General features: G+C 69.4%; 38 protein-coding genes. 24 read left to right on the forward strand and 14 right to left on the reverse strand.

Annotated features, from left to right (window positions below):
* The first annotated feature begins 259 nt into the window (after nt 1-259).
* Nucleotides 260-1,141 carry a ChbG/HpnK family deacetylase gene (locus AC1DSZ_RS23795; protein ID WP_476840787.1) on the forward strand — a complete coding sequence of 294 codons (882 nt, stop codon included), beginning with the start codon at nt 260-262 and terminating at the stop codon, nt 1,139-1,141.
* A 63-nt stretch (nt 1,142-1,204) separates the two neighbouring features.
* On the forward strand, nt 1,205-2,839 hold the full coding sequence (locus AC1DSZ_RS23800; RefSeq protein WP_476840788.1) for a methyl-accepting chemotaxis protein: 1,635 nt from the start codon (nt 1,205-1,207) through the stop codon (nt 2,837-2,839).
* A 50-nt stretch (nt 2,840-2,889) separates the two neighbouring features.
* On the opposite strand, the gene AC1DSZ_RS23805 is transcribed toward AC1DSZ_RS23800, so the two are convergent.
* Nucleotides 2,890-3,489 carry a superoxide dismutase gene (locus AC1DSZ_RS23805; protein ID WP_476840789.1) on the reverse strand — a complete coding sequence of 200 codons (600 nt, stop codon included), beginning with the start codon at nt 3,487-3,489 and terminating at the stop codon, nt 2,890-2,892.
* A 262-nt stretch (nt 3,490-3,751) separates the two neighbouring features.
* Between AC1DSZ_RS23805 and AC1DSZ_RS23810 the strand changes: the two genes are divergently transcribed.
* On the forward strand, nt 3,752-4,585 hold the full coding sequence (locus AC1DSZ_RS23810; RefSeq protein WP_476840790.1) for a hypothetical protein: 834 nt from the start codon (nt 3,752-3,754) through the stop codon (nt 4,583-4,585).
* Nucleotides 4,586-4,820: 235 nt separating this feature from the next.
* On the opposite strand, the gene AC1DSZ_RS23815 is transcribed toward AC1DSZ_RS23810, so the two are convergent.
* Nucleotides 4,821-6,950, reverse strand: coding sequence for a S9 family peptidase (locus AC1DSZ_RS23815; RefSeq protein WP_476840791.1), 2,130 nt, complete (start codon nt 6,948-6,950; stop codon nt 4,821-4,823).
* A gap of 441 nt (nt 6,951-7,391) precedes the next feature.
* Between AC1DSZ_RS23815 and AC1DSZ_RS23820 the strand changes: the two genes are divergently transcribed.
* The gene (locus AC1DSZ_RS23820; protein WP_476840792.1) at nt 7,392-7,808 is read left to right on the forward strand and encodes a Ros/MucR family transcriptional regulator; all 417 of its coding nucleotides are present in this window, start codon (nt 7,392-7,394) and stop codon (nt 7,806-7,808) included.
* A gap of 86 nt (nt 7,809-7,894) precedes the next feature.
* Here the strand turns inward: AC1DSZ_RS23820 and AC1DSZ_RS23825 are convergent, their stop codons facing one another.
* Nucleotides 7,895-8,206 carry a DUF6477 family protein gene (locus AC1DSZ_RS23825; protein ID WP_476840793.1) on the reverse strand — a complete coding sequence of 104 codons (312 nt, stop codon included), beginning with the start codon at nt 8,204-8,206 and terminating at the stop codon, nt 7,895-7,897.
* 108 nt (nt 8,207-8,314) lie between these two features.
* On the opposite strand from AC1DSZ_RS23825, the gene AC1DSZ_RS23830 reads away from it, so the two are divergent.
* Complete coding sequence (locus tag AC1DSZ_RS23830) at nt 8,315-9,112, forward strand: DUF6456 domain-containing protein (RefSeq protein WP_476840794.1); 798 nt, start codon at nt 8,315-8,317, stop codon at nt 9,110-9,112.
* A 750-nt stretch (nt 9,113-9,862) separates the two neighbouring features.
* Here AC1DSZ_RS23830 and AC1DSZ_RS23835 read toward each other — a convergent pair.
* The 3 genes from AC1DSZ_RS23835 to AC1DSZ_RS23845 are packed head-to-tail and all read right to left on the reverse strand — an operon-like array spanning nt 9,863 to nt 12,680.
* Nucleotides 9,863-10,207 (reverse strand): DUF1491 family protein, encoded by a 345-nt coding sequence (locus AC1DSZ_RS23835; RefSeq protein WP_476840795.1) that lies wholly within the window; start codon nt 10,205-10,207, stop codon nt 9,863-9,865.
* 21 nt (nt 10,208-10,228) lie between these two features.
* A complete protein-coding gene (locus AC1DSZ_RS23840; protein WP_476840796.1) occupies nt 10,229-10,879 on the reverse strand; it encodes a peptidoglycan-binding domain-containing protein in 651 nt (216 codons plus the stop codon).
* On the reverse strand, nt 10,872-12,680 hold the full coding sequence (locus AC1DSZ_RS23845) for a PAS domain-containing sensor histidine kinase (RefSeq protein ID WP_476840797.1): 1,809 nt from the start codon (nt 12,678-12,680) through the stop codon (nt 10,872-10,874). The genes AC1DSZ_RS23840 and AC1DSZ_RS23845 overlap by 8 nt, the downstream gene beginning before the upstream one ends.
* Nucleotides 12,681-12,952: 272 nt before the next feature.
* Here AC1DSZ_RS23845 and AC1DSZ_RS23850 point away from each other — a divergent pair, with 272 nt between their 5' ends.
* From AC1DSZ_RS23850 to murJ, 4 genes are all read left to right on the forward strand, one after another.
* Nucleotides 12,953-13,330, forward strand: coding sequence for a hypothetical protein (locus tag AC1DSZ_RS23850; RefSeq protein WP_476840798.1), 378 nt, complete (start codon nt 12,953-12,955; stop codon nt 13,328-13,330).
* An 89-nt stretch (nt 13,331-13,419) separates the two neighbouring features.
* Entirely contained in the window at nt 13,420-13,848 is a 429-nt protein-coding gene (locus AC1DSZ_RS23855) for a SufE family protein (RefSeq protein ID WP_476840799.1), read from the forward strand.
* 486 nt (nt 13,849-14,334) lie between these two features.
* On the forward strand, nt 14,335-15,333 hold the full coding sequence (locus tag AC1DSZ_RS23860) for a glycosyltransferase family 2 protein (RefSeq protein WP_476840800.1): 999 nt from the start codon (nt 14,335-14,337) through the stop codon (nt 15,331-15,333).
* An 8-nt stretch (nt 15,334-15,341) separates the two neighbouring features.
* Complete coding sequence (gene murJ, locus AC1DSZ_RS23865) at nt 15,342-16,868, forward strand: murein biosynthesis integral membrane protein MurJ (protein WP_476840801.1); 1,527 nt, start codon at nt 15,342-15,344, stop codon at nt 16,866-16,868.
* 835 nt (nt 16,869-17,703) lie between these two features.
* Here murJ and AC1DSZ_RS23870 read toward each other — a convergent pair.
* Together AC1DSZ_RS23870 and AC1DSZ_RS23875 are read right to left on the reverse strand one after the other, a co-directional pair.
* Entirely contained in the window at nt 17,704-18,084 is a 381-nt protein-coding gene (locus tag AC1DSZ_RS23870) for a hypothetical protein (protein WP_476840802.1), read from the reverse strand.
* A gap of 264 nt (nt 18,085-18,348) precedes the next feature.
* A complete protein-coding gene (locus tag AC1DSZ_RS23875) occupies nt 18,349-19,206 on the reverse strand; it encodes a branched-chain amino acid aminotransferase (protein WP_476840803.1) in 858 nt (285 codons plus the stop codon).
* Nucleotides 19,207-19,436: 230 nt separating this feature from the next.
* On the opposite strand from AC1DSZ_RS23875, the gene AC1DSZ_RS23880 reads away from it, so the two are divergent.
* Nucleotides 19,437-19,823 (forward strand): response regulator, encoded by a 387-nt coding sequence (locus AC1DSZ_RS23880; RefSeq protein WP_188516801.1) that lies wholly within the window; start codon nt 19,437-19,439, stop codon nt 19,821-19,823.
* Between the two features lie 296 nt (nt 19,824-20,119).
* Here AC1DSZ_RS23880 and AC1DSZ_RS23885 read toward each other — a convergent pair whose 3' ends face one another.
* Together AC1DSZ_RS23885 and AC1DSZ_RS23890 are read right to left on the reverse strand one after the other, a co-directional pair.
* Complete coding sequence (locus AC1DSZ_RS23885) at nt 20,120-20,956, reverse strand: hypothetical protein (RefSeq protein ID WP_476840804.1); 837 nt, start codon at nt 20,954-20,956, stop codon at nt 20,120-20,122.
* Between the two features lie 157 nt (nt 20,957-21,113).
* The gene (locus AC1DSZ_RS23890) at nt 21,114-22,499 is read right to left on the reverse strand and encodes a dipeptidase (RefSeq protein WP_476840805.1); all 1,386 of its coding nucleotides are present in this window, start codon (nt 22,497-22,499) and stop codon (nt 21,114-21,116) included.
* Between the two features lie 137 nt (nt 22,500-22,636).
* On the opposite strand from AC1DSZ_RS23890, the gene AC1DSZ_RS23895 reads away from it, so the two are divergent.
* Entirely contained in the window at nt 22,637-23,638 is a 1,002-nt protein-coding gene (locus AC1DSZ_RS23895; protein ID WP_476840806.1) for a GSU2403 family nucleotidyltransferase fold protein, read from the forward strand.
* A 334-nt stretch (nt 23,639-23,972) separates the two neighbouring features.
* Here the strand turns inward: AC1DSZ_RS23895 and AC1DSZ_RS23900 are convergent, their stop codons facing one another.
* On the reverse strand, nt 23,973-25,514 hold the full coding sequence (locus tag AC1DSZ_RS23900; RefSeq protein WP_476840807.1) for a helicase HerA-like domain-containing protein: 1,542 nt from the start codon (nt 25,512-25,514) through the stop codon (nt 23,973-23,975).
* Nucleotides 25,515-25,692: 178 nt separating this feature from the next.
* Here AC1DSZ_RS23900 and AC1DSZ_RS23905 point away from each other — a divergent pair, with 178 nt between their 5' ends.
* The 7 genes from AC1DSZ_RS23905 (at nt 25,693) to AC1DSZ_RS23935 (ending at nt 33,035) form a co-directional block, all read left to right on the forward strand.
* On the forward strand, nt 25,693-26,082 hold the full coding sequence (locus AC1DSZ_RS23905; protein ID WP_476840808.1) for a DUF2267 domain-containing protein: 390 nt from the start codon (nt 25,693-25,695) through the stop codon (nt 26,080-26,082).
* Nucleotides 26,083-26,207: 125 nt separating this feature from the next.
* Nucleotides 26,208-26,618, forward strand: coding sequence for a DUF4332 domain-containing protein (locus AC1DSZ_RS23910; RefSeq protein WP_476840809.1), 411 nt, complete (start codon nt 26,208-26,210; stop codon nt 26,616-26,618).
* Nucleotides 26,619-27,223: 605 nt separating this feature from the next.
* A complete protein-coding gene (locus AC1DSZ_RS23915; RefSeq protein WP_476840810.1) occupies nt 27,224-29,125 on the forward strand; it encodes a methylmalonyl-CoA mutase subunit beta in 1,902 nt (633 codons plus the stop codon).
* Between the two features lie 89 nt (nt 29,126-29,214).
* Nucleotides 29,215-31,365: a methylmalonyl-CoA mutase gene (scpA, locus tag AC1DSZ_RS23920; protein WP_476840811.1), complete on the forward strand. Its 2,151-nt coding sequence runs from the start codon at nt 29,215-29,217 to the stop codon at nt 31,363-31,365.
* A 124-nt stretch (nt 31,366-31,489) separates the two neighbouring features.
* On the forward strand, nt 31,490-31,780 hold the full coding sequence (locus AC1DSZ_RS23925; RefSeq protein ID WP_476840812.1) for a FitA-like ribbon-helix-helix domain-containing protein: 291 nt from the start codon (nt 31,490-31,492) through the stop codon (nt 31,778-31,780).
* A gap of 2 nt (nt 31,781-31,782) precedes the next feature.
* Nucleotides 31,783-32,196 (forward strand): type II toxin-antitoxin system VapC family toxin, encoded by a 414-nt coding sequence (locus tag AC1DSZ_RS23930; RefSeq protein WP_476840820.1) that lies wholly within the window; start codon nt 31,783-31,785, stop codon nt 32,194-32,196.
* 71 nt (nt 32,197-32,267) lie between these two features.
* Entirely contained in the window at nt 32,268-33,035 is a 768-nt protein-coding gene (locus AC1DSZ_RS23935; protein WP_476840813.1) for a DUF3750 domain-containing protein, read from the forward strand.
* Between the two features lie 384 nt (nt 33,036-33,419).
* Here the strand turns inward: AC1DSZ_RS23935 and AC1DSZ_RS23940 are convergent, their stop codons facing one another.
* Nucleotides 33,420-33,656, reverse strand: coding sequence for an Lrp/AsnC ligand binding domain-containing protein (locus AC1DSZ_RS23940; protein ID WP_188516785.1), 237 nt, complete (start codon nt 33,654-33,656; stop codon nt 33,420-33,422).
* A gap of 59 nt (nt 33,657-33,715) precedes the next feature.
* On the reverse strand, nt 33,716-34,543 hold the full coding sequence (locus tag AC1DSZ_RS23945) for an alpha/beta hydrolase (protein WP_476840814.1): 828 nt from the start codon (nt 34,541-34,543) through the stop codon (nt 33,716-33,718).
* 181 nt (nt 34,544-34,724) lie between these two features.
* Between AC1DSZ_RS23945 and AC1DSZ_RS23950 the strand changes: the two genes are divergently transcribed.
* The 4 genes from AC1DSZ_RS23950 (at nt 34,725) to AC1DSZ_RS23965 (ending at nt 38,052) form a co-directional block, all read left to right on the forward strand.
* Entirely contained in the window at nt 34,725-35,729 is a 1,005-nt protein-coding gene (locus AC1DSZ_RS23950) for an asparaginase (RefSeq protein WP_476840815.1), read from the forward strand.
* A gap of 154 nt (nt 35,730-35,883) precedes the next feature.
* The gene (locus AC1DSZ_RS23955; protein ID WP_476840821.1) at nt 35,884-37,152 is read left to right on the forward strand and encodes a PQQ-dependent sugar dehydrogenase; all 1,269 of its coding nucleotides are present in this window, start codon (nt 35,884-35,886) and stop codon (nt 37,150-37,152) included.
* 111 nt (nt 37,153-37,263) lie between these two features.
* Nucleotides 37,264-37,575 carry a c-type cytochrome gene (locus tag AC1DSZ_RS23960; protein ID WP_476840822.1) on the forward strand — a complete coding sequence of 104 codons (312 nt, stop codon included), beginning with the start codon at nt 37,264-37,266 and terminating at the stop codon, nt 37,573-37,575.
* Nucleotides 37,576-37,626: 51 nt separating this feature from the next.
* Complete coding sequence (locus AC1DSZ_RS23965) at nt 37,627-38,052, forward strand: YciI family protein (RefSeq protein WP_476840816.1); 426 nt, start codon at nt 37,627-37,629, stop codon at nt 38,050-38,052.
* A gap of 96 nt (nt 38,053-38,148) precedes the next feature.
* Here AC1DSZ_RS23965 and meaB read toward each other — a convergent pair whose 3' ends face one another.
* Nucleotides 38,149-39,144, reverse strand: a complete 996-nt coding sequence (gene meaB, locus AC1DSZ_RS23970; RefSeq protein ID WP_476840817.1) for a methylmalonyl Co-A mutase-associated GTPase MeaB — start codon at nt 39,142-39,144, stop codon at nt 38,149-38,151.
* A 329-nt stretch (nt 39,145-39,473) separates the two neighbouring features.
* Between meaB and AC1DSZ_RS23975 the strand changes: the two genes are divergently transcribed.
* Both AC1DSZ_RS23975 and AC1DSZ_RS23980 read left to right on the forward strand, forming a co-directional pair.
* Nucleotides 39,474-40,682, forward strand: a complete 1,209-nt coding sequence (locus tag AC1DSZ_RS23975) for an alpha/beta hydrolase (protein ID WP_476840818.1) — start codon at nt 39,474-39,476, stop codon at nt 40,680-40,682.
* Between the two features lie 219 nt (nt 40,683-40,901).
* Nucleotides 40,902-42,134 carry an alpha/beta hydrolase gene (locus AC1DSZ_RS23980; RefSeq protein ID WP_476840819.1) on the forward strand — a complete coding sequence of 411 codons (1,233 nt, stop codon included), beginning with the start codon at nt 40,902-40,904 and terminating at the stop codon, nt 42,132-42,134.
* Nucleotides 42,135-42,407 lie beyond the last annotated feature (273 nt).

The raw sequence follows: 42,407 nt of genomic DNA on the forward strand, positions 1-42,407 counted from the left end.
ATCCAGGGGTGAGCGCCTTTGCTCTGGATCCCCTTCCCGACCTGCTGCGCAGGTCGCCGGGGATGACGGCCCGGAGGCCGAGGACAGCTTGGGACGCAGCGGTTCCCCTCCCGTCATTGCGAGCGACAGCGAAGCAATCCAGCCTAACGCCGGCCCTTTAGGCTGGATTGCTTCGCCTCCGGCTCGCAATGACGGCGAGGCGCACCCGTCGGCTCGAGCCCATCGCAAAACGGCGCGCAAGTCGTGCTATTGCACCGCGATGTCGTCCTATCGCTCCGCCCTTCGGCCTTCCGCCTTCGCGCTCGTCGCGGATGACTATGCGCTCACGGACGGCGTCAGCCGCGCCATTCTGGAGTTGGCGGCCGCCGGCCGGATTTCGGGGACGGGCGCGATGACGAACCGGCCGACATGGCCCGACGCCGCGCGGGCGTTGCGGGAGCATGAGGGGCGGATCGACATGGGGCTGCACCTCAACTTGACGCTCGGGCGGCCGCTCGGCCCCATGCGGCGGCTTTGCGGACCTGATTCATTGCCTGCGTTCAACCAGCTGGCGAAGCTCGCCTTTTCGGCTCGGTTGGACGGCGGGGAAATCCGGGACGAGATCCTGCGCCAGGTCGACGCCTTCGCGGAGCATTACGGGCGGTTGCCCGACTATATCGACGGGCACCAGCACGTGCACGTGCTGCCCGGCGTGCGCGGCGCGCTGCTGGACGCGGTGGCGCTGCGCTGGTCCGGCGAACACAAGCCCGTGTTGCGCGATCCGTTCGACACGCCCGGCGCCATCCTGGCGCGCGGCGTCGCGCCCGTGAAGGCGGCCGTGATCGCCGCCCTGGCGATCGGCTGGGGGCGGCGGCTCGACCGCGCCGGGTTGCCGCACAACCGGGGCTTCTCGGGCGTCAGCGCGTTCGACCCGAAGCGCGATTTCGCGATCGACTTCGACCGGTTCCTCCAGGCGCCCGGCCCGGCGCATCTGGTGATGTGCCATCCCGGATTCCCCGACGCGGAACTCGCCGCGCTGGATCCCGTGACGGAGAGCCGGGCCGTGGAACATCGCTATCTGGCCAGCGAAGACTTCGCAGTAGATCTGGCCAATAACCCATTCGAACTACGACGCCTGACACAACTCACAGCACAACCGTGACAGATCGCGGGGTGGAACTTAACCCGCCTTTTACGGGGGGTGCTTAGGGTGACGAAAGATCCCGTGAGAGTTCAAACCGTGCAGCAGGGCGAACGGCGCACTTTTCATCGTTCGGTCATCGTCGCTGTCGCGACGGTGAGCGTCCTGATCATCGCGCTATGCGTCGCCGGGGCCAGCATTCTGGGGCGTGACGCCATCCGGGGCGGTTTCGATTCCAAGAACATCTCGCTGGTGCGCGCCGTGGCGCCGGCCCTGCGCGCTGCGCTGGCGCGTGGCGACGACCTCGGCGCGGCGCTCGACGCCGTGAAGGCCGATCCCGACGTGCGCATCGCCATGGTGGTGGACACGCAAGGCGGGGTGCTCGGCCGCGTCACGGTGGCCCGCGCGGCGTCCGGCTGGAGCGACGGCGCGATCGGGACGTTGGTGCGCGAAGCCGCCGGCGCTCCGGGCGGCGAGATCCATGGCGGCGACGTCAACGCCACCCTGGTCGGCGTCATGCTGCCCGGGACCCCGGCTCGCGCCGCGCTGGTGATCCAGTTCGGCACCGATCGGATCGAGGCCATGTTCATGCGGCTGCTCGCCATCGCGGCCGCGATCGGGGCGCTGAGCGCGCTGGTGATCTGGGGCGCGCTGCTGGTCAGCATACGGCAGACCACCGGGCCCCTGGGCGCGCTTTCGGCCGCCACGCACCGGCTGGCGGCGGGCGACCTCTCCACCGCTGTGCCGGGCGTGGACCGGGCCGACGAGATCGGCTCCATGGCGCGCGCCATCCAGGTGCTGCGCAACCAGTCCATCGAGCGCGCCCGGCTGCAGGAAAGCAGCGAGGCTGACCGTTCCAGCCAGCAGAGCCGGCAGCAGCGCATCGACGCGCTCGTGTCCGAATTCCGCTCGGCCGTCCGCGAGGCGCTGTCCAGCGTGGCGGCCAACAGCGAGCAGATGACCTTCGCGGCCCGCACCATGACGGGCATCGCGGCCGAATCGGCCAAGCGCGCCAAGACGGCCGCCCGCGCCAGCCGCGACGCCTCCGAGAGCGTGCGGCATGTCTCCAAGGCGTCGGACGAGCTCTCCTCGGCCATCACCGAGATCGAATCGCAGGTGAGCAAGGCCCGCCGCGTGGTGGTGGACGCCTCCAGCACCACGCGGGCGACCACGTCCACGGTGCAGAGCCTCGCCGGTAAGGCGCAGGACATCGGCGAGGTCGTGAGCCTGATCCAGGCGATCGCGGCGCAGACCAATTTGTTGGCGCTGAACGCCACCATCGAGGCCGCGCGCGCCGGCGAAAGCGGCAAGGGCTTCGCGGTGGTGGCCTCCGAGGTGAAGAACCTCGCCGGTCAGACCGCCCGCGCGACCGAGCGCATCGCCGAGCAGGTCGGCGCCATCCAGGGCGCGACCGCGTCCGCGGTGGACGCCATCGAGGCGATCTCGCAGCTGATGCACGAGGTCGAGGGCTTCACCAGCGGCATAGCGCATGCGGTGGAGCAGCAGGCGGCGGCCACCAGCCAGATCGCCTCGGGCGTGTCGCGCGCCGCCGAGGGCACCGAGAGCGCCGCCTCCGACATGCGCGAGCTCGACGCCGTGGTGGGCGAGACCGACCAGTCCGCCGCGCAGGTCAACCAGTCCGCCATGGACGTGGCCGAGCAGTCCAAGCGCCTGCATGACACCGTGGACCGGTTCCTGAACTCCGTGTCGCGGGCCTGAACGCAAAACGGGGCCCCTGGGGCCCCGTTGGTCGTGCGTGAGAGGAAGCCTTACTTGGCGGCTTCCGTGTACATCTTCTCGACGTGTTCCCAGTTCACCAGGTTGTCGACGAAGGCCTTGAGGTAGTCGGGGCGGCGGTTGCGGTAGTCGATGTAGTAGGAGTGCTCCCACACGTCGACGCCCAGGATCGGGCTCGCGCCGTGCACCAGCGGGCTCTCGCCGTTGGGGGTCTTCATCACCACGACCTTGCCGTCCTTCACGGCGAACCAGGCCCAGCCGGAGCCGAACTGCGTCACGCCGGCCTGGATGAACTCCTCCTTGGCCTTGTCCACCGAGCCGAAGCCGTCAACGAGCGCCTTCTCGACCGAACCCGGGATCGCGCCGCCGCCATTCGGCTTCATCCACTGCCAGAAATGCAGGTGGTTGTAGTGCTGGCCGGCATTGTTGAAGAGGCCGGCGTTCTTGCCAAAGGAGCCCTTCACGATCTCCTCGAGGGACTTGCCCTCCCACTCGGTGCCCTTCAGCAGGTTGTTGCCGTTGTTCACGTAAGCGAGGTGATGCTTGTCGTGGTGGTACTCCAGCGTCTCCTTGGACATGTAGGGCTGCAGCGCGTCATGGGAGTAGGGAAGTTCGGGCAAGCTGAAAGACATGGCGCAATCTCCTCGTAGTTTCGTCCCGGGCGGGGGGCGCGCGGGGGAGCGCGCCGAGAGGCCGGGACCTTAAAACTGTTTCCGCCTCGCTGGGAAGCCGGGTCGGCGGCGGAAATCGCCCCGACAGCCTGAAGGTGGGGCGCGGCCGCCAACCTTCAACAGCCGGGCGCCGCCCGATCGGGGCCGCGCGGTTGACACGGATGGGCCTGTTGACGACTGTCACGCCAAGACTGTCGAAGCCCGTTCCCCCGCCGGATGCGTCATGGCCGTTGTTTTATACCTGTTCGCCATCCTGCTGATTCTGGCCGGCGGCGCCGTCGGGCTCTACGGGGCCGACAATATCCGGGCCGAGAGCGGCGCCGCGTGGCTGCACATGGGCGCGACGCTGTTCGCGGCGGGCTTCGTCACGCTGGGGCTGGCGGCGGCGCTGCGCGAGCTGAAGAAGATCCGCCTCGCGCTCACCGAGATCGGCGACGACCTCGAGCCCGCCAAGGCCCCGCCCGCGCCGGCCCGCGCGCCCTCCCCGGCCGAGACCGCCGCGGCCCCCGCCTTTGCGCTGGCCCCGCAGCCCGCCGACGAGCCCGCCCCGCCGCGCCAGCCGGCCCCGATCGAGCCCGGCGAGTTCGAGCGCAGCATCGTGGACGGCGCCGAGCCGGCCTCCGCCGTGTCCGTCCAGGAGGCCCGCGTCGAGGACGCCCCCGCGCCGGACGCCCCGGAGGAAACGCGCGCCGAGGAGCCGGCCGCCGTCTCCCAGCCCGCCGTCTCCCAGCCCGAGGCGGCCGAGCCGGAGCCTGCGACGCCGGAGCCCAAGCCCGAGCCTGAACCCGCCCCCGAGCCCGCCGTACCGGCGGGTCCGCCCAGCGTGGTGGCCACCTACACGTCCGGCGGCGTGCAGTACTTCATGTATTCGGACGGCGGCATCGAGGCCGAGATGGAGAAGGGGCGCTACCGCTTCTCCTCCATGTCGGAGTTGCGCCGTTTCGTGGAAACCGGCGAAGGCGGCGAGCTCATCGCTCCCGCGTCCGGCCAGCAGGCCGTCGCGGACGCCGCCAACGACGCCGCGCAGCCCGAGAAGGCCTCCCCGGCGGCGTCCTAGCCTTTTCCCCAACACCTCTCCAACACCCTCATCCTGAGGAGCAGGCCCGCTTGGGCCTGCGTCTCGAAGGACGAGGGACTCCAGAATGCTCAGCCATGCAGCCACCTGGTTTCCCTCGTCCTTCGAGACGCATCGCCAAGGGGCGACGCTCCTCAGGATGAGGGGATTGTAAGGTGGCCGGCACGCCGCACGGGAGCGGAGGCGCCGCGATGCGCCGCCGTTCCTAAGGCCCCCCTCACCCCTCCGCCGGCCGCGGCAGGCGCCCTTCCACGGCGCCGACCGCGAAAGCGTAGCTCTGCGCCACTTCCTTCAGCCGGTCGAACCGGCCGGAGGCGCCGCCGTGGCCGGAGTCCATGTCGATGCGCAGCACCACGGGGCCGCTGCCCGGCAGGGCGTGCTCGCGCAGGCGCGCCACCCATTTGGCCGGCTCCCAATAGGTCACGCGCGGGTCGGTGAGGCCGCCGATCGCCAGGATGGCGGGGTAGCGCTGCGCGCTCACCTGGTCCACGGGCGAATAAGCCAGGATGGCGTCGAAAGCCTCCGCGCTCTCGATCGGGTTGCCCCATTCGGGCCATTCGGGCGGGGTCAGCGGCAGGTCGGCGTCCAGCATGGTGGTGAGCACGTCCACGAAGGGCACCTCGGCCAGCACGGCGGCGAACAGCTCGGGCGCGCTGTTGGCGATCGCCCCCATCAGCATGCCGCCGGCGCTGCGCCCCTGCGCGGCGATGCGGCCCGGGGCCGTGTAGCCGGCCTCGCACAGCGCCCGCCCGGCCGCGATGAAGTCCGTGAAGGTGTTCGGCTTCTTCTCGCGCTTGCCTTCCGTGTACCAGCGCCAGCCCTTCTCGGTTCCGCCGCGCACATGCGCGACCGCGTACACGAAGCCCCGGTCCACCAGCGACAGGCACTCGGTGTCGAAGTCCGACGAAATGGCGTGCCCATAGGCCCCGTAGCCGTAGAGCAGGCACGGCGCCGAGCCGTCCATCGCCAGGTCGGCCCGGTGCAGCAGCGAGATCGGCACGCGCTCGCCGTCCGGCGCGGTCGCGAACAGGCGGCGCGTCACATAGGCGTCGCGGTCGTGGCCGGAGGGCACCTCCTGCCGCTTCAGGAGCGTGCGGGCCCGCGCGCCCATGTCGTAGTCATAGGTCTCGGCCGGCGTCGTCATGGACGAATACACGAAGCGCACCACCGGCGTGTCGAACTCGAAGCCGGGCGCAAGACGCAGCGCATAGGCCTCCTCGTCGAACGCGATGGCGTGCTCGGCCCCGGCGGCGTCGCGCACGACGATGCGCGGATTGGCGTCCTGCCGCTCCATCCGCACCAGGAAGTCGCGAAAGGGCGCGACGGTCAGGATCATGGTCCCGGGCCGGTGCGGCACGAGATCGCTCCAGTTCGCCCGCTCCGGCGCGTCGATCGGCGCGGTGACGATCTTGAAGTCCTCGGCCCCGTCCGCGTTGGTGAGGATCACGAAGCGGTCGCCGAAATGGTCCACCTCGTAGCGCAACTCGTGCTCGCGCTTCGCCAGCAGGCGCGGCGCGGCCGAAAGGTCGGCGCGCTCCAGCGCGTGCACCTCGGTGGTCTCGTGATCGCTGATCTGGATGAACGCGAAGCGGCCCGAACGGCTCTCGTCGATGTCGACGAACCAGCCGTCCGCCTGCTCCTCATACACCAGCGCGTCCTGCTCCACGGGCTGGCCCAACACGTGCCGGAACACCTGCCGGGGCCGGTGATTGGCGTCGAGCTTCACGTACAGGAAACTCGCGCCGGCCGCGTCCCACACCACCTCGCCGGTGGCGCCCTCGATGCGGTCCGGCCGGTCCTCGCCGGTCAGCGGATCGCGAATGCGGATCGTGTAGAACTCGGAGCCCGTATCGTCGCTGCTCCAGGCCAGCAGGGCGTGGTCGTCCGTATGGCGGCGGCGGCCTAGGTGAAAGAACGGCTTGCCTTCAGCCAGCTTCTGGCCGTCCAGCATGATGGTTTCATCACCGCCGTCGCGGGGCCTGCGGCACACCAGCGGGTGCTGGTCGCCCGTCCGGTAGCGCGTCATGTAAGCCAAGGGGCCGTCGGGCGCGGGCACGGAGGAATCGTCCTCCTTGATGCGCGCGCGCATCTCGGCCGTGATGGCGTCCTGCAGGTCGCGAACCCCCTCCAGCACGGCCGCCCCGAAGGCGTTCTCGGCTTCAAGATGGGCGCGGATGTCGGCGGGCAGCAAAGCGGGCTCGCGCAGCACGTCCTGCCAGTTCTCGGCCTTCAGCCAGCCGAACGGGTCCGTCACGGTGCGCCCGTGCCAGGTGCGCGATTGCTCCCGGCGCTCGGCGCGGGGCGGGGCCGGGAAGGGTCGGGGCGCGCCGGCGCGGTTGTCGTTCAAGTCCAAGGCTTCCGGATCCATGATTTTTGCTTTCGTTCTCGAAACGGCCGGCGGATGCGGCCGCGCGCCGGCGCCGTGTCCGTTCGGCGATCGCCGGGCCGGGTCGGCAGGCCTCGCGCGATGCTGGTCGGCGCATCCGTTGCTTGATCATACGACTATGCGGCGGTCCCGCGAACAGGGACAAATCGCATCATCGGCCAAGACAACCCACCAAAGAACTTTGATTTCTGTATTGCACAACCTTTGAGTCTGACATAGACGATTATCAAGAGAACCAAGCGGCCTTTACGGCCCCAGTTGAGACGCCGGCGTCGTTCGACGCTGGCCGATACTGACGAGAACTCCGGTTTTCATACGCGATGGCGCTGGACCGGCGTCCGGGAGACCAGGGTTCGGCGCACTGCCGATCCCGGGAAGCGCAGTGGGGGATGAGAGATCGACATGTTGGACAGCAACGAGAATCAGAACCGTCATATCGAACTCGCGGCTGACATCGTCGCCGCCTATGTGAGCAACAACGCTGTCTCGGTGACGGATCTTCCTGGCCTGATCGGCATGGTTCACGCGGCGCTCGGCAGGGTTGGGGCGGTTGCGCCCGAGATGCCCGTCGAGGCGCCCAAGCCCGCCGTGAACGTCAAGAAGTCGATCACGCCCGACTACATCGTCTGCCTGGAAGACGGCAAGAAGTTCAAGTCGCTGAAGCGTCACCTGCGCACGCAGTACAGCATGACGCCCGAGGATTACCGCGAGAAGTGGAACCTCCCCTTCGACTATCCGATGGTGGCCCCCAACTACGCGGCCGCGCGGTCCAACCTCGCCAAGAAGATGGGCCTCGGCCAGCAGCGCCGCAAGCGCTGACCGCCTCCCGGGCGAGCACGATTTTGAAGGGCGCCGCTGGCGCCCTTTTTCTTGCGCGGATGTCTGGCCGCAGGAGCTCGTCGCGCTCATGCGCGGCTCCGCGCGCGCTCGGCTTTGAAGGCCTGCATCAGCCCGATATGCCGGTTCAGATCATAGGTCCAATGCCCGGCGCGCCCGAGCGCCCGCTCGGCCCGCAGCGCCTGGTCGAGCAGCCGCAGAATGGCGCGACTGCGATCGGGCTCCGCCGCCGGCAGCCGGCCGAGGCCGATCGGGATCAAGCGCGGCAGCATGCGGCCGCGCTCATAGGATTCGCTGCCTGACCCGACGAGCCGCGCAATCGCCCTCCGGGCCGGCCTGCGAACATCGATTTTCTGAAACGAAACGGGATGGCTGGGCAAAATGGCCCTCCTCTCGATGAAAACGGTGAGACGACCGGTCGCTTGCGGAGGACCGTTGTTTCAACATATAAGAATTTATGCCGTTTTCAAGATCGATGGAGAGACATCGTGCCTAAGAACAATCCTGCGAAGCCCTCCCCCGCCGGGCGCAGCGCCGCCGAGAACCGCCTGCTCCTGCGCGTCGCCGCATCCCGGGATGGCCTCGCCGAGCGCGACGTGGCGTCGATGGCCGAGCCGGCCGCCGTGCTGGTGGCGGCCGACCTCGCCGCATGGACGGGCGCGGGTCCAGCCCGCCGGCTGGTCGCGACCGAGCCCGGCCGCGCCCGCGCCCGCCGTCTGGCCGGCCCGCGCGACCACGCGTTTCTGGCGCAGCATCGTTCCCTGGCCGAGCGCGGCATCGACTACGAGGGCGCCGCCCAGGTCGCGCTCGTGGACGACAGCGAGAGCCCGCTCGCCTGGCTGCGCCGGCGCGCCGGCAAGGATGGCAGGCCCTTTCTCAACGACGCCCAGTTCCAGGCCGGCGAACGGCTGCGCGCGGACATCACGCTCGGCCAGATGCTGCCCCGCGTCACGGCCGACTGGAGCGGAACCGGCGGCGGCCGCCGCGGCCCGCCGCGCGAACACATCGCCGACGTCGCGCTCGCCGCCCGCCAACGCTGCGACGCCGCCGGCCGGGCGCTCGGCGGCGAACTCTTCGGCGTCCTCCTCGACGTCTGCGGCTTCCTGAAGGGCCTCGAAACCGTGGAACGCGAACGCTCCTGGCCGGCCCGCTCCGCCAAACTCGTCCTGCGCATCGCCCTGGACCGCCTCGCCACCCACTACGGCCTCTCCAACGAATCCACCGGCCCCGCCTCCGCGAAACCCCGCAAGTGGGGCGCCCCGGACTACCGCCCGACGGTGGTGTGATGCGCCGCAGCCAGCCCCCTCTCCCCAACGGGGGAGAGGGGGCTGGGGTGAGGGTCTCTGTGCGCCGCGCACCCGGCCACCAACCCCTCATCCGGCGCTTCGCGCCACCTTCTCCCCGTTTCCGGGGCGAAGGGAAAAGGCGCCGCAGCATCATTGCCCCTCATCCTGAGGAGCAGGCCCGCTTGGGCCTGCGTCTCGAAGGACGAGGGATTCCAGCAGGCTGATACGCCGGCGCGAACTGGAGACCCTCGTCCTTCGAGACACATCGCCAAGAGGCGATGTTCCTCAGGATGAGGGGATTGAGGGTGTGAACAGCCACTTCGGCAAAGCGAGGGCGCAATCGCGGTCACGCGCCGCAGCCTGCCCCCTCTCCCCCAACAGGGGAGAGGGCTGGGGTGAGGGTCTCCGTGCGCCGCGCACCCGGCCACCAACCCCTCATCCGACGCTTCGCGCCACCTTCTCCCCGTTCCGGGGCGAAGAGAAAAGGCGCCGCAGCTCCATTGCCCCTCATCCTTCGAGACACATCGCCGAGAGGCGATGTTCCTCAGGATAGGGGATTGAGGGTGTGAATAGCCACTTCGGCAAAGCAAGGGCGCAATCGCGTTCACGCGCCGCAGCCTGCCCCCTCTCCCCCAACAGGGGAGAGGGCTGGGGTGAGGGTCTCCGTGCGCCGCGCACCCGGCCACCAACCCCTCATCCGGCGCTTCGCGCCACCTTCTCCCCGTTCCGGGGCGAAGGGACGGGCGCGCCTCAGACCTCCACGAGGTCCAGCCGCGGGAGGCCGGCGCGGTCTTCGACTTCGATAATCCAGAGGTCCGAATCGAACTTGATTTCCCGCGCCAGCCGGGCCTCGGCGGTGGGTATGTCGACGAAGGGTTCGGGGTGGAGGCGGGCGAAGCGGCGTTCGCCCTCGCCTTCCCCGAAGGAGGATTGCGGGGCCGGGCCATAGAGCGCGCAGGTTCCGTCGAGGCGGTCGACCTTCACGAACACGGAGCCGGCCTCGGCCGCGCCGCGGCGACGCAGCACCGCGGGGGCGCCCTCCACGGCGCAGCGGCGGATATAGGCGGAGACGAAGATGTCGGAGCGCAGCCTCATGGCCGCACCCTGACGGGCGGCTCAGTCGAGCGCAATGCCGGATGCGGAGGCGAGCGCCTTGGCGGTGCGGGGATTGAGCTCGCCGGTTTGCGGCAGCTTGCGGTCCTGCTCGAAGCGCTCCACCGCCTGTCGGGTGCCCGAGCCCATGACGCCATCGGCCTTCACGGGGCCGTAGCCGAGCTTGTTGAGCGCCTTCTGGGCCGCCAGCACGCCCTTGTTGAGCTCCACGCCGGAGCCGCCGCCGCGCAGCATGTCGCCGATGGCGTCGCGCGGGATCGGCTGGGGGGTCGCGGACGGGGTCGACAGCGAGGCTTTCTGCGGGCGAGGCGTTTCAGCCGCGACCACCGAGGCCGTCGAGGTGGGGCCATTGCCGAGGTCCGTGGGGCGGCTCGGCGGCAGCACCGGCGGGATGCCGCCGACCTTGACCACATCCGCCGCGCCCTTGCCGAACAGCGGCGCGGGATGGGGGGCGTTCTGCAGCGCCAGAGCGTTCACGACGATGCCGACGCCGATCGCCGCGCCCGCCGCCCCGACGGCCGTGAGGCCGGGATTGCGGAACAGGGCGCCGAACCAGGATGCGCGGGAAGGCTTGCGCTTGGCGCGCGCCTTCCGGGGCCGACGCTCCTGGCTCAGAACGAAATCATGGTCGGTGCGAGCGAGGACCTCAGGCACTTTTCTTCACCCTGTCGATGGGGGGATGGGGCAGCTTGGCGCTGGTGACGATGGCGGCCGGCGAAGGCTCGCGGAGCGGCAGCGACTCCACGACGCCGCCGGAAGCGCCGCCCGGAGCATTGGCGGGCCGGCTGGCCATCAGCGGGGAGAGTTTCAGGCGGCCGTCGAGGCCGAAGCGGACCGTGACGCGCGTGCCCTTGCCGGGAGCGCTGTCGATGCGCATTGCGCCGGCGTGGAGGCCGACGAGGCCGCGCACCACCGAAAGGCCGAGGCCGGTGCCCTCATATGGCCGATCATAGCTGGCGCGGGCCTGGAAGAAGGGCTCGCCGAGGCGCGGCAGGTCGTCGGCCGCGATGCCGATGCCGGTGTCCTCGACCACCATGGTGAGGATGTCGCCGTCGCGCCGCACGTCGAGCACGATCTGGCCGCCGGCGGGCGTGAACTTGATGGCGTTGCTGAGCAGGTTGATGAGGATCTGCTTGCAGGCGCGCCGGTCTGCCACGAGCTCGGGCAGGCCGGGCTCCACGGCGACGCGGAAGTCGATGCCGGCCTGCTCGGCCTTGAGGCGCAGCATGTCGGCGACCACGGCGACGAGGCGGTCGACGTCGAACGGCTCGGGCTGGAGGGTGAGCGTGCCGGCGTCGATCTTGGACATGTCCAGAAGCGCGTTCACGACCTGCAGCAGGTGCTCGCCGGAGACATGTATGATGCGGGCGTAGTCGCGCTGGCGGGCGTCGCCGGCGGGCACGAGCTTCTCGTCGCCCAGCATCTCCGAGAAGCCGATGATGGCGTTCAGCGGCGTGCGCAGCTCGTGGCTGACGGTGGCGAGGAACCGGTCCTTCAGCGCCGCCGCGGCCTCGGCCGCCGAGCGCGCCTGGTCGATCTCCGCCTCATGCTGCCTTTGTGTTGAGATATCGCGGAGGACGGAGATGATTTCTTCGCCTTCGTGGGCGTCCGCGTCCGCTTCCACGCGGCGGGCGCGCAGCTCGATCCAGGCGTAGACGGGCGCGGCCGGGCGTTCGCCGTCGCCCTTGCGCACGCGCACCTGCGTACGCGAGAAGGCGCTGCCCGCGCCCGCGTCCGCGAGCGCCATCAGGTACAGGGGCCGGTCCGCGACGTGCACGCGCTCGAACAGGCCGCGCCCGAGCAGCGCGCCGGGCGCGCAGGCCAGCACCGAGGCGGCGCCCGGGCCGGCGTAGAACACGCCCCCCTGCGCGTCATGGCGCGTGACCAGGTCCCCGAACCCGTCCACGAGCATGCGGCTGTGGGCGGCCAGGCGGCGCTCGCGCACCATGCGGGAGCGCATCTCGCGCTGGGCCAGCTGCGCCATGCCGAGCGCGAAGGCGAGCACGGCCACGTGCATGTAGAACCCGACCGGGTCCGCGCCCCCCTGCAGCAGCAGCAGCGCGCACAGGGCCCCGAAGGCGAGCGTGCTGGCGTAGCGGATCTCGCGCATGCGCCCGATCAGCGCGGCCTCGAGCACCAGCAGCGGCAGGCCCGCCAGGGCCGGCGACGCGAGCCCGTCGCCCGAGAGCGCGTAGCCGAGCAGCGTGGCCACGCCCGCCAGGATGGATGTGAGGTGCGCCTCCCCGAGCCGGCCGGTGCGCGACGCGAGCACGCCCGAGACCGCCTGCAGCACCACGCCCAGGATCACGATCAGCGCGGGGACGCGCACGCCGCCGGTCACGGCCAGGAGCACCGGCACGGAGGCCAGCCCGAGGGCGCCGAGCCCCAGGCGCGAGCCGATGAACCACACGTGCCGCGGGCGCGCCAGAGTCTCGGCGTCGGCGCTCGCGTGCACCAGGTCTCCGAGCTGTTTGGCTAGCGTTGCGAAGGGCCGCATACTCGACTCGTTACCGGCGCGGAGCTTCGCGCTTTCCTTCAAAAGACGATCGCAGCTTCGCAGGGGCGCCTTAAACGAACCCTAAAATCAAGCCATTGAGAAAATTAGATATTTGTTAGGAACAATGAACCGTTAAGCCGCCGGAAACGGCCCGATCCACGCCCGCTTGACGAAGCCTTAAGCCGCCGCGGGGCAGCGTGCGCGGCGTGGGGCGGCAGCCGGCGGGACGTATGGGCTTCGTACTCAGAACAGTGATCGCGGTAGGGATCGTGTATGCGATCTCGCCGCTGCGCGACCAGGCCGGGCCAACCCCGGACCTCGCCGGCGCGGCGCGCGCCGTGGTTGCGGACCAGGCCGGCCAGGCCGTTTCGGCCGCCATGCAGCTGTGCCTGAAGGACAAGGCGAGCTGCGCCCTTCTGGGCCTCGGCCACCCTGGGGAAACGCACGAGACGCCGGCCCGCGAGGCCGGGTCCGGACCCAGCGTCACGGGCAGCACCGCCCGCCCGGTGGCGGCCGCCGCTGCTGCGCCCGCCAAGGCGCCGCCCGGCCTGGCGCAGCCTGCCCGCAAGAAGCCCGGCCCCGAGACCCGCGCTCCGCGCGCCGACTAGCGGCCGCCGCCCCTGCCCGCTCGCCCCTGGCCCCTGTCCGCTAGCCCCTGCGCGGTCTATATGGTGTGCGAAGCATCGCACGGACGGCCATGAACGCGACCCTCGACGAGATCATCGACAATTTCGAGCTCCTGGACGACTGGGACGATCGCTATCGCTACCTGATCGAACTCGGCCGCACGCTGAAGCCGATGCCCGACGAGGCGCACAACGACGTCAACAAAGTGCGCGGCTGCGCCAGCCAGGTCTGGCTCACCAGCGCGGTGGACCGCACCGGCCCCGAGCCTGTGTTGCGCTATCTCGGCGACAGCGACGCCCACATCGTGCGCGGCCTCGTGGCGCTGACGCTGGCGATCTTTTCCGACCAGCCGGCGCGGCGCATCCTGGAGACGGATCCCCAGACGGTGTTCGACAAGCTCGGCCTCGCCTCCCACCTCACCCCGCAGCGTTCCAACGGCGTCCGCGCCATGGTGGACCGCATCAAGACCGACGCCCGCGCGGCCCTGGCGACGGCCTGAGGGATGGGGGCGCCCTGGCCCTCGTCAAATTGGTGGCTTTGGGATCGCCTCCCCGGTAGGCGCGAAGCACTGTGAAAGGATGACAGGCCGCTGCGCCTTTGCCCCTGGATCCCCTTCCCGACCTGCTGCGCAGGTCGCCGGGGATGACGGCGGCAGGCTGAAAGTGTCGCCGCAACCTCCCGTCATTGCGAGCCGGAGCCGAAGCAATCCAGTCTGCAGGCCCGGCGTTAGACTGGATTGCTTCGCTGTCGCTCGCAATGACGGCTGAGAGGCTGCGGCAGCGTTAGAGAGGCGCCAACCCTCAAATCCCCTCGTCCTTCGAGACCAAGAGGCGATGTTCCTTAGGATGAGGGGATTGTAGAAGGCCGGCGGCTGGACGGTCCGGAGCGCGCCACCCACCCCCCAATCAACCCCGCGCTTGCGCGAGGGCGCAATGTCGGCTCTTTTCGGGGGGAACATCGCTTTTTCCGCTGCGTGGACCGAGTCTTGGCCGATACCGCCCCCGAGTTATCCCTGGTGATTCCCGTCTTCAACGAGGGCGAGAACGTGGATGCGCTGGTGGCGCGGCTGCGGCCGGTGCTGGATGGGATCACGCCGGACTGGGAAGTGGTGTTCGTGGACGACGGATCGCGCGACGACACGCTGGCCCGCATCCGGGCCTTCAACGAGGCCGATCCGCGGCTGCGGGCGGTGTCGTTCAGCCGCAATTTCGGCAAGGAGATCGCCATCGCGGCGGGGCTGGACCATGTGCGCGGCCGCGCCACCGTGATCATGGACGCCGACCTGCAGCATCCGCCCGAGATGATCGCCACCTTCGTGGCGAAGTGGCGCGAGGGCTACGCGATGGTGTACGGCCAGCGGACCGACAGGCGCGCCGACAGCCCGATGCGGCGCAAGCTGACGCAGATGTTCTACCGGCTGTTCGACGCCTTCGGCGAAACGCCGCTGCCCGAAGGCGCGGGTGACTTTCGCCTCTTGGACCGGCGCGCCGTGGACGCGCTGCGGCAACTCGGCGAGCGGGCGCGTTTCTCCAAGGGGCTCTATGCCTGGATCGGCTTTCCGTCGATCGGCGTGCCGTTCGACGTGGCGGACCGCGTCGGCGGCATGAGCAAGTTCAGCACCCGCAAGCTTTTTCGGTTCGCGGCCGACGGCATCACGTCGTTCTCGACGTTGCCGCTGAAGCTGTGGACCTATGTGGGCGCGCTGGTGTCGGCTTTCGCGTTCGTCACCGGCATCTGGTTCATCATCCGCACCATGTTGTGGGGCGTGGACGTGCCGGGCTACGCCTCGCTGATCGTGTCGGTGATGTTTCTGGCCGGCGTGCAGCTGATCTCGCTGGGCGTGATCGGCGAATATATCGGTCGCATCTTCGCCGAGGTGAAGCGCCGGCCGCTCTACATCGTGGGCGAGCAGGTCGGGTTCGGCGAGCAGCCGGCCGTGGCCATGCCGGTGCGCCCCCTCGGCGTCGATCGTCGGCGGGCCTGAAGGCCAACATGGTCAAAAGCATTCTTTCGGTCGGCGGCTTCACGCTGCTGTCCCGGTTCACGGGCGCGCTGCGGGACGTCATCATCGCGGCCGTGATGGGCGCTGGGCTTATGTCTGACGCCTTCTTCGTCGCTCAGCGCCTGCCTAACCATTTCCGCACCATCTTCGGCGAGGGCGCGTTCAACTCCGCCTTCGTGCCGAGCTATTCGGGGGCGCTGGAAACCAAGGGCGGCGCCGCCGCCTCGCTGCTGGCCGGGCGCATCCTGACGCTGCTGACGCTGGCGCTACTGGCGCTTACCGGGCTCGCGATCCTGTTCATGCCCGAGGTCGTGCGCGTGCTGGCGCCGGGCTTCTCGGATGAACCGGAGAAATTCGCCCTCACGGTGGCGCTGACGCGCGTCACCTTTCCGTATCTGCTGCTGATCACCATCGTGACGCTGGTGTCGGCCGTGCTGAACGCCAATGGGCGCTTTGCGGCCGCGGCCGGCGCGCCGGTGCTGCTGAACCTCAGCGTGATCGCGGCGCTGCTGGTTGCGTGGCTGTTTCCCTCCGCGGCCCATGCGGCGGCCTGGGGGGTGACGATCTCGGGCGTGCTGCAGTTGCTTCTGGTTGTCGTGGACGCGCGCCGCGCCGGCGTGATGCCGGGCTTCCGCAAACCCGTTTTCGACAAGGACCTGAAGGGCTTCTTCCGGACGCTGGGGCCGGCCGTTATCGGCTCGGCGGGCGTGCAGATCGCCATGTTCGCCGACACCATCATCGCCTCGCTGCTGCCGACCGGCGCGGTTTCGGCCCTCAACTACGCGGACCGGCTCTACCAGCTCCCGGTCGGGGTGATCGGGATCGCGGCCGGCACCGTGCTGCTGCCGACCATGAGCAAGCGTCTGGCCGCCGGCGACGCCGCGGGCGCGCAATCGGCGCAGAACCGCGCCGTAGCATTCACGCTGGCGCTCTCGGCGCCGTTTCTGGTGGCGTTCCTGGCGATTCCCGACCTCGTGATCCGCGGCGTGTTCATGCGCGGCGCCTTCGACGAGGCGGCCGCGACGCAATCGGCCGCCGCGCTCGCCGCCTACGGGGTCGGGTTGCCGGCCGTGGTGCTGATCCGCTCGGCGGTGGCGACCTTCTACGCGCGGCGCGACACGCGCACGCCGCTGATCGCGTCCTTCTCGGGGCTCGGGCTGAACCTGCTGCTGAAGCTCGCTCTATACGCCCCCATGGGGGCGGCCGGGCTGGCGCTGGCGACGGGCGTCGGCGCCTGGGTGAATGTGGGCCTGCTGGTGTTCCTGGCGGCGCGCCGGGACCTGCTGGCCCCGGATGCGGCGTTGCGCCGGACCGTGCTGGCCGTGGCGGTTGCGGCGCTGGCGTTGACCGGGGTGGCGCTCGCCGGGCGCGCGCCGTCGGCCGCGCTGGTTTCGGCATTGCCGACCCTGCGCAACGAGGCGCAGCTGTGCCTGCTGGGACTGGCGGGCGCGGTTGTGTATGCGGCCGTGCTGCTGGCCATGTTCAAGGCGCTACGGGTGCCGTTTCGGCGGGCATGACGACCGCGTTCCGATAGTCCTGCATGGCCGTCATCCCCGGCCGGAGCGGCGAAGCCGCGGAGGGGAAGGGGATCCAGGGCCGCCGAGCTCACCCCTGGATCCCGTTCCCGCCCCGCTTCGCGGGCCGCCGGGAATGACGGCGGAGAGGTTGCAATCTCTCCGTCATTGCGAGCCGGAGGCGAAGCAATCCAGTCTAAAGGCCGGGCTTTTAGACTGGATTGCTTCGCTCTCGCTCGCAATGACGGTGGAGAGTTCTGCGCTCCATTCAGCGTCAACTCGGTTTGCCGCCTCTCCTGCATCCCCGGCCAGAGCGGCGAAGCCGCGGAGGGGAAGGAGATCCAGGGCCGCCGCGCTCACCCCTGGATCCCCTTCCCGCCCCGCTTCGCGGGTCGCCGGGGATGACGGCGGAGGAGTTGCAATCTCGCCGTCATTGCGAGCCGGAGGCGAAGCAATCCAGTCTAAAGGCCGGGCTTTTAGACTGGATTGCTTCGCTCTCGCTTGCAATGACGATGGAGAGTTCTGCGCTCCATTCAGCGTCAGCTCGGTTTGCCGCCTCTCCGTCATCCCCGGCCAGAGCGGCGCAGCCGCGGAGGGGAAGGGGATCCAGGGCCGCCGCGCTCACCCCTGGATCCCCTTCCCGCCCCGCTTCGCGGGCCGCCGGGGATGACGGTGGAGAGGTTGCAATCTCTCCGTCATTGCGAGCCGGAGGCGAAGCAATCCAGTCTAAAGGCCGGGCTTTTAGACTGGATTGCTTCGCTCTCGCTCGCAATGACGGTGGAGAGTTCTGCGCGCTTCTTCAGCATTGACTTGGGCGGCGGAGAAGTGGGCGAAAGTCTCAGGGCTTGATCACCGGGCCGCTTCCCGGCGCGCGGCCGCCGCGGCGCAGGACGCCGGCGTTGCCGGGCTGGCACTCGGCGAAGCCGGGGCGCGGCGCCCAGTCGATCTGCAGGCGGGCCAGCCAGGTGCGGCACTCGATCTCGGTGAAGAAGCAGGATTCGGCGCCGCGCCGGTCGGCGAAGATGCGGTCCGACGAAACGTCCATGGGCCGCTGAGCGGCGATGCGCCCGATCCAGAGCGCGGCGGGGCCGTAATACGGGATCATGGCCGAGCAATCCCCGCCCCGGTCGCGCGAATACCGCATGGCGTGCTCGGGAACCTGCTGAGCCTGGGCCGGCAGGGCGAGGAGCATGACGGCGGCGGCGAGCGGGATGCGCATGCGCTGAGCCTAGCCGATTCGGTTGGGCGGACGGGATGGAGCTTTGGGCGGACCACCCTCACCCCAGCCCTCTCCCCGTGCCGGGGAGAGGGGGCGCGTCGGGGCTGGGGCGCCGGTCTTCCCTTCGCCCCGGCACGGGGGGAAGGTGGCCGAGCGAAGCGAGGTCGGATGAGGGGAGAACGCGCGGCCCAAAGGCCCTCACCCCAGCCCTCTCCCCGTGCCGGGGAGAGGGGGGCGCGTTGCGGCTGGAGAGCCGAGCGCCCCTCACCCGGCGTGGGCGAATCCCCAGTAGAGGTCGCGGAGTTTGCGGTAGAGGGGGCCGGGCTGGAGGTCGCGGTCGTCGATGCGGGTGACGGGCTGGACCTTGCCGTAGTTGCCGACCGAGAAGATCTCGTCAGCGGACTGGAAATCGGCGTAGCGCAGGGTGCCTTCCACGGTGGGCAGGCCGGCCTTGCGGGCGAGTTGTAGGACGCGCTGGCGGGTGATGCCGGCCAGGAAGCAGCCATTGGCGATGGGGGTCATCAGCACGCCGTCCTTGGCCATGAAGACGTTGGCGGTGGCGAGCTCGGCGACATTGCCCAGCATGTCGTTGAGGAGGCAATTGTCGAAGCCGCGCTTGCGGGCTTCCAGCAGCGCGCGGGCGTTGTTGGGGTAGAGGCAGCCGGCCTTGGCGTTCACCGGCATGGTCTCGATGGTGGGGCGGCGGAAGGGCGAGGCCGTGATGGCGGAGCCCTCGCCCTGCGGCATCGGGGCCTCGTGGATGCAGAGCGCGAAGCGGGTCGACTCGGCGTCCGGCGCGACCATGCCCTGGGCGCCGAATTCGGGCCAGTACATGGGGCGGATATAGAGCTCGGGGTTGTGCCCGAATTTTGCGACGCCCTCCTGGGCGAGCTCCACCATCTGGCCCACCGACATCGTGGCCTTGAGGTTCAGGGCCTCGGCCGAGCGGTTGACGCGGCCGAGATGGAGGTCGAGATCGGGCGTGACGCCCTCGAAGGCGCGGGCGCCGTCGAACACGGAAGAGCCGAGCCAGAAGGCGTGCGAGCGGGGGCCGAGGATCGGCGGATTGCCCTCATGCCATTGGCCGTCCAGCCAGGTCCAGGTTTTCGACCACTCGGTCATGGGAGCACTCCGTTGAATCGCGTGGCCCGCATCGAACCGCCCGCCGGGGCCAAGGTCAACGGAGGGTTTGAGGCCTCCCGATGACAATTGATGATCGATGGCGTGAAGGGTTGTGATCGGTTGTAAATTGCTCCGCTGCAGCCAGCCGAAGGCTTCTGTTTACACAACCATGACAGGGTGTTTCGGCGGACCGCGTTGCATATCGCGCGGCTCCCCTCCAGGAGAGCGGCATGTCGGAGTTGAAGTCGAAGAAGGTTCTGGTCGTGGACGACCAGAAGAGCATGCGGGGTTTGCTGCGCTTCGCCTTGCTGCAAATGGGCTTCGAGACGATCGACGGCGCCGAAAGCGGCGAAGAAGCCATCAAGAAGCTCACGACGGTGCGCTACGACCTGATCATCACCGACATGCACATGGGCGGCGTCTCGGGCCTCGGACTCCTGAAGGCCATTCGCCAGCACCCGGTGCTGCGCCACACGCCCGTCATCATGGCGACCAGCGAGACCTCCTCGGACACGGTTCGGCAGGCCAAGCAGCTCGGCGTGGACGCCTTCATCTTGAAGCCCGTGGACCCGAATGCGCTGCAGCTGCGGGTGAAGACGGTGCTGAAGGCGGCGTGAGGCGCTGAACGCGCCAGAATCCCTGAACGCCAAACGCCGGCGCCGCTGCCGGCGTTGTTATTTGGGCTGATATCTCAGCCCTCTCGGGTCTGACCGTTGGAGAGAGTGCGAGATTATCCTCTAACGCCCCTCATCCTGAGGAGCAGTCCCGCCTGGGCCTGCGTCTCGAAGGACGAGGGGTCCAAGGGCTGGTTCTTGGAGCGATCTGGAGTCCCTCGTCCTTCGAGACGCATCGCCGAGGGGCGATGCTCCTCAGGATGAGGGGGTGGAGGGGTCCCCCGCGAGGAGACCCGCTTTCAAGCCGCCATTCCGAGGGCGCGGGGCTCGGTTTCGGTCTTCACCTTCTGGCCGTCGAGCTTCAGGGCGAGCCAGCTGTCCTTCTTCATGTCCAGCACGGGGTCGCCGCCGTGGTCGCGGGTGAAGCAGCCGTAGAGGTCGATCGCGGCCTTGCGCAGCGGGTTCTTGGAGCCGTGCTCGGCGCCCATCACCACCGTCTTGGGGCCGATGGCGCGCAGGTGGTCGATGCTGACCTCGACGCGGTCGCCGGTGGTGATGACGATGTCGAGCGGCAGGTTGCCGTTCACGACGAGGCAATCGGCCTTCATCTCCTCGGCCAGCTCCTTCTCGATCGCGAGCCAGTCGAGCCCGCCGGTGTGGCCGAGCGCCAGCAAGGCGTTCGTGCCCGCGTCGGTCTCGTGCGAGACATGGAGCGCGATGGGGCGCCAGACGCCGCCCGGCATGGGACGGCCGGACTGCGCGCCGAAGACGCGGATGTTGGTGGCGCCGAAGCCGAGCACGTCGTCGGGCTCCAGCATCTCGACCGTGCGCGAGCCCCGGAAGGCGAGGTAGCTCGGCGGCAGCTGGATGTCCTTGCCGGCGAGTTCGACGCAGGCCTTGATGGGGAAGAATTCGTCGATGGCGGCGTAGTCCAGCTTGCCGTCGACCTCCACGCCGCTGTGGATGAAGTAGTCGATCTTGCCGTCCTCGAGCACCTCGAAGATGCGCTGCACGACCTCCTGCTGGCCCGCCGCCGAGACGTTGGAGCCATAGAGCACGCGTGAGCCGTCTTCGCACTGGACGAGGATGAGGCCACCGCCGCAAGGGTCGATGATGTGAACCTGGGTGGATGCCATGACGCCTACTCGTACAAGGACCAACCTCGTACGCAGGCCAGCCACGGGCACGATAAGGGCGGCGTCACTTCCGAAGGGTTAAAGCCGGGCGCGCACTTAACGGTTGAATCTGAACGAGTGCGCCGCCCTCCCGCGCGGAAGGGCGACGCGGGGCTGCCTACTCGGCCAGCGCGGCCAGGATGCGGGCCCAGGAGCGCGCGCCCTTGTGGAAGCTCTTGAGGTCGTACTTCTCGTTGGGCGAGTGGACCCTGTCGTCGTCCAGCCCGAAGCCGACCAGCAGGCTGTCGACGCCGAGCGTGCGCTTGAAGTCGCCGACGATCGGGATGGAGCCGCCCGAGCCCAGCGTCACCGGCGCCTTGCCCCACTCCTCCTGCAGGGCCGAGCGGGCCGCCGTCAGCTCCGGCATGTCGTAGGGCAGCTGGATGGCGCGCGATCCCTTGTGCTTGATGAACTCCACCGAGCAGTCGGCCGGGATGCGCGCCTGCACATGCGCCTTGAAGGCGGCGCTGATCTTCTCCGGGTCCTGGTCGCCGACGAGGCGGAACGAGATCTTGGCCGAGGCCTGGCCGGCGATCACGGTCTTGGCGCCCTCCCCCGTGTAGCCGCCGATGATGCCGTTGGCGTCGCAGGTGGGGCGGGACTGGACCTGCTCGATCAGCATGCGGCCCTTTTCGCCGGCCGGGATGGAGAGGCCGATGGGGCCGAGGAAGCTCTCCTCGGTCAGGCCGAGACCCTTCCACTGCTCCAGCACCTGCGTGGGCGTCTCGGGCACGCCGTCGTAGAAGCCCTCCAGCGTCACCTTTCCGTCGGCGTCATGGAGGTCGGCGATGATGCGCGACAGCACGCGGATGGGGTTCTGCGCGCCGCCGCCGAACAGGCCGGAATGGAGGTCGCGGTTGGCGCAGGTGACGATCACCTCCTCGTAGACCATGCCGCGCAGGCCGGTGGTGATCATGGGCGTGTCGCCGTCCCACATGCCGGTGTCGCAGACCAGCACGACGTCGGACTTGAGCGTCTCCTTGTTGGCCTCCACGAACTCGGGCAGGAACTTGGAGCCGTCCTCCTCGGCGCCCTCCACCAGCAGGGTGATGCCGACCGGGAGCGAGCCCGTGACAGCCTTCCAGGCGCGGCAGGCCTCCAGGAAAGTCATGACCTGGCCCTTGTCGTCGCAGGCGCCGCGCGCGGTGATGACCTTGCGGCCGTCCGGCAGCGTGGTGAGCCGCGGCTCGAAGGGCGGCGTCTCCCACAGGTTCAGCGGGTCGACCGGCTGCACGTCGTAATGGCCATAGAACATCACGTGCTTCTTGCCGGGCTTGGGCGCATGGCCGAGCACCACCGGATGACCGCCCGTCGGCTTCAGCCCGGCGTCCTCGAAGCCCAGCGTCTTGACGTCGGCGGCCAGCCACTCGGCGGCGCGCTTGCAGTCGTCCTTGAAGGCCGAGTCGGTGGAAATGGACGGAATGCGCAGGAATTCGAACAGCCGCTCCAGGGACGCATCGAGATCGGCGTCGATTTTTGCAAGAACGGCATCGAGTTCGGACATGGGATATACTCGCAGTGAAGGGAAGGCCGGGAGCCTAGCAGGGCCGAGGCGGCTGGCAAGAAACAACCGGCTGCAACGCCTGATTTATGGACACATATGCCGATTTGTGTCCATAAATCCGGATGAGCAGAATTCCTTTGAACATTCTCACGCTCTACGCGGATATCGAGCAAAGCCTGGCCGTTCCGGACGCGCCTGCCGGCTCGATCTATGATCAGGTCATCAGCGGGCGAACCTATACCTATCTGGCCGAGCGCCAGGGCGTCGCCCGGATCAAGCACTATCTCGGGCCGAAGGACGCGCCTGATACGCTGGACCGCGTCCGCGCCTCTCAGGAGGCGAGCGAACGGGAACGGGGCCGGCGCAATCTCATCCGGCTGCTCAAGACCGCCGGTTTGCCCGGCCCCACCATGGCGGTTGGGCGCGTGCTGGAAGTCATCGCCCGCGCGGGTCTGTTCGAGAACGGCGCCATGCTGGTCGGCACGGTCGCCTACCAGTGCATGGGCCCCTTGCTGGGCCGCATCCTGCCCAGCGGGGCCATGATGACGCAGGACGCCGACATTGCGACCGCCACGCTGGCGCTGGCGGCGACCCCGGACGTCGCGGCCGGTCTCGACCCTGAAGCCGACGGCGCGCAACCGGACCTGACGCTGGAAGCCATTCTCCGGCGAGCGGATCCGACCTTCCGCGGCGCGCCCAATCTGAGCAAGGCGGCGCCCCCCGCCCGCTTCAAGGCGGGGAGCGGCCTGATGATCGAGGTGCTGGCGCCGCGCCTGCGCCGTACCGATCCCACCCCGATTCCGATCAAGGGGCTCGGAGCAGGAGCCCTGCCTTTGCAGCAACTGGACTGGCTGATCGCGAACCCTGTCCGGGCGGTTGCGCTGCATGGAGCCGGCGTGTTGGTGCGTGTCCCGCAGCCCGCCCGCTACGCCGTGCACAAGCTCATCATCGCGCAAAAGCCGGAACGCAACGCCCAGAAGCGGGTCAAGGACCTTGTCCAGGCCGAGACGCTGATGGGCATCTTGCGGGACGAAGACCCCGACGCATTGGACGATGCGCTGGACGACGCGCGCAAGCGCGGCGCACGGGGCTGGGCCGAGCCGATCGCAGCGTCGTTGAAGAGCATCGGGCTGGACTGACTGCCCGCAGACTGCGCGCCCTCCTTCTCCCCCCGGGAGAAGGTGTCAGCGAAGCTGACGGATGAGGGTCTAACGGTGGGCGCCCAGGCCCGCTCGGACGGCCTTCTGCGGCGGGTGTCAGTCCCTCATCCGGCCCTTCGGGCCACCTTCTCCCGGGGGGAGAAGGGAGGCGCAGACTCGACGCGCATCTCTCTCCCGCGCAGCGGGGGAGATGTCGGCGCCAGCCGACAGAGGGGGCATCGGGGGCGGGGCTCATCCCAAGCCAAACAATGTGGCGCGGCGCGGCCCCCTCCCTGCCCTCCCCCGCTGCGCGGGAGAGGGTTCCGGCGCCGCGCTATTTCATCAGGCTTCCGAGCACGCCCCGCAGGATGGCGCGGCCGACCTGGGTGCCGACCGTGCGGGCGGCCGAGGAGGCCATGTTGGTGATGACGCGTTCGGTGACGCTGATGCGGGCGCGGCCGCCCTTGGCGGTTGACCCGCCACCGGCGAGCTGGCCGAGGATGCCGCCCAGCATGCCGCCGAGGCCGCCGGACGACGCCTGCTCCTGCGGGGCGCCGGGCGCGGGCTGGCCGGGCGCAGGCTGCGGGGTTTGCAGGCCGCGGCGCTTGGTGAGGATCTCGTAGGCGGACTCGCTGTCCACGGCCGTGTCGTATTTGCCGCGAAGACCGCTTGCCGCCATCACGCCGTTCCGCTCCTCGGGCGTGACCGGGCCGACCCGGGCCGACGGCGGCTTGATGAGCGTGCGCGAGACCATCTCGGGGATGCCCTTGCCCTCCAGCATAGACACCAGCGCCTCGCCGACGCCGAGCTGCGTGATGGCTTCCTCGGTGTTGATCTTGGGGTTCTGCCGGAAGGTGGTGGCGGCGGCCTTCACGGCCCGCTGGTCCCGCGGCGTGAAGGCGCGCAGCGCGTGCTGGACGCGGTTGCCGAGCTGGGCCAGCACGGTCTCGGGCACGTCCAGCGGGTTCTGGGTGACGAAATAGATGCCCACGCCCTTGGAGCGGATGAGCCTCACCACCTGCTCGACGGCCTCCAGCAGCGCCTTGGGGGCGTTGTTGAACAGGAGATGCGCCTCGTCGAAGAAGAAGACGAGCTTGGGCTTTTCCGGATCGCCCACTTCGGGAAGCTGCTCGAACAGCTCCGACAGCATCCACAGCAGGAAGGTGGCGTAGAGCCGCGGGTTCGCCATCAGCTTGTCGGCGGCCAGGATGTTGATCATGCCGCGGCCGGTGCGATCCAGGCGCATGAAGTCGGTGATCTGCAGCGCCGGCTCGCCGAAGAACTTGGTCGCGCCCTGGTTTTCCAGCACCAGGAGCTGGCGCAGGATGGAGCCGACCGTGGCGTCCGCCACGTTGCCGTACTGCATGGCGACGGGCTTGAGGCCGTCGTCCTTGGTCATCTCGTTCAGGAGGAGCCGAAGGTCCTTGAGGTCGATCAGCGGCAGCTGCTGGTCGTCCGCGATGCGGAACGCGATGTTGAGCACGCCCTCCTGCGTGTCGTTGAGCTCGAACAGGCGCGCCATCAGAAGTGGGCCCATCTCCAGCACGGTGGCCCGGATGGGATGGCCCTGCTGGCCGAACAGATCCCAGAACGTCACCGGGAAATCGTCGGGCTGGTAGTCGTAGCCCATGTCCTTGGCGCGCTTCACGAAGGCGTCCTTGGGCTCGCCCATGGCGGCGAGCCCCGACAGGTCGCCCTTCACGTCGGCGGCGAACACCGGGACGCCGGCGTTGGAGAGGCCCTCGGCCAGCACCTGCAGGGTCACGGTCTTGCCGGTGCCGGTGGCGCCGGTGACGAGGCCGTGTCGGTTGGCGAGCTTCAGCAGCAGCTGCTCGGGCTTTTCGCTGTGTCCGATGATTACGCTGTCGTCCGCCATGGCGCTGCTCGTCTCCGGCGCGGAATCCCCTCCCGCGCATTGCTTTGGCGCACGTTATACAAGCTGAGGGCGCCTCGCCAACGCCCCACGGGATGGTTTACATGTATACTCTTGTGAATCGGCAAGCGGGCCCTGATGATGGCCCAAAGCGTGGCGCAGGCCGCCACAGGGAGACGACATGGAAGAGCTCATTCAACGCATCAGAGCCGCATCCGGCATGGATGCGGCCATGACCACCAAGGCGGTCGGCATCATCCTGGGGTTTCTGCAGAAGGAGGCCCCGGCCGAGGACGTCGCCACCATGTTCAACGCCATGCCGGGCTCGCAGGAGCTCGCGGCCGCGCATGCGGAAGGCGGAAGCGGCGGCGGCATCATGGGGGCGATCGGCGGCATGATGGGCGGCGGCGGCCTGATGGCGCTGGCCGGCAAGCTGACGTCGGCCGGGCTTTCGATGGACCAGATGCAGGTGCTCGGAAAGGAGCTCTTCGCGTATGGCCGCGAGAAGGCCGGCGAAGACACGATGGGCGCCATCGTGGGCGCGGTGCCGGGCCTCGGCCAGTTCGTCTGACGATTTTTGCCCCGGGCGGTTCGCCGCCCGGGCGTCTCGTGTGTGTGTTGCGTGCAGCGTGATCCGGGGCGCGGCGACCAACTGTGAAAGGCTTCCGCGCCCTTCCAAAGAAGGGGGAGCCGTTCATGTCGTCCTATTCCATCGCCACCATCGAGGGCATCGGGCCCAAATTCGCCGAGAAGCTCAAGGGCGCCGGCGTCGCCACCACGGCGGCGCTGCTGGAGCGCGCCAAGACGCCGGCAGGCCGCAAGGAGCTCGCCGCCGCGGCCGGGCTCGATGAAAGCCAGATCCTGAAATGGGCCAACATGGCCGATCTGATGCGCGTTAAGGGCGTCGGCGAGGAATATTCCGAGCTGCTCGAAGCGGCCGGCGTCGACACCGTGAAGGAACTGCGCACCCGCAACGCCGCCAACCTGGCCAAGGCCATGGCGGACGCCAACCTCAAGAAGAAGCTGGTGCGCCAGCTGCCGAGCGAGACCGTGGTGGCGAAGTGGGTGGAAGACGCCAAGTCGCTGACGCCCGCGCTGACATACTGAGCGTTCGGGCGAAGTTCCTCCGTCGGGGCCCTCCCCGTGGTTGCGAGCGCAGCAAACGCAATCCAGTCTAACGCCCGGCTTTTAGACTGGATTGCTTCGCCTCCGGCTCGCAATGACGGCGAGGCGTTGGGACTGGGGACACCCTCCCCGGCGATCACCCGGTTGCGGGGTGCGCTCAACTCTCTCCGTCATCCCCGGCGGCGCGAAGCGCCGGGAAGGGGATCCAGGGCAGCCGCGCCTTTGCCCCTGGATCCCCTTCCCAACCTGCTGCGCAGGTCGCCGGGGATGACGGCGTACTGCAAGTGCTGGTCCGTGGTTGCGCGCGGCGACCGCGATCCAGCATGACGCCCGGCTTTTAGACTGGATTGCTTCGCCTCCGGCTCGCAATGACGGCGAGGCGTTGGGATAGGGGACACCCCGTCATTGCGAGCGGCAGCGAAGCAATCCAGCTAATGGTGGGCCAGTGGGCTCGGCGCCTCAACCCGGCGTCTGGCTCGCCTCGTCGCCTCGCTTCACGCGATGACGGGGGCGCACCCGCCACCGGGAACACATCGCGCCAAACCGTTCGCCGAACGGAGGGTGGCGCGGGGACGGGCGGGCGTGGCATGGTCGGGGCCACCAGCGACCTTCAGCGAGCGCCCCGGATGACGCAGCCTTTCGTCTCCTCGTTTCCGATTCCGACCCGCGAGCAGTGGACGTCCCTCGTGGATGCGGTGCTGAAGGGCAAGGATTTCGAGCGCACGCTGGTGGGCCGCACCTATGACGGGCTGCGCATCGAGCCGCTCTACGAGAAGGCCGAAGGCGTCGCGCCGATCGCCGGACGGGCGCCGGGCGCGGGCTGGAACGTGCTGCAGCGCGTCGACAATCCCGATGTCGGGCAGGCGCACGCGCAGGCGATGACGGACCTGGAAGGCGGCGCGACCGGGTTGCAGCTCGTGTTCGCGGGCGCGCAGGGCGCGCATGGGTTCGGCCTCCCGGACGGCTCGCGCGAGACCGTGGCGGCGGCGCTGGACGGCGTGATGCTGGACGCTATCCACCTTGAGATCGACCTCTCCTTTGCGTGCAAGGACGCGGCCGAAGCCATCGCCGCGCTCGTGGTGGCGCGTGGGCATCTTCCGGGCGAGGTCAGCATCGCATTCGGCTACGACCCCATGGGGCAGATGCTGATGCTGGGCGGCCTGCCCGTCGCGTGGCCGCAACTGGCCGGGATGTTCGCCGAAACGACCCGCTCGATCGCGGATCGCGGGTTCAAGGGGCCGATCGCGGCTGCGGATGGCCGGATCGTGCATGCGGCCGGCGGATCGGAAGCGCAGGAGCTCGCTTATGCGGTGGCGTCGGCGCTCACCTATTGGCGGGCTCTGGAGGCGGGCGGGTTCGACCTCGACGCGGCGCGCGGGTTGATCGGCTTTCGGCTGGCCGCGGATGCGGACCAGTTCCTGACCATCGCGAAGTTCCGGGCGCTGCGGCGGTTGTGGGCGCGGGTTGAGGCGGCGTGCGGGCTCGCGCCGCGGCCGATCCGCATTCATGCCGAGACGGCGTGGCGCATGATGACGCGCCGCGACCCCTGGGTGAACCTGCTGCGCCAGACCGTGGCGGTGTTTTCGGCCGGCGTCGGCGGGGCCGACAGCATCAGCGTGCTGCCGTTCACGCAGGCGCTCGGCCTGCCGGACGCCTTCGCGCGGCGCGTGGCGCGTAACACGCAGCTGGTGCTGCTGGAGGAAAGCAACCTCGCCAAGGTGGCCGACCCGGCCGCCGGCGCGGGCGGGCTGGAGGCGCTGACGGACGAACTCTGCGGCGCCGCCTGGACGCTGCTGCAGGAGATCGAGAAGGCGGGAGGCCTGCCGGCCGCGCTGGAGGCCGGACTGCTGCAGGGCAGGATCGCGGCGACGCGCGCCGAGCGCGAGAAGGCGGCGGCGCGCCGCAAGGACGCGATCACGGGCGTGAGCGAGTTCCCGGACGTGCGCGAGACGCCCGTGGACGTGCTGGCGGCGATGCCGCCGGCGGCGCCGGCGCCGATGTTCTCCGGCGTCGCGCCGCTGCCGGCGTGGCGGCCGGCCGAGCCCTTCGAGGCGTTGCGCGACGCGGCCGACGCCATGCGGGCGGCGGGGGGCCAGCCAAGCGTGTTCCTGGCCAATCTCGGGCCCATATCGGCGTTCACCGCGCGGGCGACGTTCGCCAAGAACCTGTTCGAGGCAGGCGGGATCGCGGCCGTGTCGAATGACGGCTTCGCGCGGGCGGACGGCGCCACGGATCTCGAAGCGCTCGTGGGGGCGTTCCGGGCGAGCGGCGCGCCGCTGGCCTGCCTGTGCGCGTCGGACGAGATCTACGGACGCGAGGCGGCCGATGCCGCGCGGGCGCTGGTCGGCGCGGGAGCGCGGCGCGTGTATCTGGCGGGCAGGCCCGGCGAGATGGAGGCGGCGCTCACGGCCGCGGGCGTCGGCGGCTTCGTGTTCGCCGGCATGGACGTGGCGGCGGCGTTGCGCGACGCGCAGGCGGCGCTGGGGTGAGCGGACGCCCTCAGACTTATTGCCGTGGCGCCGCTGTTCGACGGGGCCGCGGGCCGCATGTTAATTTGGGCTGAGCGCAAGGACCGTCCATGACCCGCATCCCGGATTTCTCCGCCATCCCGTTCGAGACCGTCGCGTGCCCGCCATCGGCCGGCGGCGACGCGTGGATGACGCCCGAGGAGATCCCGGTGAAGCCGGTCTACACGGAGGCGGACCGGTCCGGGCTGGCGGCCGTGGACACGCTGCCGGGGCTGCCGCCCTATCTGCGCGGCCCCTACCCCACCATGTATGTGAACCAGCCCTGGACGGTGCGCCAATACGCCGGTTTCTCGACGGCGGAGGACAGCAACGCCTTTTACCGCCGCAACCTCGCGGCCGGCCAGAAGGGCCTGTCGGTGGCGTTCGATCTCGCCACCCACCGCGGCTATGACTCCGACCATCCGCGCGTCAGCGGCGACGTCGGCATGGCGGGCGTGGCGATCGATTCCATTTACGACATGCGGACGCTGTTCTCGGGCATTCCGCTCGACCAGATGAGCGTGTCGATGACCATGAACGGCGCGGTGCTGCCCGTGCTCGCGCTGTTCATCGTGGCGGCCGAGGAGCAGGGCGTCCCGGCCGAGAAGCTGAGCGGGACCATTCAGAACGACATTCTGAAGGAGTTCATGGTCCGCAACACCTATATCTACCCGCCTGCGCCCTCGATGCGGATCATCTCGGACATCTTCGCCTACACGTCGCAGAAGATGCCGAAGTTCAACTCGATCTCGATCTCCGGCTACCACATGCAGGAGGCGGGCGCGACGCAGGACCTGGAGCTCGCCTACACGCTGGCGGACGGCGTCGAATATCTGCGCGCCGGCATCGGGGCCGGGCTCACGGTGGACCAATTCGCGCCGCGGCTGTCGTTCTTCTGGGCGATCGGCATGAACTTCTTCATGGAGGTCGCCAAGCTGCGCGCCGCGCGGCTGCTGTGGGCGGAGCTCGTGAAGCCGTTCGGGCCCAAGAGCGACAAGTCGCTGCCGCTGCGCACGCATTCGCAAACGTCCGGCTGGTCGCTCACCGCGCAGGACGTTTTCAACAACGTCGTCCGCACCCAGATCGAGGCCATGGCGGCCACGCAGGGGCACACGCAGTCGCTGCACACCAACGCGCTCGACGAGGCGCTGGCGCTGCCGACGGACTTCTCGGCCCGCATCGCCCGCAACACACAGCTCTTCCTCCAGCAGGAGAGCGGCACGACGCGCATCATCGACCCGTGGGGCGGCTCCTTCTACGTGGAGCGGCTCACGGCCGAGCTCGCCCAGAAGGCCTGGGAGCATATCCAGGAGGTTGAGCAGCTCGGCGGCATGGCCAAGGCCATCGAGGCCGGCATCCCGAAGCTGCGCATCGAGGAGGCGGCCGCCAAGACGCAGGCGCGCATCGACGGCGGCAAGCAGTCGGTGATCGGCGTGAACAAGTTCCGGCCCAACGACGACCGGCCCATCGACGTGCTGAAGGTCGAGAACGCCTCAGTGCGGGCGCAGCAGCTCGACAAGCTCGCGCGCCTGAAGGCCGAGCGCGATCCCGCGGCCGTGGAGGCGGCGCTGACGGCGCTCACCAACGGCGCGCAGGGGAACGCCAACCTGCTCGCGCTGGCCGTGGATGCGGCCCGCGCCAAGGCGACCGTGGGCGAGATCTCGATGGCGCTCGAAAAGGTGTTCGGGCGCCACCGGGCGGACATCCGCTCCATCTCGGGCGTTTACAAGCGGGAGGTGGGAGCCATGTCGGTCTCGCGCGTGCAGACCATGGTGGAAGACTTCGCCGAAGCCGACGGCCGGCGGCCGCGCATCCTCGTCGCCAAGATGGGCCAGGACGGTCACGACCGCGGCCAGAAGGTGATCGCGTCGGCCTTCGCGGATCTCGGCTTCGACGTCGACATCGGGCCGCTCTTTGCCACCCCGGCCGAGGCCGCCCGGCAGGCGGTGGAAAACGACGTCCACATCGTCGGCGTCTCGTCGCTGGCGGCCGGGCACCTGACGCTGGTGCCCGAACTCAAGGCCGCGCTTGCGGAGGCCGGCCGGCCGGACATCATGATCGTGGTGGGCGGCGTGATCCCGCCGGGCGATTTCGAGGCGCTGCGCCAGGCCGGCGCCTCCGCGATCTTCCCGCCCGGCACCGTGATCGCGGATGCGGCCGTGAGCCTGCTGGAGGAGCTCAACCGGCGGCTGGGCTACGCGCCGCGGCAGGCGGCCGAGTAGAGCCGCGCGCTGCCGCAACGGCGCGGCGCGTTAGTTGCATCTACAAATAGTACAACCAATGCGCGATTACATTCGTGACTGATCAAGATACTTGGTGTTAAGCCGCATGTTCTAGTCTGCCTGCATGGCGACTATCACCATCAACTATCTTCCCCAAGACGTTCTCGTCGCGTTGGCCCGCGGCGCGGCGGAGCACCACGATTCCATCGAGGACGAGGCGCGGCGCATCCTGATGCGTTTCTTCGCCGACTCGCGCGGCCAGGCCCAGCAGACCTGGGCGCGCCGGCAGGCGGACCTCTACCGCTACGGCAAGATGCTGTCCGTCACCAGCAACCCCGTATCGGTCCTGCGCAGCCAGCGCCTGGAGCGGGACGCCATGATCGGCGGCCCGGACCCGACGGAGATCGTCCGGTGAAGATGCTGATCGACGCCAGCGTGGCGCTGAGCTGGTTCGTGGTCTGCGAAGAGACCGAGGCCAGCCTCGCGCTGCTCGAGCGCCGCCGGCTGCGCGCGCCCGACATCCTGGCCGCCGAGGTGCGGGGCGCGCTCCGCACCCTCTCGGCGCGGGGCGAACTGCCTCAAAGGCAGCTCTCCGGCATGGAGCGGCGCCTGAGCCAGCTCGCCATCGAGATGTCGCCGTCGGACCCGCATCTGCGGGAGGCGTTCCGGCTGGCGCAGATCATAAGCGAGCCGATCTATTCCTGCATCTATCTCGCGCTCGCGCAGGCGCTCGACATGCCGGTGGTCACCGCCGACCGCCGCTTCTACGCGGCCGCGCGCCGCTCGCCCGCGACAGCGGGTCACGTCCGCTTCATCAGCGAGGCGGCCTGATCGGGCAAGGCGCGCCTTGGTTCCGCCTTCGTGGATCACCATTTGCTCCCCTCATGCTCGGGATCAAACGCGTGCTCCTCGGTTTCCTCGCCCTTTTCATTCTTCCGCTCGGACTTCACGCCGCCTGGTGGGCGGCGCAGGACAGGCCGCGCGACTGGTCGACCGCGAACTGGTCGAGCGCCGGCCTTTTGCCGCCGGCCACGCAGAAGCCCGAGGCCATGCTGCGGGTCTATGCCGGCCGGGTCGGCTGGTGGCGGGGCATCTTCGCGCATCACACCTGGATCGTGATCAAGGACCGCGGCGCCGCCCGCTACACCCGTTACGACGTGGTGGGCTGGGGCTCGCCGGTGCGCACCGACAACTGGGCCCCCGATGCGCGCTGGTTCGGGCAGGATCCCGAGCAGATCGCCTCCATCGAGGGGCCGACCGCCGAGGCCTTGATCCCGCGCGTGCGCGAGGCCGTGCGCCAATACCCCTTCTCCAAGGCCGGCGGCTACCGCGCCTGGCCGGGGCCGAACTCCAACACCTTCGTGAACTTCGTGCTCGCCGCCATCCCGGAGGCCGGCATCGCGCTGCCGCCCACCGCGCTCGGCAAGGACTACCGCGCCGACGGCTCGCTGTTCGGCTTCACGCCGAGCCGCACCGGCGTGCAGGTCGCGTTCGGCGGATTGCTGGGCGTAACGGTGGGGTGGATCGAGGGCCTGGAGGTCAACGTGCTCGGCCTCGTGGCCGGCGTCGACCTGCGCCGGCCGGCGCTGAAGCTCCCCGGCTTCGGCCGCATCGGCTGGCCATTCGAGCCCGTGATCGGCGACGCGGACCCGACGCCGACGCGAGGGTGAGACGGCGAGAGGCTGAGACGGCCAGGCCATCCTGTCGTCATTGCGAGCGGCAGCGAAGCAATCCAGCCTAACGCCGTGGCTTTAGGCTGGATTGCTTCGCCTCTGGCTCGCAATGACGGCGAGGGGGCTGAAACAGCCGCCCCACCCTCCCGTCATCCCCGGCGGCGCGCAGCGCCGGGAAGGGGATCCAGGGCCGCCGCGCTCACTCCTGGATCCCCTTCCCGACCTGCTGCGCAGGTCGCCGGGGATGACAACGAAGTAGTGGAAAGGCCTTGGCCACCCTGTCGTCATTGCGAGCGACAGCGAAGCAATCCAGTCTAACGCCGTGGCTTTAGGCTGGATTGCTTCGCCTTTGGCTCGCAACGACGGCGGGGGTGGCCCCGCTCAGAACGCCTTGAACGTGATTATCGTGTGCGTGTCGATGATGTCCGGGATCGGGTGCACCTTCTCGCCGATGAAGTGGCCGATATCGATGTCGTCATCGACGTGGAACTTGGCCAGGATGTCGAAATTCCCCGCCGTCGAGTAGATCTCCGACGCGATTTCGGCGTCCGCCAGCCGGCTCGCCACGTCGTAGGTCTTGCCCAGCTTGCACTTGATCTCGACGAAAAAGGTCTGCATCGCCCCGCCCTGGATTGGTGTCGCCGGACCATAGCGCCGTGGTCCGGCGGCGTCACGCCCTACGGCCGCCCCGCCGCCTCCGCCAGCGCTGCGAGGCGGCGCGTCATCGGGCTGCCGGGGTCGGCCAGCGGGGCGATCACGGTGAAATGGTTGGCGTCGTCCACGGCCTCGTAGCGCGTCTGCACGCCGGCCTTGCCCCAGGCATCCGCGATGGTGCGGCTCTGGCGCAGGTATTCGGCGCTTTCCGCGCCGCCCACCACGGCGTCCAGCGTGCGGCCGCGCGGCGGGTCCCAGAACAGGGGCGACAGCCGGCGCGCCTCGGCGGCGTCGAGGCCGAGCGCCGTGTTGACGCTGGTTCCCACCAGCGGCTCCAGTTCGAACAGGCCCGAAAGCGCATAGGCGGCCGGAACCAGCCCGGCCGGGAGCGCGGGATCGACCTCGCCCCAGTTGGTCGCCAGCATGCAGGCCGCCAGGTGCCCGCCGGCCGAGTGGCCGGCCACCACGACGGGCCGCTCGAACCTTCGCCATGCGAACGCGCAGGCCCGGCGCATCTGGTCCACGATGGCGCCCACCGTCACGGCCGGGCACAGGTCGTAGCTCGGCATCGCGACCGTGACGCCGCGCGACACGAGCCCGCGCGCGAGATGGCTGAAGGAGGCGCGGTCCAGGCCCTGCCAGTAGCCGCCATGGATGAACAGCACGACCGGCCCGCTTCCGTCGCCGAAGATGTCCAGCTTGGTGCGCTCGCTGTCCCCATAGGCGAGGCCCAGTTCACCGCCCGCGCTCTCCCGGTAGGCGGCCGCGTCGCGCGCCCATCCGGCGATGATGGCGGGGTGCTCGGGCACGCGCGCCCGGTTGTTGTACTCGGCCTCGTAGTCGATGCTCATGCGATGCTCCCGCTTCGCGCCGGAGAATGGGCCCAAGGCCGCCCCGCCCACAAGAGCCGCCCCGCTCACAACGGCCCGCCGACGCGGAGGCTCGGAGCGCCTGTGGGTTGCGGTGTCGGGCGGGCTTTGACACTCTCCGCGCCCGAGAGGGCGGCGCACCCCCGCCGCCCAGGAGAATGAGATGAACAACCCGGTACTGGTCGAGATCACGCGCGGCGCGGTGGTCGAATCGCGCCATCGCGGCGCGGTCGCCGTCGTGGATGCGAGCGGCGCGACCGTCTTCAGCGTGGGCGACGTCGCCCGCCCCGTGTTTCCCCGCTCGGCCGTAAAGGCCTTCCAGGCGCTGCCCCTGATCGAGAGCGGCGCGGCCGACCGCTACAACCTGTCGGCGTCGGAGCTGGCCCTCGCGGTGGCGTCCCACTCCGGCGAGCCGCGTCACGCTGATCTTGCGGCGGGCGTGCTCGCCAAGGCGGGACGGGACGTGAACTGCCTTGAATGCGGCTCGCATTGGCCGCTGAACGAGGAGGTGGCTCGCGATCTCGCGGCCTCGGGCGCGAGGCCCTCCGCCCTGCATAACAACTGCTCCGGCAAGCACGCCGCCTTCGTGTGCCTCGCCTGCCACCTCGGCGAGGACCCGGCCGGCTACGTGCAGGCCGAGCACCGCGTGCAACGCGAGGTGAAGGCCGCCCTGGAGAGCATGACCGGGACAACCCTGGGCGACGACGTGCGCGGCACGGACGGCTGCGCCATCCCCACCTACGCGATCCCGATCGCCGCGCTGGCGGCCGGCTTCGCGCGTTTCGGCGCCGGCGTCGGCATGGACCAGGATCGCGCCCGCGCGGCGAGCCGGATTCGCGACGCGGTCGCGGCCCAGCCCTGGGCGGTGGCGGGCAAGAACCGCCTCGACACCGTGCTGATGGAGCTGTTCGGCACGCGTGTCTTCATGAAGACGGGCGCTGAGGGCGTTTATTGCGCGGCGCTGCCCGAACTCGGGCTGGGGATCGCCCTCAAGGTCGACGACGGCGCCAAGCGGGCCGCCGAATGCATCATGGCGGCGCTGCTCGGGCGCTATCTGGAGCTTTCGGATGCCGAGCACGCCGGCCTCGAACCCCATGTCCGGCCCATCCAGCGCAACTGGAACGGCCTTGACGTCGGCGCGACCCGACCGGCCGGGGCCCTGGCCTGAACGGCGGCGGCAGGCGCCGGAGCTGCGTCGAAAACGCGCGCCTGGCGTGCGTTGAGTAGTCTACGACTACGCCCCGCTACCCAAGCCGTAACCGTTGATGCATCCTGCGCAAGCGCCCGACAAGAGGCGCACCAGGGAGGCATCGATGCCCAGCATGAAGACCATCGTGTGGTCTGCCGCCGTTGCGCTGCTCGCCACGTCAGCGTTGTCCACCGCCGCTTCCGCCCAGAACGCGCCCGGCAATCTCGAGAAGCTCGGCGCCTTCAAGACCACCGGGGCGACCCCGGAAATCCCGCTCGTTCCGCAGACGGGCCGCAAGGCCGACGCTATCAAGAAAAACCTCGCCAAGGTCAAGCTTCCGCCTGGCTTCAAGATCTCGCTCTATGCGCTGGTGCCGGATGCGCGCCACATCGCGGTGGGGCCGCAGGGCGTCGTCACCTTCGTGGGCACCCGCAAGAACAAGGTCTACGCGGTCACGGATCGCGGCAAGTCCGGCGTCGCCGACGAGGTGAAAGCCTTCGCGTCCACCATCGACATGGTGATCCCGAACGGCGTCTGCTTCTCCAAGGACGGCTTCCTGTTCGTCGCCGAGCAGAACCGCGTGCTGATGTTCCCGGCCGCCGAGTTCTTCTACGAGAGCCCGGACGTGGTGGCGGTGCCGATCGTCGCGCAGGGCGACCTCATCCCCAAGGAGGAGGAGAGCTACAACCACACCGCCCGCGTCTGCCGCATCGGGCCGGACGACAAGCTCTACGTCACGCTCGGCCAGCCCTTCAACGTGCCCGCGCCCGAGAAGGCGGAGCTCTACGGAAAGTGGGGCATCGGCGGCATCGTGCGCTTCGACCGCGAGGGCAAGAACCGCGAAGTGTTCGCCAACGGCATCCGCAACTCGGTCGGCATGGACTTCAACCCCAAGGACAAGTCGCTCTGGTTCACCGATAACCAGGTCGACGGCATGGGCGACAAGATCCCGCCGGGCGAGCTCAACCGCGCCAACCAGCCCGGCATGAACTTCGGCTTCCCTTGGTATGGCGGCGGCAAGGTCCGCACCGCCGAGTACAAGGACGCGACGCCGCCCGAGACCGCCGTGGCCCCGCAGGTCGAGATGGACGCGCACGCGGCCGACCTCGGCATGACCTTCTACGCCGGCAAGATGTTCCCCAAGAAGTACCAGGGCGCGATCTTCTCCGCCCAGCACGGCTCGTGGAACCGCACCGACCCGATCGGCGCCCGCGTGATGCTGACCACGCTCAAGGAAGACGGCACCGCCGACAAGACCGAAGTCTTCGCCGAAGGCTGGCTGACGCCAGACGGCGAGTATCTCGGCCGCCCGGTGGACGTCGCCGTGCTCAAGGACGGCTCGCTGCTCGTGTCGGACGATTTCGCCGGCGCGCTGTATCGGATCACCTACGAGGGACGTTAAGGGCCAGCACGCCGCGCCGGTTGATCCCGGCGCGGCGCCAATCCCGGAGTTGAGCGAGCCCGGAGTTTCGCCGTGAGACGCATCCCCCAAGCCGCCCGCAAGGCGGCGACCATGGCCGCTTGTGCGGCCCTCTTCGCCGTGGCGATCGCGCCCGCCCAGGCCGGCGACGTGAAGGCCGGCCGGCAGAAGGCCCTGCAGTGCCAGACCTGCCACGGGCTCGACGGTCGCTCCAAGCTGCCCGAGGCGCCCAACCTCTCGGGCCAGGTCGAGCCCTACCTCGTCAAGGCGCTGCAGGAGTACAAGACCGGCGCGCGCAAGAACGAGATGATGAGCGTGGTGGCGCCAAACCTCAGCGACGCCGACATCGCCGACCTCGCGGCTTATTACGCGGCCATCGAGATTGAGGTGGTCGGAAAGCCGTGACAGGCTGAGGGCGCCTCTTCGCAAGGCGCCCCTGAGCCGGAGTGAACGACGATGCGCGTGATGGTGATCGTGAAGGCCACGCAGGACAGCGAGCAGGGGATCATGCCCTCCGTCGAGCTGATGGAGGCCATGGGCCGCTTCAACGAGGAGCTCGCCAAGGCCGGGATCATGCGCTCGGGCGACGGCCTCAAGCCCTCCCGCCACGGCAAGCGCGTGGCGTTCGACGGCGACGGCCGCACGGTGATCGACGGGCCGTTCCCGCACACGAGCGAACTCGTGGCCGGCTTCTGGATGTGGGACGTCAAGGACATGGACGAGGCGGTCGCCTGGGTGAAGCGCTGCCCCAACCCGATGCCCGGCCCCAGCGAGATAGAGATCCGCCCGCTCTACGAGATGGAGGATTTCGGCGACGCCGTCACGCCCGAGTCCATCGCCGGCCACGAGAACGCCCGGCGCATCCTCGAAGGCGGCGGCTAAAGCGTCATCCCACCAAGAGGCTGCCGGTTGGTGGAAAAAGATGATGCTTAGACAGGAAGCTGAAGCAGCTGACCTGATGCAATCAGGTCGGCCGCTCTAGTCCAGCCCCATCAGCCCGGCGATCTCCTCGGCCGCCACCGTGGCCGAGAGCGCGCCGTCGGCGACGCCGGCCTCCAGCGCGGGCAGCCGGTCCCGCACGGCCGGATCGTTGCGGAGCCGGGCGAACAGCCGGTCCTCCACCATCGCCCACATCCACTTCACCTGCTGGGCGCGCCGCCGCGCGGCGAGCTCGCCCGTGGCGGTCAGCCGGGCGCGATGGTCCTCGATCTTCGCCCAGAGATCGTCCAGGCCGACATTGTCGAGCCCCGAGATGGTGATCACCGGCGGCGTCCAGGTCGGCGTCTTCGGCGCCAGAATGTGCAGCGCGGCGCGGTATTCCGCCGCCGCCGCGCGGGCGCGGGTCTTGCCCTCGCCCTCGGCCTTGTTCACCGCGATCATGTCGGCGATCTCGAGCACGCCCTTCTTGATGCCCTGCAGCTCGTCGCCCGCGCCGGGCAGCATCAGCACGAGAAAGAAATCCGTCATGTCCGCCACGGTGGTCTCGGACTGGCCGATCCCCACCGTCTCGACCAGGATCACGTCGAAGCCGGCCGCCTCGCACAGCAGCATCGTCTCGCGGGTCTTCGCCGCCACGCCGCCCAGCGTGCCGGAGGACGGCGAGGGGCGGATGAACGCCTGCGGGTCCACGGCCAACCGCTGCATCCGGGTCTTGTCGCCCAGGATCGAGCCGCCCGTGCGGGTGGAGGACGGATCCACGGCCAGCACCGCCACCTTGTGGCCCGCCGCCGTCAGGTTGGAGCCGAGCGTATCGATGGTGGTGGACTTGCCGACCCCTGGCACGCCCGTGATCCCCACCCGCAAAGCGCCGCCGCAGCGCGGCAGCAGCCGCTGCACCAGCGCGCGCGCGGCCGCCTGGTGGTCGGCCCGCCTGGATTCGATCAGCGTGATGCCCCGCGCCAGCGCGGCGCGCTCGCCCGCCGCGATACGGGTCGCGAGGTCGTCGACGTCTGGCGGAAGGGGAGCAGCGGCCATGGTTTAGCAGGCTTACGGCGCCGCCCGGGTGGGTTCAACCACCGCCGGCCGCGACGGCCTCAAGGCTGTGGAATCCGTCGCATTGCAACCCTGGCGACAGGCGAGTACCAATCTCCAGGATAGTCGACTTGCAACGAGCCCCTCATCCCCAGGAGCATCGCACCCGGCGATGCGTTTCGAAGGACGAGGGACTCCAGTCCGTGATCATTATCGAGCGCGCTGGACCCCTCGTCCTTCGAGACGCAGGCCCAAAGCGGGCCTGCTTTTGGGGATGAGGGCTTTGAGAGGTTGATCGGCTAGGCTCTGAGCAGCATATCTGGGGGCAGACCGTGGCGGGCGTTTCGCGTTGGATGGTGGCGGGCCTGTTGGCCGCGCTGCTCGGAGGCTGCGCCGGCGGTCCGCCCAAGGGCGTGCTCGAGCCCGTCGGGAACATCCCGCCCGGCGCCGCGCTGGTCGCCATCAATGTCGCCACCACCCGCGCGCGCCCGGCCGATGAGCCGCTGGCCATGTTCGACGGCGAGCGCGCCAAGGCGGTGGACCACGCCCGGCTGGTGATCTCCATCCCGCCCAGCCACGTTTCCGGCCTGGTTGAATGGCCCCGCAGCGCCAAGGGCGACCCGCGGCGCAACTTCGTGACCGCGTCGCGCGACTACGTGTCGGACGCCGCCTTCATCGACAACGTCCGCAAGGCGATGGCGAGCCGCCCGCCGGCTGATCGCACCATCCTGGTCTTCGTCCACGGCTACAACACGACATTCGAGGAATCAGTCTACCGCTTCGCCCAGATCGTCCACGATTCGGGCTTCAAGGGCGTTCCGGTGCTGTTCACCTGGCCGTCGCGCGGCCAGTTGCTGCAATACCCGTATGATCGCGAAAGCGCCGTCTACTCGCGCGACGATCTCGAGACCACCTTGCGGCTGCTCGCCACCCGCTCGGGCGCGGGCAAGATCGACATCCTGGCCCACAGCATGGGCAACATGCTCACCATGGAGACCATGCGGCAGGCCGCCATCCGGGGCGACGGCCGCTTCGGCGGCAAGCTCGGCCAGATCATGCTCGCCGCGCCCGACATCGATGTCGACGTCTTCCGCCGCCAGCTCGCCACCGTCGCGCCGCTCAAGCTGCCCATGACGGTGTTCGTCAGCGCCGACGACAAGGCGCTCTCGATCTCGAAATACGTCTGGGGCGGCACGGCCCGCGCCGGCGCCACCGTGGTCTCGGATCCGGAGGTCATCGCCCGCCTCGCGGCCAGCAACATCACGATCTACGATCTCTCGTCGATCCGGGTGGACGATTCCACCAACCACACGAAATTCGCCGAGTCGCCGCAGGTCGTGCAGCTCATCGGCCGGCGGCTCGCCACCGACAACGGCATCGAGACGCGCGGTCCCGGCCTCGGCGAGGGGCTCGTCGCGCTGGGCGCCACGCTCGGAACCACCGTCGGAACCGCCGCCAGCGTGGCGACCGCGGTGCCGACCGCCGTGCTCGGCGGCGCCGCCAACGCGGCCGGGAGCGTGCTCGAGCAGGCGGCCCAATAAACGAACGTGGCCGCCGCCAACTGTGTCCCGCAGGCCGCAGCCGGTCGGGAACAACACGCAGTCGCGCCTCCGGTCCCAATTGCGACACGTTGCGCCCTGATAGCGTTGCGGGAACCGCCGCTTGCGCGTCGTTAACGTGCGCTTAAGCCCGGCGGAGCGAACTGGGGCGAAGGCCGCCGCCTGGCGGGGCCGTTTCGCAAAGATCCGGAAGGGGTTGCCGTGCCGTCTTGCACGAAGGGTTCAGCCGTCGCGACGCAGCGGCGGGCGCTGCGCGGGGCCGCCGCGCTCATGCTGGCGCTCGCGGTGGCGGGCTGCGGCGCGAATGCGGGCGGCCTTGCTGGCGTGTCCGCCATGCTGGGCTCCGGCGCGTCCGAGCAGGGCCGCGTCACGCGGATTTTCGTGGCCTCCACACGCAAGCCCGAGAGCGGCGACTCATCCCGCATTCCGCGCTTCAACCTGTCGGCGATCAGCATCCCGCCCGGCCATCAGCCCGGCGTCATCGAGAAGCCGAGCTTCGGCTCGCCCAGCCCCAGCCGCCATTTCGTGATCGAGGGCGAGCGCAAGCTCGACGCCCAGCGCTTCCAGCAGGAGATCGCCACGCAGCTCTCCGGCCGCGTCGGCGTCAGCCGCGACGTGCTGGTCTTCGTGCACGGCTTCAACACCAATTACGACGAGGCCCGGCTCCGCCTCGCCCAGATCGTGGCCGATTCGGGCTTCAATGGCGTGCCCGTGCTGTTCACCTGGCCGTCGCGCGCCCAGATCCTGGCCTATGGCTCCGACAAGGAAAGCGCCACGGCCTCGCGCGATCACCTCGAGAAGCTCATCGAGGATCTCGGCCAGGCGCCCGGCGTCGGCCGTGTCCACATCCTGGCCCACTCCATGGGCACGTGGCTCGCCATGGAGGCCATGCGGCAAGCCGCCATCGGCGGCAAGGCCGATCTCGGCGGCCATCTCGGCGAGGTCATGCTCGCCGCGCCCGATATCGATCTCGATGTTTTCCGAGCCCAGATGAGCCGCCTCGGCTCCGTCGCGCGCGTGTCGGTTTTCGCCGCCGCGGACGACCGGGCCCTGTCGGTGTCGAGCACGCTCGCGGGCGACCGCATGCGCCTCGGCGCGCTGGACCTCAGCAATCCCGAGCACGTCGACGACCTCAAGGGCCTCAACGTTCGCGTCTACGACCTGTCGAAGACCAAGAGCTCCGACATGTTCCGCCACGTCACCTTCGCGGAAGCCCCCAGCGTCGTGCAGTCCATCGGCACGCAACTCGCCACGGTGCGGACCGAAGACAAGGGCATGGAAAACAAGCAGGCCCAGTCCTTCATCGACCCGCAGGCCGGCTCACCCACCCCCTACGCCGGCGACGGCGTCGCCCCCGCCATCCCGGCCCCCGTCAGCACCGCCCCACTCCTCGCCCCCGGAGCGGCACAGACCCCCTCGACCTCCATCCGCTAGCGCGCTTGGCCCCACCGCCTCGCCGTCATTGCGAGCCAGAGGCGAAGCAATCCAGCCTAAAGGCCCGGAGTTAGGCTGGATCGCTTCGCTGTCGCTCGCAATGACGCCAGGGTGGCCCCGGCCTCTCCACCGCCTCGCCGTCATCCCCGGCGACCTGCGCAGCAGGTCGGGAAGGGGATCCAGGAGTGAGCGCGGCGGCCCTGGATCCCCTTCCCGGCGCTGCGCGCCGCCGGGGATGACGGGAGGGTGGGGCGGCTGTTTCAGCCCCCTCGC

The organism is Alsobacter sp. P4_H11, from assembly GCF_056400925.1.

Bases quoted from the DNA above. Each gene is read 5' to 3' on its own strand.
- AC1DSZ_RS23945 (WP_476840814.1), bottom strand. From the start codon at position 34,543: ATGAGCATCGACTACGAGGCCGAGTACAACAACCGGGCGCGCGTGCCC.
- AC1DSZ_RS23795 (WP_476840787.1), top strand. From the start codon at position 260: ATGTCGTCCTATCGCTCCGCCCTTCGGCCTTCCGCCTTCGCGCTCGTC.
- meaB (WP_476840817.1), bottom strand. From the start codon at position 39,144: ATGGCCGCTGCTCCCCTTCCGCCAGACGTCGACGACCTCGCGACCCGT.
- murJ (WP_476840801.1), top strand. From the start codon at position 15,342: ATGGTCAAAAGCATTCTTTCGGTCGGCGGCTTCACGCTGCTGTCCCGG.
- AC1DSZ_RS23870 (WP_476840802.1), bottom strand. From the start codon at position 18,084: ATGCGCATCCCGCTCGCCGCCGCCGTCATGCTCCTCGCCCTGCCGGCC.
- AC1DSZ_RS23950 (WP_476840815.1), top strand. From the start codon at position 34,725: ATGAACAACCCGGTACTGGTCGAGATCACGCGCGGCGCGGTGGTCGAA.
- AC1DSZ_RS23930 (WP_476840820.1), top strand. From the start codon at position 31,783: ATGCTGATCGACGCCAGCGTGGCGCTGAGCTGGTTCGTGGTCTGCGAA.
- AC1DSZ_RS23960 (WP_476840822.1), top strand. From the start codon at position 37,264: ATGGCCGCTTGTGCGGCCCTCTTCGCCGTGGCGATCGCGCCCGCCCAG.
- AC1DSZ_RS23835 (WP_476840795.1), bottom strand. From the start codon at position 10,207: ATGAGGCTGCGCTCCGACATCTTCGTCTCCGCCTATATCCGCCGCTGC.
- AC1DSZ_RS23955 (WP_476840821.1), top strand. From the start codon at position 35,884: ATGAAGACCATCGTGTGGTCTGCCGCCGTTGCGCTGCTCGCCACGTCA.
- AC1DSZ_RS23820 (WP_476840792.1), top strand. From the start codon at position 7,392: ATGTTGGACAGCAACGAGAATCAGAACCGTCATATCGAACTCGCGGCT.
- AC1DSZ_RS23900 (WP_476840807.1), bottom strand. From the start codon at position 25,514: ATGGCGGACGACAGCGTAATCATCGGACACAGCGAAAAGCCCGAGCAG.
- AC1DSZ_RS23925 (WP_476840812.1), top strand. From the start codon at position 31,490: ATGGCGACTATCACCATCAACTATCTTCCCCAAGACGTTCTCGTCGCG.
- scpA (WP_476840811.1), top strand. From the start codon at position 29,215: ATGACCCGCATCCCGGATTTCTCCGCCATCCCGTTCGAGACCGTCGCG.
- AC1DSZ_RS23885 (WP_476840804.1), bottom strand. From the start codon at position 20,956: ATGGCATCCACCCAGGTTCACATCATCGACCCTTGCGGCGGTGGCCTC.
- AC1DSZ_RS23915 (WP_476840810.1), top strand. From the start codon at position 27,224: ATGGTCGGGGCCACCAGCGACCTTCAGCGAGCGCCCCGGATGACGCAG.
- AC1DSZ_RS23910 (WP_476840809.1), top strand. From the start codon at position 26,208: ATGTCGTCCTATTCCATCGCCACCATCGAGGGCATCGGGCCCAAATTC.
- AC1DSZ_RS23965 (WP_476840816.1), top strand. From the start codon at position 37,627: ATGCGCGTGATGGTGATCGTGAAGGCCACGCAGGACAGCGAGCAGGGG.
- AC1DSZ_RS23805 (WP_476840789.1), bottom strand. From the start codon at position 3,489: ATGTCTTTCAGCTTGCCCGAACTTCCCTACTCCCATGACGCGCTGCAG.
- AC1DSZ_RS23810 (WP_476840790.1), top strand. From the start codon at position 3,752: ATGGCCGTTGTTTTATACCTGTTCGCCATCCTGCTGATTCTGGCCGGC.
- AC1DSZ_RS23890 (WP_476840805.1), bottom strand. From the start codon at position 22,499: ATGTCCGAACTCGATGCCGTTCTTGCAAAAATCGACGCCGATCTCGAT.
- AC1DSZ_RS23905 (WP_476840808.1), top strand. From the start codon at position 25,693: ATGGAAGAGCTCATTCAACGCATCAGAGCCGCATCCGGCATGGATGCG.
- AC1DSZ_RS23880 (WP_188516801.1), top strand. From the start codon at position 19,437: ATGTCGGAGTTGAAGTCGAAGAAGGTTCTGGTCGTGGACGACCAGAAG.
- AC1DSZ_RS23850 (WP_476840798.1), top strand. From the start codon at position 12,953: ATGGGCTTCGTACTCAGAACAGTGATCGCGGTAGGGATCGTGTATGCG.
- AC1DSZ_RS23855 (WP_476840799.1), top strand. From the start codon at position 13,420: ATGAACGCGACCCTCGACGAGATCATCGACAATTTCGAGCTCCTGGAC.
- AC1DSZ_RS23940 (WP_188516785.1), bottom strand. From the start codon at position 33,656: ATGCAGACCTTTTTCGTCGAGATCAAGTGCAAGCTGGGCAAGACCTAC.
- AC1DSZ_RS23875 (WP_476840803.1), bottom strand. From the start codon at position 19,206: ATGACCGAGTGGTCGAAAACCTGGACCTGGCTGGACGGCCAATGGCAT.